Annotated in this window: 57 protein-coding genes and 3 pseudogenes (1 of these 60 cut by a window edge); 41 read left to right on the top strand and 19 right to left on the bottom strand. The window is 59.8% G+C overall.

Translation table 11 applies throughout. The features are described 5' to 3' along the window. Positions 1–696: the 5' portion of an MFS transporter gene (locus H3221_RS18095; RefSeq protein WP_196475293.1), read on the bottom strand. Its footprint begins 477 nt before the window's first position; only the first 696 of its 1,173 coding nucleotides appear in the window; its start codon is at positions 694–696; the stop codon falls past the left edge of the window. A 235-nt stretch (positions 697–931) separates the two neighbouring features. Between H3221_RS18095 and napE the strand changes: the two genes are divergently transcribed. Genes napE through H3221_RS18070 form a run of 5 tightly spaced genes read left to right on the top strand, consistent with a single transcriptional unit; the run spans position 932 to position 4,995 of the window. Next, a complete protein-coding gene (gene napE / locus H3221_RS18090) occupies positions 932–1,099 on the top strand; it encodes a periplasmic nitrate reductase, NapE protein (protein WP_192984951.1) in 168 nt (55 codons plus the stop codon). 29 nt (positions 1,100–1,128) lie between these two features. Continuing rightward, the gene (locus tag H3221_RS18085) at positions 1,129–1,389 is read left to right on the top strand and encodes a chaperone NapD (RefSeq protein ID WP_196475294.1); all 261 of its coding nucleotides are present in this window, start codon (positions 1,129–1,131) and stop codon (positions 1,387–1,389) included. After that, on the top strand, positions 1,386–3,890 hold the full coding sequence (gene napA / locus H3221_RS18080; protein ID WP_196475295.1) for a nitrate reductase catalytic subunit NapA: 2,505 nt from the start codon (positions 1,386–1,388) through the stop codon (positions 3,888–3,890). Before H3221_RS18085 ends, napA begins: the two co-directional genes overlap by 4 nt. An 11-nt stretch (positions 3,891–3,901) precedes the next feature. Then, entirely contained in the window at positions 3,902–4,387 is a 486-nt protein-coding gene (locus H3221_RS18075) for a nitrate reductase cytochrome c-type subunit (RefSeq protein ID WP_196475296.1), read from the top strand. A gap of 11 nt (positions 4,388–4,398) precedes the next feature. After that, positions 4,399–4,995: a cytochrome c3 family protein gene (locus H3221_RS18070; RefSeq protein ID WP_196475297.1), complete on the top strand. Its 597-nt coding sequence runs from the start codon at positions 4,399–4,401 to the stop codon at positions 4,993–4,995. Between the two features lie 86 nt (positions 4,996–5,081). Here the strand turns inward: H3221_RS18070 and H3221_RS18065 are convergent, their stop codons facing one another. Then, positions 5,082–5,522, bottom strand: coding sequence for a TlpA disulfide reductase family protein (locus H3221_RS18065; RefSeq protein ID WP_196475298.1), 441 nt, complete (start codon positions 5,520–5,522; stop codon positions 5,082–5,084). Between the two features lie 66 nt (positions 5,523–5,588). Here H3221_RS18065 and H3221_RS18060 point away from each other — a divergent pair, with 66 nt between their 5' ends. Together H3221_RS18060 and H3221_RS18055 are read left to right on the top strand one after the other, a co-directional pair. Further along, positions 5,589–6,995, top strand: a complete 1,407-nt coding sequence (locus H3221_RS18060) for a PilZ domain-containing protein (RefSeq protein ID WP_196475299.1) — start codon at positions 5,589–5,591, stop codon at positions 6,993–6,995. 114 nt (positions 6,996–7,109) lie between these two features. Continuing rightward, on the top strand, positions 7,110–7,502 hold the full coding sequence (locus H3221_RS18055; RefSeq protein WP_192984961.1) for a hypothetical protein: 393 nt from the start codon (positions 7,110–7,112) through the stop codon (positions 7,500–7,502). 432 nt (positions 7,503–7,934) lie between these two features. Here H3221_RS18055 and H3221_RS18045 read toward each other — a convergent pair whose 3' ends face one another. Continuing rightward, positions 7,935–9,152, bottom strand: a complete 1,218-nt coding sequence (locus H3221_RS18045; protein ID WP_196475300.1) for a YihY family inner membrane protein — start codon at positions 9,150–9,152, stop codon at positions 7,935–7,937. A gap of 136 nt (positions 9,153–9,288) precedes the next feature. Between H3221_RS18045 and arsC the strand changes: the two genes are divergently transcribed. From arsC to H3221_RS18030, 3 genes are read left to right on the top strand one after another with little or no spacing between them, the layout of a single operon-like run. Then, positions 9,289–9,642 (top strand): arsenate reductase (glutaredoxin), encoded by a 354-nt coding sequence (arsC, locus tag H3221_RS18040; RefSeq protein WP_196475301.1) that lies wholly within the window; start codon positions 9,289–9,291, stop codon positions 9,640–9,642. Continuing rightward, on the top strand, positions 9,639–10,235 hold the full coding sequence (wrbA, locus tag H3221_RS18035) for an NAD(P)H:quinone oxidoreductase (RefSeq protein WP_192984967.1): 597 nt from the start codon (positions 9,639–9,641) through the stop codon (positions 10,233–10,235). The genes arsC and wrbA overlap by 4 nt, the downstream gene beginning before the upstream one ends. 2 nt (positions 10,236–10,237) lie before the next feature. Further along, positions 10,238–10,645, top strand: a complete 408-nt coding sequence (locus tag H3221_RS18030; protein ID WP_196475302.1) for a DUF2069 domain-containing protein — start codon at positions 10,238–10,240, stop codon at positions 10,643–10,645. A gap of 148 nt (positions 10,646–10,793) precedes the next feature. Here H3221_RS18030 and hda read toward each other — a convergent pair whose 3' ends face one another. The 3 genes from hda to H3221_RS18015 form a co-directional block, all read right to left on the bottom strand. After that, complete coding sequence (hda, locus tag H3221_RS18025) at positions 10,794–11,498, bottom strand: DnaA regulatory inactivator Hda (protein WP_192984971.1); 705 nt, start codon at positions 11,496–11,498, stop codon at positions 10,794–10,796. A 268-nt stretch (positions 11,499–11,766) separates the two neighbouring features. Next, positions 11,767–12,852, bottom strand: coding sequence for an AI-2E family transporter (locus tag H3221_RS18020; protein ID WP_196475303.1), 1,086 nt, complete (start codon positions 12,850–12,852; stop codon positions 11,767–11,769). 73 nt (positions 12,853–12,925) lie between these two features. Continuing rightward, positions 12,926–13,966, bottom strand: a complete 1,041-nt coding sequence (locus tag H3221_RS18015; RefSeq protein WP_196475304.1) for a DUF2066 domain-containing protein — start codon at positions 13,964–13,966, stop codon at positions 12,926–12,928. A 247-nt stretch (positions 13,967–14,213) separates the two neighbouring features. On the opposite strand from H3221_RS18015, the gene purM reads away from it, so the two are divergent. The 3 genes from purM to H3221_RS18000 are packed head-to-tail and all read left to right on the top strand — an operon-like array spanning position 14,214 to position 16,641. After that, positions 14,214–15,272: a phosphoribosylformylglycinamidine cyclo-ligase gene (purM, locus tag H3221_RS18010; RefSeq protein WP_160017470.1), complete on the top strand. Its 1,059-nt coding sequence runs from the start codon at positions 14,214–14,216 to the stop codon at positions 15,270–15,272. After that, positions 15,272–15,916: a phosphoribosylglycinamide formyltransferase gene (purN, locus tag H3221_RS18005; protein ID WP_196475305.1), complete on the top strand. Its 645-nt coding sequence runs from the start codon at positions 15,272–15,274 to the stop codon at positions 15,914–15,916. The genes purM and purN overlap by 1 nt, the downstream gene beginning before the upstream one ends. 8 nt (positions 15,917–15,924) lie before the next feature. After that, entirely contained in the window at positions 15,925–16,641 is a 717-nt protein-coding gene (locus H3221_RS18000; RefSeq protein ID WP_196475306.1) for a DUF3108 domain-containing protein, read from the top strand. Between the two features lie 854 nt (positions 16,642–17,495). On the opposite strand, the gene H3221_RS17995 is transcribed toward H3221_RS18000, so the two are convergent. Continuing rightward, positions 17,496–18,704, bottom strand: a complete 1,209-nt coding sequence (locus tag H3221_RS17995; RefSeq protein ID WP_196477034.1) for an ammonium transporter — start codon at positions 18,702–18,704, stop codon at positions 17,496–17,498. A gap of 372 nt (positions 18,705–19,076) precedes the next feature. Between H3221_RS17995 and H3221_RS17990 the strand changes: the two genes are divergently transcribed. The 5 genes from H3221_RS17990 to H3221_RS17970 all read left to right on the top strand — a co-directional run bounded on the left by H3221_RS17990 (position 19,077) and on the right by H3221_RS17970 (position 22,366). Next, on the top strand, positions 19,077–19,394 hold the full coding sequence (locus H3221_RS17990; RefSeq protein WP_003461988.1) for a DUF883 family protein: 318 nt from the start codon (positions 19,077–19,079) through the stop codon (positions 19,392–19,394). 8 nt (positions 19,395–19,402) lie between these two features. Further along, entirely contained in the window at positions 19,403–19,762 is a 360-nt protein-coding gene (locus H3221_RS17985) for a phage holin family protein (protein ID WP_196477035.1), read from the top strand. Beyond that, positions 19,759–20,058, top strand: coding sequence for a hypothetical protein (locus H3221_RS17980; RefSeq protein ID WP_192984986.1), 300 nt, complete (start codon positions 19,759–19,761; stop codon positions 20,056–20,058). The genes H3221_RS17985 and H3221_RS17980 overlap by 4 nt, the downstream gene beginning before the upstream one ends. 101 nt (positions 20,059–20,159) lie before the next feature. Then, positions 20,160–21,323, top strand: coding sequence for an EAL domain-containing protein (locus H3221_RS17975; RefSeq protein ID WP_196477036.1), 1,164 nt, complete (start codon positions 20,160–20,162; stop codon positions 21,321–21,323). 140 nt (positions 21,324–21,463) lie between these two features. Continuing rightward, positions 21,464–22,366, top strand: a complete 903-nt coding sequence (locus H3221_RS17970) for a c-type cytochrome domain-containing protein (protein WP_196477037.1) — start codon at positions 21,464–21,466, stop codon at positions 22,364–22,366. Here the strand turns inward: H3221_RS17970 and H3221_RS17965 are convergent. Then, positions 22,352–23,014 (bottom strand): SCO family protein, encoded by a 663-nt coding sequence (locus H3221_RS17965; protein WP_196477038.1) that lies wholly within the window; start codon positions 23,012–23,014, stop codon positions 22,352–22,354. The two genes, H3221_RS17970 and H3221_RS17965, sit on opposite strands and share 15 nt — an antisense overlap. Before the next feature lie 18 nt (positions 23,015–23,032). Continuing rightward, positions 23,033–24,838: a multicopper oxidase domain-containing protein gene (locus H3221_RS17960; RefSeq protein ID WP_196477039.1), complete on the bottom strand. Its 1,806-nt coding sequence runs from the start codon at positions 24,836–24,838 to the stop codon at positions 23,033–23,035. 622 nt (positions 24,839–25,460) lie between these two features. Here H3221_RS17960 and H3221_RS17955 point away from each other — a divergent pair. From H3221_RS17955 to H3221_RS17945, 3 genes are all read left to right on the top strand, one after another. Further along, positions 25,461–26,792: a deoxyguanosinetriphosphate triphosphohydrolase gene (locus tag H3221_RS17955; protein ID WP_196477040.1), complete on the top strand. Its 1,332-nt coding sequence runs from the start codon at positions 25,461–25,463 to the stop codon at positions 26,790–26,792. Between the two features lie 12 nt (positions 26,793–26,804). Further along, positions 26,805–27,869, top strand: a complete 1,065-nt coding sequence (locus H3221_RS17950) for an FUSC family protein (protein WP_196477041.1) — start codon at positions 26,805–26,807, stop codon at positions 27,867–27,869. Positions 27,870–27,939: 70 nt separating this feature from the next. Next, positions 27,940–30,891 (top strand): HD domain-containing phosphohydrolase, encoded by a 2,952-nt coding sequence (locus H3221_RS17945; RefSeq protein ID WP_196477042.1) that lies wholly within the window; start codon positions 27,940–27,942, stop codon positions 30,889–30,891. A gap of 103 nt (positions 30,892–30,994) precedes the next feature. Here H3221_RS17945 and H3221_RS17940 read toward each other — a convergent pair whose 3' ends face one another. Then, positions 30,995–31,336 (bottom strand): YggL family protein, encoded by a 342-nt coding sequence (locus H3221_RS17940; protein WP_045735171.1) that lies wholly within the window; start codon positions 31,334–31,336, stop codon positions 30,995–30,997. Positions 31,337–31,584: 248 nt separating this feature from the next. Between H3221_RS17940 and dacB the strand changes: the two genes are divergently transcribed. Further along, positions 31,585–33,021: a D-alanyl-D-alanine carboxypeptidase/D-alanyl-D-alanine endopeptidase gene (dacB, locus tag H3221_RS17935; RefSeq protein WP_196477043.1), complete on the top strand. Its 1,437-nt coding sequence runs from the start codon at positions 31,585–31,587 to the stop codon at positions 33,019–33,021. A 109-nt stretch (positions 33,022–33,130) separates the two neighbouring features. Here dacB and rlmKL read toward each other — a convergent pair whose 3' ends face one another. Continuing rightward, positions 33,131–35,311 carry a bifunctional 23S rRNA (guanine(2069)-N(7))-methyltransferase RlmK/23S rRNA (guanine(2445)-N(2))-methyltransferase RlmL gene (rlmKL, locus tag H3221_RS17930; RefSeq protein WP_196477044.1) on the bottom strand — a complete coding sequence of 727 codons (2,181 nt, stop codon included), beginning with the start codon at positions 35,309–35,311 and terminating at the stop codon, positions 33,131–33,133. 416 nt (positions 35,312–35,727) lie between these two features. Between rlmKL and rmf the strand changes: the two genes are divergently transcribed. Continuing rightward, a complete protein-coding gene (gene rmf, locus H3221_RS17925) occupies positions 35,728–35,943 on the top strand; it encodes a ribosome modulation factor (protein ID WP_003244273.1) in 216 nt (71 codons plus the stop codon). Positions 35,944–36,036: 93 nt separating this feature from the next. Here the strand turns inward: rmf and H3221_RS17920 are convergent, their stop codons facing one another. Both H3221_RS17920 and H3221_RS17915 read right to left on the bottom strand, forming a co-directional pair. After that, positions 36,037–37,059, bottom strand: coding sequence for a quinone-dependent dihydroorotate dehydrogenase (locus H3221_RS17920; protein WP_196477045.1), 1,023 nt, complete (start codon positions 37,057–37,059; stop codon positions 36,037–36,039). A gap of 86 nt (positions 37,060–37,145) precedes the next feature. Further along, a complete protein-coding gene (locus tag H3221_RS17915; protein ID WP_072425434.1) occupies positions 37,146–37,367 on the bottom strand; it encodes a DUF2835 domain-containing protein in 222 nt (73 codons plus the stop codon). A gap of 144 nt (positions 37,368–37,511) precedes the next feature. On the opposite strand from H3221_RS17915, the gene H3221_RS17910 reads away from it, so the two are divergent. Beyond that, complete coding sequence (locus tag H3221_RS17910) at positions 37,512–38,393, top strand: DUF6685 family protein (protein WP_160019617.1); 882 nt, start codon at positions 37,512–37,514, stop codon at positions 38,391–38,393. A 13-nt stretch (positions 38,394–38,406) separates the two neighbouring features. Here H3221_RS17910 and recX read toward each other — a convergent pair whose 3' ends face one another. Both recX and H3221_RS17900 read right to left on the bottom strand, forming a co-directional pair. Further along, positions 38,407–38,868, bottom strand: coding sequence for a recombination regulator RecX (gene recX / locus H3221_RS17905; protein ID WP_196477046.1), 462 nt, complete (start codon positions 38,866–38,868; stop codon positions 38,407–38,409). A gap of 11 nt (positions 38,869–38,879) precedes the next feature. Continuing rightward, positions 38,880–39,431: pseudogene (locus tag H3221_RS17900) on the bottom strand (recombinase RecA); the annotation flags it as partial. A 266-nt stretch (positions 39,432–39,697) separates the two neighbouring features. Between H3221_RS17900 and H3221_RS17895 the strand changes: the two are divergent. The 7 genes and pseudogenes from H3221_RS17895 to H3221_RS25885 all read left to right on the top strand — a co-directional run bounded on the left by H3221_RS17895 (position 39,698) and on the right by H3221_RS25885 (position 46,261). Continuing rightward, positions 39,698–41,326, top strand: a complete 1,629-nt coding sequence (locus H3221_RS17895; RefSeq protein WP_196477048.1) for a hypothetical protein — start codon at positions 39,698–39,700, stop codon at positions 41,324–41,326. Continuing rightward, positions 41,319–43,181, top strand: coding sequence for a hypothetical protein (locus H3221_RS17890; RefSeq protein ID WP_196477049.1), 1,863 nt, complete (start codon positions 41,319–41,321; stop codon positions 43,179–43,181). The genes H3221_RS17895 and H3221_RS17890 overlap by 8 nt, the downstream gene beginning before the upstream one ends. A gap of 1 nt (position 43,182) precedes the next feature. Next, positions 43,183–43,722 (top strand): hypothetical protein, encoded by a 540-nt coding sequence (locus H3221_RS17885; RefSeq protein ID WP_196477050.1) that lies wholly within the window; start codon positions 43,183–43,185, stop codon positions 43,720–43,722. Beyond that, positions 43,719–45,005 carry a tyrosine-type recombinase/integrase gene (locus H3221_RS17880; protein WP_196477051.1) on the top strand — a complete coding sequence of 429 codons (1,287 nt, stop codon included), beginning with the start codon at positions 43,719–43,721 and terminating at the stop codon, positions 45,003–45,005. The genes H3221_RS17885 and H3221_RS17880 overlap by 4 nt, the downstream gene beginning before the upstream one ends. A 232-nt stretch (positions 45,006–45,237) precedes the next feature. Continuing rightward, positions 45,238–45,759 (top strand): annotated as a pseudogene (locus tag H3221_RS25895) (type I restriction endonuclease); the annotation flags it as partial. A gap of 4 nt (positions 45,760–45,763) precedes the next feature. Beyond that, positions 45,764–46,108, top strand: a complete 345-nt coding sequence (locus tag H3221_RS25890; protein WP_228757740.1) for a hypothetical protein — start codon at positions 45,764–45,766, stop codon at positions 46,106–46,108. Positions 46,109–46,120: 12 nt separating this feature from the next. Beyond that, on the top strand, positions 46,121–46,261 hold the full coding sequence (locus H3221_RS25885; protein WP_228757739.1) for a hypothetical protein: 141 nt from the start codon (positions 46,121–46,123) through the stop codon (positions 46,259–46,261). Between the two features lie 17 nt (positions 46,262–46,278). On the opposite strand, the gene H3221_RS17870 is transcribed toward H3221_RS25885, so the two are convergent. Beyond that, a complete protein-coding gene (locus tag H3221_RS17870; protein ID WP_057386994.1) occupies positions 46,279–46,500 on the bottom strand; it encodes a helix-turn-helix domain-containing protein in 222 nt (73 codons plus the stop codon). Between the two features lie 101 nt (positions 46,501–46,601). On the opposite strand from H3221_RS17870, the gene H3221_RS17865 reads away from it, so the two are divergent. From H3221_RS17865 to H3221_RS17845, 6 genes and pseudogenes are all read left to right on the top strand, one after another. Further along, positions 46,602–47,192 carry a hypothetical protein gene (locus H3221_RS17865; RefSeq protein WP_087920917.1) on the top strand — a complete coding sequence of 197 codons (591 nt, stop codon included), beginning with the start codon at positions 46,602–46,604 and terminating at the stop codon, positions 47,190–47,192. Further along, the gene (locus H3221_RS17860; protein WP_087920916.1) at positions 47,189–48,589 is read left to right on the top strand and encodes a DEAD/DEAH box helicase; all 1,401 of its coding nucleotides are present in this window, start codon (positions 47,189–47,191) and stop codon (positions 48,587–48,589) included. Before H3221_RS17865 ends, H3221_RS17860 begins: the two co-directional genes overlap by 4 nt. A 90-nt stretch (positions 48,590–48,679) precedes the next feature. Further along, positions 48,680–48,982 carry a hypothetical protein gene (locus H3221_RS17855; protein WP_064495864.1) on the top strand — a complete coding sequence of 101 codons (303 nt, stop codon included), beginning with the start codon at positions 48,680–48,682 and terminating at the stop codon, positions 48,980–48,982. A gap of 120 nt (positions 48,983–49,102) precedes the next feature. Continuing rightward, entirely contained in the window at positions 49,103–49,366 is a 264-nt protein-coding gene (locus tag H3221_RS25685; RefSeq protein WP_082919345.1) for a BPSL0761 family protein, read from the top strand. Positions 49,367–49,380: 14 nt separating this feature from the next. Further along, positions 49,381–49,992 carry a DUF6088 family protein gene (locus H3221_RS17850; protein WP_087920915.1) on the top strand — a complete coding sequence of 204 codons (612 nt, stop codon included), beginning with the start codon at positions 49,381–49,383 and terminating at the stop codon, positions 49,990–49,992. A 409-nt stretch (positions 49,993–50,401) separates the two neighbouring features. After that, positions 50,402–50,911 (top strand): annotated as a pseudogene (locus H3221_RS17845) (IS3 family transposase); the annotation flags it as partial. A gap of 106 nt (positions 50,912–51,017) precedes the next feature. Here the strand turns inward: H3221_RS17845 and H3221_RS17840 are convergent. Genes H3221_RS17840 through H3221_RS17830 form a run of 3 tightly spaced genes read right to left on the bottom strand, consistent with a single transcriptional unit; the run spans position 51,018 to position 52,837 of the window. Further along, complete coding sequence (locus H3221_RS17840; protein ID WP_017675694.1) at positions 51,018–51,680, bottom strand: hypothetical protein; 663 nt, start codon at positions 51,678–51,680, stop codon at positions 51,018–51,020. A gap of 12 nt (positions 51,681–51,692) precedes the next feature. Continuing rightward, entirely contained in the window at positions 51,693–52,430 is a 738-nt protein-coding gene (locus H3221_RS17835) for a HupE/UreJ family protein (RefSeq protein ID WP_026088460.1), read from the bottom strand. A gap of 47 nt (positions 52,431–52,477) precedes the next feature. Then, the gene (locus H3221_RS17830; RefSeq protein WP_017675696.1) at positions 52,478–52,837 is read right to left on the bottom strand and encodes a hypothetical protein; all 360 of its coding nucleotides are present in this window, start codon (positions 52,835–52,837) and stop codon (positions 52,478–52,480) included. A gap of 118 nt (positions 52,838–52,955) precedes the next feature. On the opposite strand from H3221_RS17830, the gene mreA reads away from it, so the two are divergent. Genes mreA through H3221_RS17810 form a run of 4 tightly spaced genes read left to right on the top strand, consistent with a single transcriptional unit; the run spans position 52,956 to position 55,534 of the window. After that, positions 52,956–53,243, top strand: a complete 288-nt coding sequence (gene mreA, locus H3221_RS17825) for a metal-sensing transcriptional repressor MreA (protein WP_017675697.1) — start codon at positions 52,956–52,958, stop codon at positions 53,241–53,243. Between the two features lie 9 nt (positions 53,244–53,252). Further along, positions 53,253–54,377: a nickel/cobalt efflux transporter gene (locus H3221_RS17820; protein WP_017675698.1), complete on the top strand. Its 1,125-nt coding sequence runs from the start codon at positions 53,253–53,255 to the stop codon at positions 54,375–54,377. 3 nt (positions 54,378–54,380) lie between these two features. After that, the gene (locus H3221_RS17815; RefSeq protein ID WP_017675699.1) at positions 54,381–54,821 is read left to right on the top strand and encodes a YqaA family protein; all 441 of its coding nucleotides are present in this window, start codon (positions 54,381–54,383) and stop codon (positions 54,819–54,821) included. Further along, complete coding sequence (locus H3221_RS17810; RefSeq protein WP_112211765.1) at positions 54,809–55,534, top strand: TraX family protein; 726 nt, start codon at positions 54,809–54,811, stop codon at positions 55,532–55,534. Before H3221_RS17815 ends, H3221_RS17810 begins: the two co-directional genes overlap by 13 nt. Positions 55,535–55,639 lie beyond the last annotated feature (105 nt).

Genomic DNA, 55,639 nt, shown 5'->3' with positions numbered 1-55,639 from the left:
GCCGCCCATGAGCAGAAAGGCCAGGGCGAACAGCACGCGCAGACGCGGGTTGCTCAGGTGCAGGACGAAGTTGCGCAGCAGCCCGCGCAAGGACAACGGCTGGGCGGTGAAATGCCGCGACGGCGGCAACAGCCAGATGAATAGCCCCAACGCCAGCAAGCCGAGCCCGGCAATGCCGCCAAGCGCCCAGGGCCAGCCGCCCAGGTCACTGAGCAGACCGGCCATCAGGCGACCGAGCAACCCACCCAACGCCGTACCGCCGATATACAGCCCCATCGCCGCCGGAAGCGCTTCGGGGTCGAACTCTTCACCGACATAGGCCATGGCCAACGCCGGCAAACCGCTCAGCGCCAGTCCCAGCAGCGCACGCAGAATCAGCAGGCTGCCCCACTCGTCTACCAGTGCGCAGGCGATTCCCAACATCGCTGCCAGGCCCAACGCGGCGGCCATGACCGGCTTGCGCCCCCAGCTCTCGGCCAGCGCACCGGATACCAGCAGGCATAGCGCCAGGCTCAGTGTGGTAAGCGACAGCGCCAGGCTGCTGCTGGCCGCAGAAACACGAAAGTGCGCCGCCAGTAGAGGTAGCAGCGGCTGCACACAGTAGAGCATGGCGAAGGTAGCGAAACCGGCACAGAACAGCGCCAGAGTGGCGCGCCGATAACCGGCGCTGCCACGGCTGAGATGGGAAGCGGACATGGGCAGAACGACTCACGAGACATGGGGCAGGCAAGCAATGGATCACAACCCGAAAGCCGATCCAGCGCGCATGCCCGCGAATGAATTCAAGAGCAAATATTAGCACGCTATCGATAAGCCGATCGCGCCTGCACAGTCTCGGACAATCGGCCTTGCCTTGATTCGGCTCAACGGACTTTGCCCTTACTAAAGCTAAGGTCTAGCCTCAGATACGGAACACAATGGAGCCGAGCGAATGGATACCCCGCCCGAGGGCAGAGACGCTAAAGGCCGGGAAACCCGCCTGTTCATCTTTCTCGTCGTCTGCCTCTTTCCCCTCCTTTCGGTCGCCTTGGTCGGCGGATACGGATTCATCATCTGGTTCATGCAGATGCTACTGGGACCACCTGGTCCACCCACCTGATCGTTGTTCACCAGACGGAGCCACGGAACATGGCCGCCCCCCTTCATATCGCCAGTCTGCTGGTACACGTACGACCCGAACTGCTAGCAGCGGTAAAGGCCAACCTGCGCCAGCTCGATGGCCTCGAGCTGCACCAGGAGAGCCCTCAGGGCAAGCTGGTGGTGGTGCTCGAAACCGAGCACGAGCGCCAGATCCTCACGCGCATCGAACAGATCAATGCGCTACCGGGTGTGCTCAATACCGCGCTGGTCTACCACGAACTCCTCGAAACAGAAGGAGACTCAGAATGAAGCTGTCTCGCCGTGAATTCGCCAAAGCCAATGCCGCTGCCATTGCTGCGGCTGCCGCCGGACTGCCGCTCATCGGCACTGCCAGCAACCTGATCACCGAGGCGGACATGACCCGCCTGGACTGGAACAAGGCGCCCTGCCGCTTCTGCGGTACCGGCTGCAGCGTGATGGTGGCCACCCGTGACAACCGCGTAGTCGCCACTCACGGCGACGTCAAGGCCGAAGTCAATCGCGGCCTGAACTGCGTCAAGGGCTACTTCCTATCGAAGATCATGTATGGCGTCGACCGCCTCACACAGCCACTACTGCGCATGAAGAAAGGTGTGTACGACAAGCAGGGCGAACTCCAACCAGTAAGCTGGGAGCAGGCCTTCGACATCATGGCGCAGAAGATCAAGCAGGCCATCGCCGAGCATGGCCCGGAGGCCGTCGGCATGTTCGGCTCCGGCCAGTGGACGGTGTGGGAAGGCTACGCCGCCAACAAGCTGATGAAAGCCGGCTTTCGCAGCAACAACATCGACCCCAATGCGCGCCACTGCATGGCCTCGGCGGTAATGGGCTTCATGCGCACCTTCGGCATGGACGAGCCGATGGGCTGCTACGACGATATCGAGGTTGCCGACACCTTCGTGCTGTGGGGCTCGAACATGGCAGAGATGCACCCGATCCTCTGGAGCCGGGTCACTGATCGTCGCCTCAGCCACCCGAACACCAAGGTCGCCGTGCTTTCCACCTTCGAGCACCGCAGCTTCGATCTCGCCGATATCCCGCTGGTGTTCAAACCGCAGACCGATCTGCTGATCCTCAACTACATCGCCAACCACATCATCGAAAGCGGCGCAGTGAACAAGGACTTCGTCGGCAAGCACACCAAGTTCGCCCGTGGCGCCGATGACATCGGCTACGGCCTGCGTGCCGACAACCCGCTGGAGATGCAGGCCAAGAACGCCGCAAAGGCCAATACCTGGGAAGACATGTCCTTCGAGCAGTTCGCCGCCTTCGTCAAACCCTACACGCTGGCGCGTACCGCGAAGGAGAGCGGCGTGGCGGCCGAGCGTCTCAAGGCCCTGGCCGAGCTGTACGCCGATCCCAAACGCAAGGTCATGTCGTTCTGGACCATGGGCTTCAACCAACACACCCGCGGCGTCTGGGCCAACAACCTGATCTACAACCTGCACCTGCTCACCGGCAAGATCAGCGAGCCGGGCAACAGCCCCTTCTCCCTCACCGGCCAACCATCGGCCTGCGGCACCGCGCGCGAGGTGGGGACCTTCTCCCACCGCCTGCCTGCCGACATGCTGGTAGCCAATCCCAAACACCGCGAAACCGCCGAGAAGATCTGGAAGCTGCCGCCCGGCACCATCCAGGAAAAGCCCGGCTTTCATGCCGTGGAACAGAGCCGCAAGCTCAAGGACGGCGTGCTCAAGGTCTATTGGACGCAGGTCAGCAACAACATGCAGGCCGGCCCCAACATCATGCAGGAGGTCCTGCCAGGCTGGCGCAATCCGCAGGCCTTCGTCATAGTCTCCGATGTCTACCCCACCGTCTCGGCCCAGGCCGCCGACCTGATCCTACCCAGCGCCATGTGGGTTGAAAAGGAAGGCGCCTACGGCAATGCCGAGCGCCGCACGCAGTTCTGGCACCAGTTGGTGAAGGCCCCGGGCGAGGCCAAGTCAGACCTCTGGCAACTGGTGGAGTTTTCCAAGCGCTTCACCACCGATGAGGTCTGGCCCGCTGAACTGCTGGCCAAGGCCCCGGAGTACAAGGGCAAGACGCTGTATCAGGTGCTGTTCGCCAATGGCCAGATCGACCAGTTCCCCAGCGAGCAGATCGCGACCGGCTACGCCAATGACGAGGCTGCGGCCTTTGGCTTCTATCTGCAGAAGGGGCTGTTCGAGGAATACGCCCAGTTCGGCCGCGGACATGCCCATGACCTGGCGCCGTTCGACAGCTATCACGCAGCACGTGGCCTGCGCTGGCCGGTGGTCGATGGCAAGGAGACGCGCTGGCGTTACCGCGAGGGCCTCGACCCCTATGTGGAGAAAGGCAGCGGCGTGCAGTTCTACGGTTACCCGGACAAACGCGCATTGATCTTCGCCCTGCCCTACGAGCCGCCAGCCGAGACGCCGGATGATGAGTTTCCGTTCTGGCTCAGCACCGGCCGTGTGCTGGAACACTGGCACACCGGCAGCATGACCCAGCGCGTCGAGGAGTTGCACGGCGCCGTGCCTGACGCGCTGGTGTACATGCACCCGGATGATGCCAAGGCGCTCGAGGCGCGGCGCGGCAGCGAGGTCAAGGTGATCAGCAGACGTGGAGAGATCCGCGCCCGCATCGAAACCCGCGGCCGCAACAAGCCGCCGCGCGGCCTGGTATTCGTGCCCTTCTTCGACGCCAACAAACTGATCAACAAGGTCACCCTGGACGCCACCGATCCGATCTCCAAGCAGACCGATTACAAGAAGTGTGCGGTGAAGATCGAACTGGTCAGCCTGGCCTGAGGAGAGCCGTCATGAGCCTGCGTTTCCTGCCTCTGCTACTGCTCACCGCCTTCAGCCTGGCCGTCGCCGGTGAGCTCAATTACCCACTCGATGCCCCCGCTCCGGACGGTCGCCGCCCAGGCGGCACACTTAGCCAGACACTCCCAGCCCCAGTGCTGGGCAATGAGGAAAACAAGGATCTGCGCCGCGAGCGCAACTACCCGGAACAGCCACCGACCATCCCGCACAGCATTCGCGGCTACCAGGTGGACGCCAACGGCAACAAGTGCCTGACCTGCCACAGCCGGGCCGGCAGTGCCCGCAGCCAGGCACCGATGATCAGCATCACCCACTACATGGACCGTGACGGCCAGCCCCTCGCTGCGGTGTCACCGCGACGCTACTTCTGCACCCAGTGCCATGTGACTCAGCACGACGTTAAGCCCCTAGTCGGCAACAGCTTCCGCAATATCGACCACCTGCTCGAAGACGAAGCAGCCGGCACGGCAAAACCCTGAGGAGGCCTTCCATGAAGTCGTTAATGGCCCTGTTCAAGGAGTACTGGGGCATCCTGCGTCGCCCGAGCGTGCATTACAGTCTGGGTTTTCTCACACTCGGTGGTTTCATCGCCGGAATCATATTCTGGGGCGGCTTCAACACTGCGCTGGAGGCCACCAACACCGAGCAGTTCTGCATCTCCTGCCATGAGATGCGCGACAACGTCTACGTCGAACTGCAGGACACCATTCACTACAGCAACCGCTCCGGTGTGCGGGCCACCTGTCCGGATTGCCACGTGCCGCACCAGTGGACGGACAAGATCGCGCGCAAGATGCAGGCGTCGAAAGAGGTCTGGGGCAAGATCTTCGGTACCATCAACACCCGTGACAAGTTTCTCGCCCACCGCCGCGAGCTGGCCGAGCACGAATGGGCGCGGCTCAAGGCCAACGACTCGCTGGAGTGCCGCAACTGCCACAACTTCGATTACATGGACTTCACCAAGCAGAGCCCGCGCGCCCGGCAAATGCACTCCAACGCCCTGGCCAGCGGCGAGGCCACCTGCATCGACTGCCACAAGGGCATCGCTCATCAGTTGCCGGACATGAGCGGCGTGCCGGGTTGGTAAGCGCCATGGCCTCCCCGCAGCGTGTCACAGGCCCACAAAGCGGAGTCCTCGGCATTCGTTATGCACACGGGATACCCTGCGCGTTTCTAGTCTCCGCGCAGTTGCTGCAACTTTTTGAGCAGGCCTGCGGCAGTCTGCTCACCGACCAGGCGCTCGCGCAACTTGCCGTCCGCATCGACGATATAGGTCACCGGTAGCACGTCATTACGCGGCAGCTCGAAACGCGCCGCCGGGTCCTGCGCCAGCACGGTGAAACGAATGTCAAAACTGTCCGCTGCACGCTTGAGGTCATCGCCCTGCAGGGCGTCAAAATTGACGCCGATCACTCGCGCCGACCGGTTCTTCAGCTCTTCTTCCAGGGCGTTGAGCTCGGGAATTTCCGTGCGGCACGGTGCGCACCATTCAGCCCAATAATTAATGACTAGCCACTGGCCATCCAAGCTCTCAGCCGTTACCTTTCGTCCATGCTGATCAAGGCCGTAATCTTCGGCACAAGCCGTCAGCAGCACAGCGGCGCAGATACCCATGACAGCCTTGCCGACATTCCGGAGCCCTAAGCCCATGTACTCGATCCTCGTCCACCCGGGGTTGATATGACGCTGGATGCCCTGCGCCTGGAAGTACCGGACATCCGCGAGGACAACAGCGTATCGCCGGCGGAAATCGTCCAGCGACTCGCGACGGCTCGCCACCTGGAGCAGGAAAATGGCCTGCAACACGTGCTGGGCCTTTTATTTTCGCTCAATCGCAGCGCCCTGACCTTACTGGAAAGGCAGCGTGCGCTGCAAAACTTCAGTGACGAATACCGCCATTACGCCGGCCTTGCCAATCGCCAGCATCCGCCAAGCACGCTGTTCGTGCGTTTCTGCGGCGAGCTGGCGATCGGTTTCAAACGCCTGCTGCTGCAAATCCTGCAGGGGCGTCAACCATCGATGCCGCACCTGGCCTGGTGCCTGTACATGGCCCAGCACTTCCTTGCCCAGCAGTTGCTGCGCCACTATCAGCTGTACCAGGAGCCACCCGCAGCGCTCTGGCGCGACAGCCACTTGCTGTATTGGATCGGCGAGCATCAGCAGTGTCTGGACGAGCCAGTGGCTGCGGCCTTCGAGCCGAAGCCGGCCAGCACCCTGCGCGGTCTCTACCAGCAGATGCTGCTATTGGCCCTGAGCAACCCCTTCCACCTCGATGAAGGCGAATGCCTGACTCTTTTCAGCGCACTGGCGCCTCTGGCCGCGCTGGCCAGATTGCAAGCCTGGGACGAGGAAGACGAAATCGAAGGTCCGGTAGTCGACCTCAGCGAATCACAGGCCTGCCTGAGTTTCGAACAACGTATCGAAGGCGAGGCCGCCAACCTGCGCCGCTTCGAACTGGGAGCTCTGCTGATCGCGCTGCATGAACCAGCGCCACTGCAAAGCACGCAGGAGCGTCAGTTGCTTGAACGAGTACGTCAGCATTGGCTGGGACGCCAGCAACGTCGCCATGAACGCGCCGACCTGGACGGACAATGCAGCCTGGTGGTCGGCCTACCAGCCATTCATGCGCAACTGCTGGACAAGCTGCCACAACGCACCGAGGCACAGATTCTCGATGCCAGCCCAGGCGGTGCGCGCCTGCTGTGCAACGCCAACGAGGGCGGGCAACTGCAGGTCGGGCAACTGGTTCTGCTGCTTACCAATGGCACACCGACTCTGGCACTGGTGCGCTGGCGTCATCTCAATAACGAAGGCTTGCACCTCGGGCTGCGCTATCTGAAAGGCCTGCCACGGCCGGTCTGGCTGCGACGCGCACCCAATGCGCAGACTCATCCGGGTGTATTGCAGAGTACCCCGGCACCGGGCAACGGCTGGCACCACGGCCTGTGGCTGCCCAACGGCCAGTTCGCCTCCGGCGAGCACCTTTGGCTGCAACTGGTCAGCGTGCATAATCAGGCAATCCTCCCTCTCCCCGAAAGCAACCTGCAGACCTCATCGGTTACTCGTCACCCGCTGCGCCTGGCCTGATACGCGAAACTGCGACTCCAGTCACGCGGTCTGTCCGCCGAGTGCACAGTTTCGCCAGCAGGTGGCTGCTTATAATTCCCGGTACTAACGTCTCACCTAGCCTGGAATTTCACCATGTCCCAAGCGCAAGACAAGCTGATTGGCTCCGTGCCCTCGCGCATCGTCGACGCCGCTCACCTGCTGGTCACGCCCTACGAGGGGCGCGTAGCCGAATACAACGTCGCCACCTGGCTGCAACTGCCGGGGCTGGCCAATCTGCCGGTGTCGCTGCTGGTGAGTTATCGCGATGGAGACAAGCGTCGCGAGGTCAACGTCGACCACGGCAAGGTCAATGCCCATGGCAAGATCCTGCTCTCGGGGATCGCTCGCATGCCGGTGCGGCTGAAGATCGAAGACATGCAGGTGCGCCTGCGCTCGGCGGTGCCGGCGCAAAGCCTGGTAGTCGAGGAATTCTTCGTTCAAGCCGTCGAATTGGCCAACAGCGAGAGCCGCCAGGCCATGGCCTGAGACAGAACTGGAACATCAAGCCCCGCGCATCGACGCGGGGTTTCGCTTTCAGCCTGCGGAAACTCCGGTACTGGGCGCAACCTGCGGATTTGAGTCGTCAGCGTCTGGCTGCAGGTTTTCGGTAGCAACATGCTCGAGCAACGACTCCGGCCAACGTGCGAAGTGCAGCCCAGTGATTCGGTTGAGCCGCGTCAGCGCTTCCTGCGGATCGCGTCGATGAAGGTGGATTACCCTGTTTTTTACCGTCATTACTGCCTGCGTCCTCAGCGATCCCTGCCTTGCTGGCAGTTCGATAGCAACTGACCTTACATCTGCTAGAAGCGTGCCAGCCCTTCTACAACGCATTCATTGCCGCCACGCCTGTGCTCAGAGCGCATCAGGCCTGGGCAACGCCTGAAAGTGACGTTTTTCGTCACCCTCCGTTACGCTTCCTCAGGTCTTCCCCGGCAACCAGTCCGCCAGACTGGCGCCGAACTGCTCCTCGCGCTCCGCTTGCATGTGCTCCAGTCCCTCGCGCAATGCCGGATACCAAGGTTCGTCGAGCTGAGCGGGCAGTTGTGAGAGGCTCGGCAACGGCCAAGGGCTGCACTCAAGTAGTTGATGCAGGGAAAAATTATGCAGGTCACGGCATAGCACCCAACCTCCACCGCTGGCCTTGCATGCCAGGTGCTCGCGCTCGAGGAAGTCCATCACTTGACTCCACTCGTCCTCGGGTAAACGCCAGCCAGCACGCTGCATATCGCCGTAATGCAGGACTTCGCCCTTCTGCTGACGCTTGAGCAACAGGCGCAGCACCACTAACAGAATCAATCCCTTGGGGATGGGTTCGCGGCGCCAGTGTCGTGGTTGCGAGAGGCCGTACACCAGCTCGGCGCCCAGCAGTACGATCAACCAGGACAGATAGATCCACAGCAGAAACAGCGGCACCGTGGCGAAGGCGCCGTAGATCAGGTGGTAACCGGGAAACAGGCGCACGTATAGGCCGAACAGTGCCTTGGCCACTTCGAACAGTACGGCGCTGAACAAACCGCCCAGCAACGCATGACGCAAGGGCACCCGAGTATTCGGGACCGCCGCATAGAGCAAGGTAAAGGCTGCGATGCTCGATAGCAGCGGCGCGAAGGCAAGCAGGGTCTTGGCGCCCAAGACGGCATCCGGCCCGGAAATCAGCGACAGCGAGGCGATATAGGTACTGATCGCAAAACCTGCCCCCAGTAGCAACGGCCCGAGGCTGAGGATCGCCCAGTACAGCAGAAAGCTGGACATACCGCGGCGCGGCTGACGCACCCGCCAGATCACGTTGAAGGTCTTTTCGATGGTCACCAGCATGAGGAAGGCGGTGACAGCCAGCAGCCCCACGCCGAACCAGGTCAACTGCCGCGCCTGAGTGGTGAACTCGCGCAGGTACTCCTGCACCGTCTCGCCAGTGGAAGGCACGAAGTTATTGAAGATGAAACCCTGGATGTCCTCGCCCACGTCCTTGAATGCCGGAATCGCCGAAAGCATGGCGAAGGTCACGGTCATCATCGGCACCACGGCGAACAAGGTGGTGTAGGTCAAGGCAGCCGCATTGCCTGCGCCACGGTTCTCCACGAAACGCTTGTAGAGACTCAGCCAGAACCCCAGCCAGTCCTTAAAACGAACCCGCATGCCCTCTCCTTAGCTCTCAAACCTTACAGACAGTGCGCCGCGTGAAAAGGTCGCAGCAAAGCGACCCAGCGGTTTGCGTGCATCCGCGCACCAGACGGTTAGAATAGCCGCCACCTCAAGCCGGATGCGAGCCACCATGACCGACCTGACCCTCTACCACAACCCGCGCTGCTCGAAATCCCGCGGCGCTCTGGAGCTGCTGGAAGCCCGCGGCCTGCAACCGCAGGTAGTGCGCTATCTGGAAGCACCACCCAGCGCTGGCGAAATCAAGAGCTTGCTCGGCAAGCTGGGCATCACCGCCCGCGAACTGTTGCGCAGCGGCGAAGACGAGTACAAGGCACTAGGCCTGGGCGATACCGGTTTGAGCGAGGCGCAGCTGATCGAGGCCATGGTCAGGCATCCCAAACTGATCGAGCGCCCGATTCTGATCGCTGGCGACAAGGCCGTGATCGGCCGCCCACCGGAAAAAGTGCTGGAGCTGCTGGCATGAGCGCGCCTTATATCCTCGTGCTCTACTACAGCCGCCACGGCGCCACCGCGCAGATGGCCAGGCAGATCGCCCGTGGTGTCGAGATGGCCGGCCTGGAAGCACGTCTGCGCACGGTGCCGGCGGTATCCAGCGAATGCGAAGCCGTTGCGCCGAGCGTGCCGGAGGACGGCGCCATGTATGCCACCCTGGACGACCTGAAGAACTGCTCGGGCCTGGCCCTGGGTAGCCCGACCCGTTTCGGCAACATGGCCGCACCACTCAAGTACTTCATCGATGGCACCAGCAACCTGTGGCTCACCGGCGAACTGGTTGGCAAACCAGCTGGCGTGTTCACCTCCACCGCCAGCCTGCATGGCGGCCAGGAGACCACCCTGCTGTCGATGATGCTGCCGCTGTTGCACCACGGCATGCTGGTCTGCGGCCTGCCCTACAGCGAATCGGCCCTGCTCGAAACCCGCGGCGGTGGCACCCCCTACGGCCCCAGCCACCATGCCGGCGGCGACGGCAAACGCGCGCTGGACGAGCATGAAACAGCCCTGTGCCGCGCACTGGGTCAACGCCTGGCGCAAACCGCCAGCAAACTGGAGCGCTGAACGTGGCCCGAGCGAAGAAACCCTTGCCCAGCCTCGAATGGCTGAAGCCACGGGTCAAACTCAGTCGAGCGCTGAGCCTGTTCAGTTTCATAGCCTTACTGACCCTGCTGCTGGTGTGGAATCTGGGCTTCGCCGATCTGCATGGCGCGCGGGTCGGCGTGGTGCTGGCCATTCAGCTGCTGCCGCTGGCGCTGCTCGCCCCCGGGATGCTGATGGGCAACGCCCGCGCCCATGCCTGGGCCTGCTTCGTGGTCAATATCTACTTCATCCAGGGCGTACTGGCCGCCATCGATCCGGCGCGTGCACTGTTCGGCGCGCTGGAGGCGGTAATCAGCTTCGGCCTGTTCTGCACGGCGCTGCTGTATACGCGCTGGCGCTTCCAGTACGACCGCAAGTTGGCAGGGGAATAAGCAACAGCCTTAAGCCGCGCTATTCAGGGGTCTTGGTTGGTGCGCCGTGCGCACCGAGGGCCGCTCGGACGCTGAATCACGCTGTAGTCGGGTTTGCAGACAGGCAGAGCGATGTGATGACCGACGTATGTTGGCTTGCGGCTTGCCGCTACCAGCCCAGCGTTTCCTTGAGAAAGGGAATGGTCAGCTTGCGCTGGGCCTGTAGCGAAGCCTGATCCAGGCGCTCCAGCAACTCGAACAGCGCGCTCATGCTGCGTTCGCCACGGGTGAGGATGAAGCGACCGACCTCATCGCTCATCTGTAGGCCACGACGCGAGGCACGCAGCTGCAGGGCGCGTAGCTTGTCTTCATCGGACAGTTCATGTAGCTGGAAGACCAGCGAAAGGGTCAACCGCGACTTCAGATCGGGTAGTTGAATGGGCAACTCGCGCGGCGACATAGTGCCGGCCAGCAACAGACGCCGGCCGCTGTCACGCAGACGATTGAACAGGTGGAACAAACCCTCCTCCCAATCGCTGCGGCCGGCCACTGCATCGAGATCATCGAGGCAAACCAGCTCGCACAGCTCGAGGTTGTCGAGCAGCTCCGGGCCGTGTTGCACCACCTCGCCAAGCGGCAGGTACACCACCGCCTCGCCGCGCTGCTCGAAACGCAGGCAGGCGGCCTGCAGCAAGTGGCTGCGCCCCACGCCCTCAGTGCCCCACAGATAGATCAGGCTTTCCGTCCAGCCGGCATCGGCCTCGCACAGACGCTCGACATAGCCCAGGGCCGCGGCATTGGCGCCGGGGTAGTAGTTGGCGAAGGTGGCGTCGTCACGCAGACGCACCCCCAGAGGCAGCTGGATTGGTTTCATGCTCAGGGTCTGTTCCCGTTTCGGCGCGAGCCGCGTTGCTGCGCCAAATGGCGCCAGGCCAGGCGTGGAGCGCAGGTAATGGTCACTCCCTTGCCAAGCTCCACAACGCAGCATGGCGCCATTTGCCGCGCAACCCGAAGGGCCGGGCCAGTTTTTGCGCGCTGCTGCGTTATTCGTCGTTCATTTGGAATAACCAAATCTCTCTCCTCATGCCTTGCCCCGCGCAAAAACTGGCTCCGGCGCGGCCGCGGCGAAACGGGAACAGACCCTACCTCGTCGGTTCATCAGAACCGCTGTTGGACTCTCCGTAAAGACCGGAAAGTTTATACAAATCATGGGCATGGCGCAGCAGAACCATGATCACTGCGGCAACCGGCAAGGCCAGCAGCACGCCGGTGAAGCCAAACAGCTGGCCGCCAGCGAGGATGGCAAAGATCACTGCGACCGGATGCAAACCGATGCGATCGCCCACCAGCATGGGCGTCAGGACCATACCTTCGAGCAGTTGGCCGATCATGAACACCACACCGATGCCGATCAGCGGATAGGGCTCAAGACCGAACTGGAACAATGCGGCAGTCAACGCCGCACCGATACCGACGATGAAGCCCATATAGGGCACGATACTCGCCAGGCCAGCCAGCACACCGATCAGCAACCCCAACTCCAACCCCACCAGCATCAGGCCAGTGGCGTAGATGATGCTCAACGCCAGCATTACCATCAATTGGCCGCGCAGGAAGGCGCCCAGTACTTCATGACATTCGCCTGTCAGCTTGACTACCAACCCTTCGCGCTGACGCGGTAGCAGGCGACGCATGCGCTCGACCAGCACGTCCCAGTCGCGCATCAGGTAGAAGCTCACCACCGGAATCAGCAGCAGGTTGCCCAGCCAGGCCAGCAGCGCCAGGCCCGACGACGTGGCCTGAGCCAACACCATCTTGAGCACATCGGTGGTCTTGCCGATGTTATCGGTGAAGACCTGCTTGAGCTGGTCGATCTGCAGCAAGTCATCCTGCAAACCCAGATGTGATTGCGACCAAGGCAACGCCGTGCCCTGCAGCCAGTCGAGCATTTCCGGCGCCAGCTGGTACAGACGCACCAGCTGGCGTCCCAGCATGGGCACCAGCACCAGTAACAGGATCAGCAGCACCAGCGCGAACAGCGTGAACACCACCACGACGCCGCCGGTGCGCGACAGGCGGTGCCGCTCGAGGCGGTCGACCAGCGGGTCGCCCAGATAGGCCAGCAGGATACCGATCAGGAACGGGGAAAGAATCGGGTGCAACAGGTACAGCAGCCAGCCGAGCAGGAACAGCCCAGCCATCCATAGCCAACGGGTGGAATCGGTCATGCTCGCGTCCTCGATGCGAAACGGCGCCAGGAAGGCGCCGCGGAACTGGGCTGTGGTCTACCCGACAGGAATTCTACCAACGAAAGCGCAACTGATCGGTGCGCGGTTTCACCTGCAGAGCCTCGGTTGCAGCGGCCTCCGGATTCTCTACCGACTCAGCGGCATCGAGCGGCGCGCTGACTTCCTGCAACTGCCCCAGTGCCAGTTGCGCACGCAGTTGCTCCGGGCTGGCGCTGACCTGATAGACCAGGCGCTGGCCATCGATCTCCTGCAAACGCGCTGCGAAGGGTTCGAGCAAGCGCTCCAGCGCCGCGAAACGCCCCAGATCAGCACCTTCGATTACCAGCGTCAGGCTTTGCGCAGCACCAGGCTTGACCAGAAAACGCGGGGCCAGGCGCTCGGCCACCGCCAGCAGCACGGCATCGGCCAACGCAGACTGATCGGCGCCTTCGGCCTTGCCCTGTTCACGCTCGTCGCCCAGCCACAGGCGCCAGGTAGCCTGCCAACTGCCACCGCTTTCGGTCGCCTGCACGGCCAGCAGGGCATCGGCGCCATAGCGCTCGGAGGCCTCGCGCAGTGCCTGCGGATCGTTGGCCAGCAAGGCATCGGCATTGCCCAGCGCCTGCTCGCTCAGGTCCGCCAGCGGCAGACGCAGCGGCAGGCCACGATGCTGAGCAGCATCGCGCAGCAACGCCGATGCACTCTGGCTTTCGCCAACCAGTTGGCTGCCTTCCGGCGATTCGTTGAGCCACCAGGTGAGAATGGCCGGACGGTTGGCACCCCATAGGGCCAGGCCAGCCTGGCGTAGCTGGTGATCGGTGCTGGCCGGATCGAACTCGACCAACAGCGCGTCACCTTCATAGCCGTACTGACTGACGATCTGTTGCGGGTCCTTGCGCAGACCTTCCAGCCCGGCGCTCTGCAGCGCCTTGGTATCACCGGTCAAACGCTGCACCAGAGTCTGCAATGCCTTCTGCATGGCCGCGTCACGGCTTTCCGGCTGCTGATCCGCCACGGGTTCACGCACCTGATAAAGACCGGTAACCGGCGCAGCCAATGCCGGCAGGCTCAGGAGCGACAGACAGAAAAACAGCAGGCGGATGGGCAAACGCATTGGGGCGGACTCTCGCAAGGGATGGCTGCACGGAGGGCTGCCACAAGGGCGTATACCTTAAACAGCCGCTCACGCCCCGGCAACCAGAGCCCGTGCCTGCGACGAAGCGCATGCACGCGAGTGGCCGCTACCGGGCAAGCCTGATAAAATCGCGCGCCTTCGCCAGCCGGTACGCGCGCCGGGCTCCTTGGATGAGCCTGCGCCACGTCGGCGCCTACACGAACTCCCCATCCAAAGGCCCGGATCTATGAGCAAGCAACCCTCCATCAGCTACAAGGACGCAGGCGTCGACATCGATGCCGGTGAAGCCCTGGTCGAGCGCATCAAGGGCGTGGCCAAGCGCACTGCGCGTCCGGAAGTCATGGGTGGCCTGGGCGGCTTCGGCGCCCTGTGCGAGATCCCGGCCGGCTACAAGCAACCCGTCCTGGTGTCCGGTACCGATGGCGTCGGCACCAAGCTGCGCCTGGCGCTGAACCTGAACAAGCACGACAGCATCGGCCAGGACCTGGTCGCCATGTGCGTCAACGATCTGGTGGTCTGCGGCGCCGAGCCGCTGTTCTTCCTCGACTACTACGCCACCGGCAAGCTCAACGTCGATGTGGCCGCCACCGTGGTCACCGGCATCGGCGCAGGCTGCGAACTGGCTGGCTGCTCTCTGGTCGGTGGTGAAACTGCCGAGATGCCGGGCATGTACGAAGGCGAGGACTACGACCTGGCCGGATTCTGCGTTGGCGTGGTGGAAAAGAGCGAAATCATCGACGGTTCCAAGGTGGTCACTGGCGACGCCCTGATTGCACTACCCTCCTCCGGCCCGCACTCCAACGGCTACTCGTTGATCCGCAAGATCATCGAAGTCTCCGGCGCCGACATCGAGCAGGTGCAACTGGATGGCAAGGCCCTGGCTGACCTGCTGATGGCGCCGACCCGCATCTACGTCAAGCCGTTGCTCAAGCTGATCAAGGACACCGGCGCGGTCAAGGCCATGGCCCACATCACCGGCGGCGGCCTGCTGGACAACATCCCGCGCGTACTGCCGCAAGGCGCCCAGGCGGTGATCGACGTCGCCAGCTGGAATCGCCCGGCCGTGTTCGACTGGCTGCAGGAAAAGGGCAACGTCGACGAGCACGAAATGCACCGCGTCCTGAACTGCGGTGTCGGCATGGTCATCTGCGTCGCTCAGGATCAGGTCGAAACCGCCCTGGCCAGCCTGCGCGCCAGCGGCGAGCAACCCTGGGTCATCGGCCAGATCACCGAAGCGGCAGAAGGTGCAGCCCAGGTTCAATTGAACAACCTGAAAGCCCACTGATGCCCTGCAATGTCGTCGTCCTGATCTCCGGGTCAGGCAGCAATCTGCAAGCGCTGATCGACAGCGTTGCCCACGACGGCAACCCGGCACGCATCGCCGCGGTTATCTGCAACCGCGCCGGTGCCTATGGCCTGGAGCGGGCGAAACAGGCCGCAATCGCCACCGAACTGCTTGACCACAAGCAGTTCGACGGCCGCGAAGCCTTCGATGCAGCCCTGATCCAGGCCATCGACGCCCACCAGCCTGATCTGGTAGTCCTGGCAGGCTTCATGCGCATCCTCACACCGGGCTTCGTGCAGCATTACTCAGGCCGCCTGCTGAATATCCATCCGTCACTGCTACCCAAGCACAAAGGGCTGCACACCCATCAGCGCGCCTTGGAGGCCGGCGATACCGAGCACGGCTGCAGCGTGCACTTCGTGACAGAGGAACTCGATGGTGGCCCTCTGGTCGTACAAGCTGTGCTGCCAGTCATGGCAGACGACACGGCCGAAAGCCTTGCGCGCCGCGTGCATCAGCAGGAACACCAGATCTATCCTCTGGCTGTACGCTGGTTTGCCGAAGGCCGCTTGCGTCTTGGCGCTCAAGGCGCAATGCTGGATGGCCAGCCGCTGCCCGCCAGCGGCCACCTGATTCGAACCTAGGAGACTCTATGCGTCGTGCCCTGCTGTTCGCCCTGACACTGTTCAGCCTGCCCGCCCTTGCCGAGGATCTGCAGCCCTTCTCCGCCAGCTACACTGCGGACTGGAAGCAGCTACCGGTCAGTGGCAGCGCCGAGCGTAGCCTCAAGCGCGAAGATGACGGCCGCTGGACCCTCAACTTCGAAGCGTCGATGCTGGTCGCCGGCCTCACCGAACAAAGCACCTTCCGGGTCGACAACCAGACCCTGATGCCACTGACCTACCGCCTCAATCGCAGCGGCCTGGGCAAAGGCAAGAAGGTCGAGCAGGACTTCGACTGGGAACAGAAGCAAGTGATCGGCACCGACCGTGGTGACGCCGTGCGCTTCCCGCTCAATCGCGGCCTGCTGGACAAGTCCACCTACCAGATCGCCCTGCAACAGGACGTCGCGGCCGGCAAGAAGAGCGTGAGCTATCAGGTGGTCGACGGTGACGAGATCGAAACCTACGATTTCCGTGTGCTGGGCGAAGAAGTGGTACGCACCAAGGCGGGCCTGATCGACGCGATCAAGGTCGAGCGCGTGCGGGACCCCACGCAGAGCACCCGCAAGACCGTGTTGTGGTTCGCCAAGGACTGGGGCCACCTGCTGGTTCGCCTGCATCAGGTGGAGACCGACGGCAAGGAATACCAGATCATGCTCAAGGAAGGCACCGTCTCCGGCAAGTCGGTGGAAGGTCGTCGCGACTGATTGGCAAGCGCAAAAAAAGAACCGGGCAAATGCCCGGTTTTTTTATGGTTTTTTGCATTCTCGCGGAGAGGATACGCTTGACACCGGACTGGCAATTAAGTGTTAGCTGTCGATGACTTGGCACTATCCATTATCACGCCGCCTGGCCTGATGGGTTTCGCCCCTTACGGGCGAGTCACTTTCTCTTGCTTGCCCAAGAGAAAGTAACCAAAGAGAAGGGCACCCCACCATCCGGCCCCGGCTACGCCGGGGTTCCCTCGCTCCATCACCACTCCAGGGGCACGCCACGAAGGGTCATCCCTGGCCCATCGTGGCTCTCGCGACATCCATGTCGCTCAACCCCTTACGCGGAGATTCCACTCGGCCTACTGAAGGGGACTTGGGCTTCGTCTGTACCATCGCAGTTGAAGAGCAAAGGCAAGGCACAGACGCCGCCAATTTCAATTTCGCGAAGATTACGCAAGCTCGCGGTCCGGTCCCCCTCAGGAGGCCGAGTGGAGGTGTTGCGTAGGGGAGCGAGCCGCATGGATGCGGCGAGAGGCTTAATGGGCCAGGGATGGCCCATGTAAGCCGGCCTCCGGAGCAGCGCCGGAACGAGGGAAGTTTCGCGCAGCGAAACCCGAATGTTGGGGTGCCCTTCTTTGGCACACCTTTCTTGGGCAAGCAAGAAAGGTGTGGCGCCCGTAAGGGGCGCAACCCAAACGCTCAGCACACGCGCTAACGGATGGTGCTAAGCCCGTGAGCAATACGCACACAAACTTGCCAGTCCGGTCTCAACCCGCACTTTCCACAAACGATGCGAAGAACTTTTTATTGCCTGCTCCGGGCGCTGGCTGGCAGCACCCGGTACTAGCTCAATCCTGACTCACCGCACCGATCTTGTGGATCGACAGGTCGGCGCCGTTGTACTCCTCCTCCTGACTCAGACGAATACCCAAAGACACCTTGAGCAAGCCGTACACCACGAAGCCACCGACCAGCGCGACCACCACGCCCAGCGCAGTGCCGATCACCTGGCTGGCCAGGCTGACGCCTCCCAGGCCACCGAATGCTTCGAGGCCGAAGATGCCGCAAGCGATGCCGCCCCAGATGCCGCACAGGCCATGCAGCGGCCAGACGCCGAGCACGTCATCGATCTTCCACTTCACCTGAGTCGCGGTGAATGCCCAGACAAACAGAGCACCGGCAATCGCGCCAGTAACCAGGGCGCCAATCGGATGCATCAGGTCCGAGCCGGCGCAGATCGCGACCAGACCGGCGAGCGGGCCGTTGTGCAGGAAGCCTGGGTCATTGCGCCCTACCAGCAGCGCGGCGACGGTACCACCGACCATGGCCATCAGCGAGTTGACCGCCACCAGGCCACTGACGCCTTCGAGCGTCTGCGCACTCATCACGTTGAAGCCGAACCAGCCGATGATCAGAATCCACGAGCCCAGCGCCAGGAATGGAATGTTCGACGGCGCCATGGCCACCAGCTTGCCGTCGCGATAGCGACCATTGCGACGCCCCAGCAACAACACCGCGCCGAAGGCCAGCCATCCGCCCATGGCATGCACCACCACCGAACCGGCAAAATCATGGAAGCCTGCGCCGAAGCGAGTCTCGAGCCAAGCCTGGAAGCCGTAGTTGCCATTCCAGATCATGCCTTCGAAGAAGGGATAGACGAACGCCACGATCAACGCCGTGGCGCATAGCTGCGGGCCGAACCTGGCGCGCTCGGCGATACCACCGGAGATGATTGCCGGAATCGCCGCCGCGAAGGTCAGCAGGAAGAAGAACTTCACCAGACCGTACCCGTGGTTCTCCGTCAGCACCGCCGCCGGCTCGAAGAAGTTGATGCCGTAGGCGATCCAGTAGCCAATGAAGAAATACGCCAGGGCGGAGATGGCGAAATCCGAGAGAATCTTCGATAGCGCGTTGACCTGGTTTTTCTGCCGCACCGTTCCCACTTCAAGGAAGGCAAAACCGGCATGCATGGCCAGGACCATGATTGCACCCAGCAGGATGAACAGGGTATTGGAGCCGTGGATCAGCGTGGCCACGGCACTGTTGATGTTTTCCATCGAGAAAGAAAACTCCGGAGGCAGAAGAAAAAGCACCAAACAAAGGCACAAAACCGAAAATGCGCACCACAATGCAGCCAGCAAATGCAACGCGCCCTCGAAAAGTGCTGTCTGACGGCCCCAAAATAGCGCCGCCGAAGACTGACTGATCGATGCTTATTTCTTGTTAATCAAATGGTTATGCGCGAAATTGACCATCCTGAGCCGCATCGAGAAGGCCCCATCACAGGGCATTTCGCGACCTTCGCGCACCAGCAAAATGCAATCGCTATACCAAACACCAAACCGGTCACTTCACGACTATTCTTGCGGAACCCTCACGCAGCAGCGCACTCGTAAACAGTAGATACCCAACGCAGAGGACTGCTCACCATGCCACGCAAAGCTGCTACTCCAAGCACCAAGGACGCCCTGCTGGATGAATTCCAGGCTCTGGTCAGCGACACCGAGAAGCTCCTGCAACATTCCGCCAGCCTCGCTGGTGAACAGGCCGAAGCGCTGCGCGATGACATTCGCAGCAGCCTTGACCGTGCCCGTGACACCTTGCACAAAGCCGAGTCCGGCCTGCGCGAACAGGGCAAGATCGCCGTCGACGCCACTGAGGATTACGTGCACAAGCACCCGTGGCAGGCGCTCGGCCTGTCGGCCGCTATCGGTCTGGTGCTCGGCCTGCTGATCAGCCGCCGTTGACTGCGCCCATGTCCAACGGCCCCTCGCCACGGCGCCTGGGTGCAGCCCTGTTGGGCCTGCTCCAGGGCCACGTGGCGCTGCTCGCTCATGAACTCGAAGACCAACGCAACCAGGCACTGCGTGCGCTGCTCCTCGGCGGTCTGTGCCTGGCCTTCACCCTGCTCCTGCTGATAGGTCTGTCCGCTCTGCTGCTGATCGTCTACTGGGATACGCACCGCCTGGCAGTCGCCACAGGCCTGTGCCTGTTCTACGGTTTTGGCTTGCTCGTTTGTGGCGCCTGGCTGCTGACCAGTCTGCGCAACGCCAAGCCGCCGTTCAGCGCCAGCCTTGAAGAACTGCAACGTGACCGCGAGCAACTGCTGCCATGACGCCGACCTTGCCTCCAGGCGCCTCGCGCCGTGAACTTCGTAAAGCCGTGCTGCGCATGCGTCTGGAAATGCACCGCCAGGAACTGCGCCATGAAATGCTGCAGATCAGCCAACCACTCAAACAGGTACGCGAGTACGGACAGCGCCTGCGCCAGGGCAATGCACCCTTTTTGCTCACTGGCGGCGCACTGGCACTGGCCGGGCTGCTCGGAGGCAAACGCGGCTGGCGTCGCTGGTTACGCCTGGCACTGATCATTGCGCCGCTACTTCGGCGTCGGCAAAGCGGCATCGACTGACATGGAAACTGGCCGGGACCTGGGCTGGCCGCGATCTTGCTTGGCTGAGCGATCCAGCCGCCACCAGGTGGCTCAACCGCTCAGCGCTAAGGACACCCCAGGTGATCGACGGACTGCCTTTTGCCGTCTTCCAACCCTTCATCGACACCGCCACCGGCCGTATCGCCGGTGTCGAAGCGCTGGCTCGGCTGCGCGATGGCAACGGCCAGGCACATTCGGCCGGGCCGCTTTTCGCTGATCCGAAAACCCCGCCCGCTGCTCTGCGTCGCCTTGACCGGCAAGTGCGCGAAGATGCCTTGCGGCGCTTCCATCAGGCCCCTGCGGACTGGTTCCTGAGCCTGAACATTTCACCACGCTGGATCAGCCGCCTGCGCCCGGCACAGCCACTGCCCAGCCTGATTCAACTGCAGCGCAGCGGTATCGACCCAGCACGCATCGTCTTCGAGATCACCGAGTTGGGCGGTGCCAGCCAGCGCCTACCTGACGTGGTAGCGCGCTACCGCGACGCCGGTGCACGCATCGCCATCGACGATTTCGGCGCTGGTTATTCGCAGCTCGATCGCGTGCTGGCACTGCAGCCGGACATTCTCAAGCTGGACATGCGCTTGTTCCAGGAAGCCGCTCGCGGCGGCCCTAGCGGCGAAGTGGTCAAGGCCCTGGCACAGATGGCCGAAAAGACCGGTTGCTGGATCATCGCCGAAGGGGTGGAAACCGAAGCCGAGCTGAACTTCGCCCTCGAGTGCGGCGCCCGTTACGTCCAGGGGTTCCTGTTCGCCAGGCCGGAGGAGGAACTGTTCGCCAGCGACGCCTTCGTCGGCCGTTTCGCGCGCCTGCGTGATAGCTACGTACAACAGAAACTCGCCGAGCGCGCGCGCCTGGTCAGCCTGCGCCAGCAACTGGCCGAATTGATGTCCGAACTCAGGTTCTGGGCCGAAAGTGGCGCCCCGGCAACGAGCCTTAAGGCGCCGGACAACTATCCCTGGCTGTTGCGCATCTATCAGTGCGACCGCCACGGCACCCAACTCACACCCAACCTGCAGTGGCGCCAGAACATCTGGCAGGCCGATGACCGCTACCTCGGGCATAACTGGTCATGGCGTCCCTACTTCTATCAACTGCTGGCCGAAGGCTGGGAAGAGCGGCGTCTGACGCTCTCCACCACCTACCGCGATGCCACCACCAACCAGTATTGCCTGACGGCAGGCCAGTTCATCGACAATGGTCGTCGCCTGCTGCTGGTGGACATCGACGCTGCCGGTTTCTGAGGGGGCAGCTAGGCTTAGGCAACAGGTTGTCGGACTTCTCTCGGCACAGTCGAACCAGGCGTTTTTCGAATACATCCCTGCCCACAGAAGCCTCGCGCCGAACGGCTGAATGATCTGCCCCAGTCTCCGAGGCTGCGCTTATGCCCTGGCTAGCCCTTCGCCTGCTCACCCCGCTGCTGCTCAGCGCCAGCGTACTGGCCGCCGTGTCCCCGACCTACCACGGCGACATCGCTCCGCTTCTGGCCAACCGCTGCCTGGCCTGCCACAGCGGCGCGCAGGCCCCATTGGGCCTGCGCCTGGACAGCCTGGAGAATCTGTTGCGCGGCAGCCAGCGCGGGCCGGTGGTCCACGCTGGCGATGCTGCCGGCAGCGAGCTGCTGCACCGCCTGACGGGCAGCAGCCAACCGCGCATGCCGCTGAGCGGCCCGCCCTTCCTCGATGCCGCCGAGATCGCCATGGTCGAACGCTGGATAAATGCCGGCCTACCAGCAGGCCGCGAAAGCGCAACCCAGCCTACCGCCGCCGTCCCAAGCCTTGACGAGGTGGTCGACTACCGCCACGTCGAAGCCATCCTGCTACGCCGCTGCGCTACCTGCCACTCCGCCAGCGGCCTGATGGGTCCGGCCCCCGAGGGTTATCTGCTGTCGAGTTACGCAGCAACCCTGGCCAGCAACGAGCGCGCCCGCGTGGTGCCCGGCAACCCCGCAGCCAGCGAGCTGGTGCGGCGCATTCGCGGCCAGGCGCAACCCCGCATGCCGTACGACGGTCCTCCCTATCTCGCGGCTGCGGAAATCGAGCTGATCGTGGCCTGGATCGAGCAAGGCGCACGCAATGCTGCCGGACAACCGGCGCCCGTGCCGGTAGGCGCCAGGGTGCGCCTGCATGGCCGCCTGGATGATGCCGGCAAGCTGGACGGGCTGGCGCTGCTGATCGATGCCCGCACGCGCCTCGACGATGCACCACGCCCCGGCGCCTACGTGCAGGTGCGCGGCCGCCTCGATGCTGGCGGCCGCGTGCAAGTAGAACGTCTACGCCTGCGCTAGCTGCTCGGCAGGCCCCTCAAGCGGACGATAGGCGGTGTGTACCACCTTGCTGTCGACATGGTTGATGGTGGACAAGATCTGCGCGGCATCGGTCTGCGACGGCGCCATGGTCCAGCGGTCCAGCGCGTCGTTGCCGATGCGTAGCATGCCGGTATGGCTGAGGTCGTTGAGGTCCACCACCGGATCGACGTCATAGAAACCCAGGGCGCGACGCAGTTGCTCGATATCGGCGCGCACGCCGGTGAGGAACTGCCAGCCCGGACCGATATGGTGGCGCTCGACGTACTCGCGCAGACGCTCGACGCTGTCCAGCTCCGGCTGCAGCGTCAGCGAATACAGGTGCACATCGCGTCCAGCACGTTCACCGAGCATCTCCTGCACCAGGCGCAGGTTGGCGGTGGTGGCCGGGCAACTGTTGCTGCACTGGGCGTACATCATGTTGATCGCCACCACCTTGCCGCGCACCAGATCGTCGTAGAAGCGCACTTGACGCCCCTCGTGGGTCAGCAGCGGGACATTGGGAAAGCGAGTACCGCCCACCCCGGCCAGCGGCGTGACTGGCTGCTGCAAGCTACCGCCCGAGTGCCAGGCGGCCCAACCGAACGCGGCAACGCCAAGCCCTGCCAGCACCTTTCTTCGCGTATTCATGGCAAACCTCCTGCTGGCTCAGACGATGTCAAAACGCAGCATCATGGCGTGGTCTTCGTGGATCAGGTTATGGCAGTGCATCACGTACTTGCCCTTGTAATCGCGAAAACGCATCAGCACACGCAGAACCGTACGGTCGGAAATGTTGAACACATCCTTGCGGCCGCGCTCATGCACCGGGATGACCACGTTGCGGCCATCGGTGGTCTTGCTCAGCAGACGGCCCTCCTCGAAATGGATATGTACAGGGTGATCCCAGCCGTCATTGACGCTGTACAACTCCCAGATCTCCATGGCCCCCATGGGCACCAAAGCGCGCGGAACATTGAGATTGATGAACTGACCATTGATCGCCCACATGTTCTGTCGGCGCTCGAAGAGGAACCTGCGCACCGGCAGTGCCGCCAGTTGGGCGGTCGTCGGCAACGGCGGCAGCGGCCGCAGGGTGCTGGGCACCCGGCTCAGGTCCTGCTCCGGCGGCTCACGGTCCACCACTATCTTCAACACCCGATCGCCGGGCGCAACCACCTGATAAGGCCGACGAGTATCTTCCGGGCGGTGGGTCAGGCGGTTGGCCAGGTACAGCTCAGTGCCCACCGGGTAGCGCGAGAAATCCACCACGATATCGGCTCGTTCGGCCACGCCCAGGCGCACGCTGGTCTGGTTGAGCAGTGGTTTTTCCAGCAAGTTGCCGTCGTTGGCGATGTAGGTGAAAGGCTGGATGACGTTGTTCGGCCGCACCAGATAGAACTGGTAAAAGCGGCTCGGCCCACCGTTGAGCAGGCGCAGGCGGTACTTGCGCCGTGCTACCCGCAGCACTGGCTGGATCTTGCCGTTGACTATGGTCTTGTCGCCGAGGATGCCCTCGGGGCTGACCTGGTCGTAATAAAGGATGCCGTTGGTGTCGAAACGCCGATCGCAGAAGCTCAGCGGGTAGTCGTAGGGGTGGCTGGGCAGACGCAAGGCCGCGGGGTTCGGGTCCTTCTCGTTGCCCGAGTCGAGATGATCGAACAGCAGGAAGAAGCCCATCAGCCCGCGAACGATGTTGGGCGCGGTGAAGTCCAGGGTATGGTCGTGGTAGAACAGCGTGCCGAGGGCCTCGCGGTAATCGCCGATGCCGTTCTGCAGTTCGTCGTAGCCGGCGTAGATGTTGGAGTAAAGGTGGTCCTTGAAACCGCCTGGCGCGGTCAGATTGGGCCCGGCCTTGGTGGCGCTGTAGTAGTCGCCGGCAAAACCGTCACTCTCCGAACCGACGTGGGCATTGTGCAGGTGGGTGCTGATCTCCGGCGTACCAAAACCGGTGTGGTTGGCCGGCAAGTCATTGTAGATGCGGCAGATCATCGGGTGGCCGTAGTGCGAGTGCACCACCGGGCTGAGCACTGATAGATCCGCAACGGCGGCCTGGAAGGTCCATACCGGCTGTGGCGGATAGGCCGGATTGAACACCCAACCCTCGCGCTGCGCTGCATGCAACTCGTAGTGCTCTGCCTGCGGGCCGAACTCGGCCCAGCGCTGATGCGCCGGCCGCCCGGCCTCGCCGGCGACAGTGTTGGCAAGCTCGGTAGGCGGCGGGTTGAGCGTGCTGCCGTAAAGCAGCGCCGGCTCATTGGGCAGAAACTCCTGCCAGGCAATGGTCGGCGGGCTAGGCGGCACCACCGCCTCGCTGCGACTGGGCGCCAGGATCAGCGGCGCCGCGGCCATTGCCGCACTACCTTGAAGAAAACTGCGCCGTGATAACTGCCCAGGCGGCGCCAGCTCTCCATCAGCGGGGCAAACAGTGCTCTGTGCCTCGGTCGGACCCGAACTGGGTGATAAACGTTTCATGCTGCATCTCCCCGACGCCCGGCTGTCGCTCCTGTGTGCAGGCCTTAACCCGCACGCGGGCGATATACACACGTCGTCTGAAAACGGTCGACTCGACTGAGGCATCCAGGCCGAGACAGCTACCAACGACCAGACGGCCCACAGGGCCAGCACGCCAGAGCGAGTCGACTCGGCTCCAGCAAGGTCGGTGCACGGGAAATAGGCATATGAACAATGAAGGCGTGGCAACTGCGCCTCGCTGATACGGGGTGCATGGTCCGGCACAACGGCAAGCTGTCCATGACGTTCTCCCTAGCAACCTCTACTACCAGTACGCAGCGCCCTCTCCTTCACCGCACACCGTCAAATTACAAACGATCACAACTGTTACTTAAACCCCTTCACACCAATTAGTCAAATAATCGTCACGACACGGAAGCAACCTCAATATAAGCAATAAGTATATGCTTAAAAAGCCAATAAATTGACTATCAGATAATTATCATCCCATCTCGAGCGCTCCGAATGCAGAACCCACCCAGGCGTCATGCCAACCCGACGCACCTCATCCCTACCTCGGGTTGCGCAGCGCTGCGCGAACGCCGAAGCTAGGAAGCCTGGATCAACTTGGCGAGGATCAGCCTTGGATTGGCACACCCTGCTCACCCGCGAACGTCTCGGTAAACCTGCTCCCAGCTCTGCAGAACTGGGACGCAGTCCCTTCCACAAGGATCATGACCGCATCATCTTCTCGGGTGCGTTCCGCCGCCTCGGGCGCAAGACTCAGGTGCATCCTGTTTCGAGTAACGACCATATCCACACCCGTCTGACCCACTCGCTGGAGGTCAGCTGCGTCGGCCGTTCGCTGGCCATGCGCGTCGGTGAGATGTTGCGTGACGACCTGCCCCACTGGTGCACGCCGAGCGACCTGGGCATGGTGGTGCAGTCCGCCTGCCTGGCCCACGATATCGGCAACCCGCCGTTTGGTCATTCCGGCGAAGACGCCATTCGCCATTGGTTTCAGCAAGCCGCCGGGCGCGGCTGGCTGGATGCGATGAGCGATGCCGAACGCGGCGACTTTCTCAATTTCGAAGGCAATGCCCAGGGCTTTCGTGTACTCACCCAGCTGGAATATCACCAGTTCGACGGTGGTACACGGCTGACCTACGCGACCCTCGGCACCTACCTCAAATACCCCTGGACGGCCCGCCACGCGGACGCACAGGGCTACAAGAAGCACAAATTCGGCTGCTACCAGAGCGAGCTGCCGCTGCTCGAACAGATCGCCGCCAAGCTCGAACTGCCGCAACTGGAAACGCAGCGCTGGGCACGTCACCCGCTGGTCTACCTGATGGAAGCAGCGGACGACATCTGCTACGGCCTGATCGACCTGGAGGATGGCGTGGAGATGGAGCTGCTCGACTACACTGAAGTCGAGGCACTGCTACTCGATCTGGTAGGCGACGACCTGCCGGAGACCTATCGCCAGCTCGGCCCCAAAGACTCGCGCCGGCGCAAGCTGGCGATCCTGCGCGGCAAGGCCATCGAACACCTGACCAACGCTGCTGCCAGCGCCTTCGTCGAACAACAGCACGCCCTTCTTGGCGGCGGCCTGCAGGGCGATCTGGTCGAACACATGCATGGCGCCGCCAAGCACTGTGTACAGAGCGCGAAGTCACTGGCGCGCGAGAAGATCTTCCACGACAAGCGCAAGACGCTGCACGAGATCGGCGCCTATACCACGCTGGAAATTCTCCTCAACGCCTTCTGCGGTGCCGCACTGGAGCAGCACAGCGGACGTGCGCTGTCGTTCAAGCACCGGCGTATTCTCGATCTGCTCAGCTACTACGCGCCTGAACCGGGTTGGCCCCTGTATCGCTCGTTCATGCGAGTGATCGACTTCATCGCCGGCATGACGGACAGCTACGCTACGGAGATGGCGAGGGAGATGACGGGCCGTTCGAGCCCGATCTGACGAAAAGAGCGCATGAAGAACCTGATTCGCAATAGTTTCACCTGGCATGCCGGTCCGCCGGCCTGGGGCCCGGCCGTGGTTGCCGGGCTGGGCTGCGCCTTGCCGCTGGTACTGGGCCTGTTCACCGCTCACAGTGGTTTTCTCTGGGCTTCGGCTGGCGCCTTTCAGGCCGCCCAGGCAAATCCACTGCACCGTTTCGGCATGCTGCGCATGCTACTGCTCACCGGCCTGGGTGCTTGCAGCGCCGGCCTGGGGTTCTGGGCCGCCAGCCACCCGCTTGTCAGCCTGGGCATTTTCGCTGCTTTCGGCCTGCTGCTGGCCTGGCTACAACGTTTCGGCAGCGAAGCCGGCAAGTTGGGTATCGGTCTGTGCATCTGCCTGTGCCTCGGCCAGGGACAATTCGGCATTGGGAATCTGCACAACCCTTATGCAGTGGCCATGCTGTTCATTCTCGGTGGGCTCTGGGTCATGCTGCTGGCCTTCGGGCTGCGTGGCCTGCATGGCCTGCGCATGTGGCCCTACATGCCGCGCTTCCTGGCCATTCTCAAGGTACTCAAGCGCCACGCGCAGCGCCTGCCTCGCCAGCAATGGCGCCTGCATGCCCTGGCCTGCATGCTGGCTTTTGCCGCGTCAGGGCTGATCGTCAATCTGGCCGGTTTGTCACGTGGTTACTGGCTGACGCTGACAGTCATCACCACGCTGCAGCTGGAATTCCAGGGCAGCCTGGTGCGAGCGCTGCAGGCGAGTCTTGCCAGCCTCGCTGCCGCCGGCCTGCTGATCCTCTTCGGCCACAGCCTGCAAAGCCCACCCACGATGGTCATGACCTTACTGGTGCTGGTGATTCTCAGCCGTGCGCTGCAGGCCAATCACTACGGCTTGTTCGTGCTGCAGACCAGCCTGTGCTTCGTGCTTCTGGCCGAGAGCCTTGCACAGGACTGGCACCTGGCGGAGGTGCGTCTGCTCAACGCACTGATCGGCGTGGCCTTGAGCCTGACCGTAGCTCTTCTGGTACATGGCCTGCGCCTGCAACTGAACAAACCGAGCAAGGCCGAGGACAGTTCTCAGCAGCCTTTATAGCGTTTAGGCAGATTCGTCCACTCTTCACTATGCTGTTCAAGCCTGCAGCGCCCGCAAGGAGTGAAGTGCGATGCCCAATACCGCTGTTCCCAGAGAACGCCGTCTCCCTCTGCACGTTCATATCAGTGTCTTGTTCACACTTCTGCTGCTGTTCACCGGTGTCGTGCTGGGGTTGTTCAATTACCAGCAGACCAGTCGGCTGATCTTCTCCAGCAGTTCGACACTCTTCGAGCGCATCCAGCACGATGTCCAGAGAGATCTGGACAGTACCTACCGCCCCATACGCCACCTGCTCAGCCTGCTGGCACTACACCCGGCCACCGAGGCCGACACGCTCGATGAACGTCTGGAAATGCTGCCGCTGTTCGTCCAGGCCCTGCGCGACAACCCCAAACTGGCCTCGATCTATCTCGGCTATGAGGATGGCGACTTCTTCATGGTCAGGCCGCTGCGCAGTGACATGCTCAAGCAGCGCTTCAACGCACCGGACAAAGCGGCCTATCAGGTCTGGGCCATCGACCGGGGCAGCGCCGGGACCGATAGCGATTACCTGTTCTATGACGGCTCACTGAACCAGCTCAGCCGCCGGCAGAAACTCAGCGAGCCTTACGATCCCAGGCAGCGCGACTGGTTCAAGCGCGCCCGCGGCGATGGCGGACAGATCACCACCGCGCCCTATCTGTTCTTCTCCACCCAGGAAATCGGCACCACGTTGGCCAGACGCAGCGGCCTGACCACCGTGATCGGCGCCGACCTGACGCTCGATGATCTCTCCGCCACCTTGGCCAACCACCGCGTCACCCCCAACAGCCAGGTGGTGCTCGCCGACAACGACGGCAACGCCGTGGCGTACCCCGAGAGCAGCCGCCTGCTCAGGGAGGTCGACGGCAAGGTATCGCTGGTCAAGGTCCGCGAACTCAATCCGGCCCTGGGTGAACTGCTGGCCGGTCAGTTGAACGAACGGGACGAGGGCATCGTCGAACTGGCCAAAAAGCGTTGGGCCATGGCTCACCGGCACATTCAGGAGGGTGGCCCACAGGGGTTGCATCTGGCCCTGCTGGTTCCCGAGCAAGAGCTACTGGCCGAGGCTTATCGCATCCGCTGGCAGGGCGCGCTGATCACGCTCACCACCCTGCTGCTGTGCCTGCCGCTAGGCTGGCTGACTTCACGCCTGGTGGTCAAACCGCTGCGCAGCCTGGTGCAGGAGGCGCAGGCCATTCGCCGTTTCGACTTCGCCCATCCGGCCAGCGGCCGCTCGCCAATTCTTGAAGTCGACCAGCTGGCGGTATCGATGAGCAGCATGAAGGACACCTTGTCGAGCTTTCTCGACATCGCTGCCAGCCTCTCGGCGGAAACCCAATTCGACGCGCTGATCAAGCGCGTGATGGACGCCACCGTCTCCATCAGCGCGGCCCAGGGCGGTTTGCTTTATCTGCTCGACAACGACAGCGGCCGCCTGGAGCCACAGGGCCTGGTGATCGACGGCCAGAGCCGCAGCCTTACCGATCTGGGCATCCAGGGACTGGCCCATGACGATCCGACCTTACCCAGCTGGCTGCAACGTCCAGCAAGCGGCGGCGACAGCGTCGCCACCTCCATCGGCTTCGATCAGGCGGGTCAATTTCAAGAGCTCCTGTCGGCCATGGACAGTCCGCGCCTGCACCTGATCGCTGCCGGCCTGCACAACCGTCAGGGCGACACTGTTGGCGTGCTGGTACTGTTGCAACGCGATACCGGTGAAGACAACGAGAGCATGCTCAGCCCCGATCGCGTTGCCTTCGTCGAGGCTGTCTCAGGCAGTGCAGCCCTGTGCATCGAGAGCCAACGCCTGCTGGCCAGGCAAAAGCAGTTACTCGACGCCTTCATTCAGCTGATCGCCGGCGCCATCGACGCCAAGAGTCCCTACACCGGCGGCCACTGCCAACGGGTACCGGAGATCACCCTGATGCTGGCTCGTGCTGCTGCCGAGAGTGACGCGCCCGAGTTTAGTGACTACAACCCCAGCGAAGAGGAGTGGGAGGCACTGCATATCGCCGCCTGGCTGCACGATTGCGGCAAGGTCACTACCCCCGAATACGTGGTGGACAAGGCGACCAAGCTGGAAACCCTGTACGACCGCATCCACGAAGTGCGCATGCGCTTCGAGGTACTCAAGCGAGACGCCTGGATCGCCTATTGGCGTGGTCGTGCCGAAGGCGGTGAAGAAAACGCACTGGCCGCTCTGCGCGAACAGTTACTAAGCGATCTGGACGATGAGTTCGCCTTCATCGCACGCATCAATCTGGGTGGCGAAGCCATGGCCGATGACGACCAGGCTCGCCTCAAACAGATCGCCGAACGACGCTGGCTACGCACTCTGGACAATCGCCTGGGGGTTTCCTGGGAAGAAGCCAAGCGCCTGGAACACTCGCCCCCCAGCAGCCTACCGGTGGAAGAGCCGCTGCTCGCTGACCGCCCCGACCATCTGATCGAGCGCGTCGACCAGGAGGTGATCGCGCCAGACAATCGCTGGGGCTTCAAGCTGGAGGTGCCGCAATACAAATTCAACCGTGGCGAACTGCACAACCTGAGCATCGCCCGCGGCACGCTGACGGCCGAAGAGCGCTACATCATCAACCACCATATCGTGCAGACCATCCTGATGCTCGACCGCCTGCCCTTCCCCAAGCATCTGCAAAACGTCACCGAGATCGCTGGCGGGCACCACGAGAAGATGGACGGCACGGGCTACCCCAAACGCCTGACGCGCGAACAGATGAGCCTGCCGGCACGCATGATGGCGATCGCCGATATCTTCGAAGCCCTGACGGCGGTGGATCGCCCCTACAAGAAGGGCAAGACGCTGTCGGAGGCACTGAACATCATGGTCGGCATGTGCAAGGGCGCGCACATCGACCCCCAGCTGTTCGCGCTGTTCATCCGCGCAGGCATCTACCGGCGCTACGCCGAGCGTTTCATGCAGGCAGAGCAGATCGATCAGGTGGACGAGCAGATGCTGCTGGAAAAGGCGGGAGTGCTGTAGGGTGCACTCCACGCACCGAGCTTCTGCATCAGGTCAAACGCTGGGTGCGCGCGGCGCACCCTACCTGATGACTGGCGCCAGAGAACCCGGCGCCGAGTAGCGATCAAGCCTGGTTGATCGGGTTTTCCGGGTACCAGACGTCCTGCAACGGGCTGAGCTCGAACTTTTCCAGTTCGTCACGGCCTTTCAGCCAGGCCTCGACGGCAGCACGCTGCTCCTCGTTGACAGAGCCGCGCTTGGCCAGACAGACCAGGCCGAAGTCTTCGCCACCGACGTAATCCAGACCATTGCCGGCGATGGCCTGATCGAGGAACTGATCGACGAAATCGTCGAGGGTCTGGTCGCTCAAGTCGGCCTTGAAGTTCAGGGTCAGCTCGAAGCCCAGCTCCTGGAATTCATCGACACAGAGCTTCTTGCGCAGACGGCGGGAACGGTTGGTCGCCATGAAACAATCCTCAAAGGTAATAACGCGCGGCACTCTAGCAGTTTCGCCGGCAGAGCGCCCGCTTTGTGTCGCCCTGGCGCCCCCTCGAACATGTTGAACGCCAGCTGTTTGTCGTAACTGTTTTTAACCCGGACGAGCCGACTGCAAGCAGATTCTTGCGGCATAATGCCGGCAACTTTTCCCCGAGTCGGACTGTCGTTTATCTGTCTCCCTCGTTACTCCCGCCTGACAGCGGAAGGTTCTTGTCGATGATCCAGCGGTTTCGTCAACTGGCGCTGAGTGCCCTGCTTCTCCCCCTCGCCCTGTCCTGCCATGCTGCCAGCAGCGCACTCCCTGCGAAGGTCGAGCAGGCAATGAAGGCCAACAAGATTTCCAACAACTCGCTGTCGGTGATGACCGTGCCTCTGGGCGGGCAAGCTGGCGGCCTGCAGTTCAATGCCGATATCTCGGTCAACCCGGCTTCCACCATGAAGCTGTTGACCACCTATGCAGCATTGGAATTGCTGGGACCCAACCATCAATGGAAGACCGAGTTCTATGCCGATGGCCCGCTGAAAGATGGCGTGCTGCATGGCAACCTCTACCTCAAGGGTGGCGGCGACCCGAAACTGAACATGGAAAAGCTCTGGCTGCTGCTGCGCGACCTGCGCATCAACGGGGTGCGCCAGGTTCAGGGCGACCTGGTGCTGGATCGCAGCTTCTTCGTGGCCCCGCAGTTGCCGGCATTCAACGACGATGGTGGCGACACCAACAAACCCTTCCTGGTCAAACCCGACTCCCTGCTGGTCAACCTCAAGGCGCAACGCTTCATCACACGCGCCGAAGGTGGCAAGGTGAGTATCGCCATGGACCCGCCCATCGCGGCGATTCGTATAGACAATCAGGTTCGCCTGCTCAAGGCAGCAACCTGCCCGGCATGGCCTGACATTCGCTACAACGCGGTGGACCAGTTCGACGGCACGACCCTGATCGTCAGCGGCCAACTGGCTGAAGGCTGCAGCGCGCAGACCTACCTGTCGTTGCTCGACCACCCTAGTTATGCAGCAGGCGCAGTGCGCGGCATCTGGCAGGAGTTGGGCGGCAAGATTCTCGGCAAGGACCGTCTGGGGTCGGTACCGGAAGACGCCCGCATGCTGGTGCGCGCCCTCTCCCCGGATGTGGTGGAAATCGTCCGCGACATCAACAAGTACAGCAACAACACCATGGCTCGGCAGCTTTTTCTCAGCATCGGCGCACAGTACCGCACGGAAGCCGACAAGGACGATGCCATGGCTGCACAGCGCGTCATTCGCAGCTGGCTGGCCCGCAAGGGTATCACTGCACCGCATCTGGTGATGGAGAATGGCTCGGGCCTGTCGCGCGCCGAACGCATCAGCGCACGGGAAATGGCGCTGATACTCCAGGCAGCCTGGCGCAGCCCTTACGCTGCCGAATTCCGTAGTTCGATGCCGCTGGTGGCGATGGATGGCACCATGCGTCGGCGCCTGCAGCGCACGCCGCTGGTAGGCGAGGCGCACATCAAGACCGGCACCCTGAATAATGTGCGTGCCATTGCCGGCTACAGCCGCGACAGCAACGGCCAGGACTGGGCCGTGGTAGCCATCCTCAACGACCCGAAACCCTGGGGTGCCACTTCAATCCTCGATCAGGTGCTGCTGGAAACCTACAAACAGCCCAAACGCTGAACATCTGTGGGAGGAGCGCAGGGTGGATGACGCTTTGCCCATCTACCGGCGATGAACTGGTGTGGATGAAAAGAGCGTCATCCACCCTACGCAGGCCGACAGCCTCACTCTACCGCGCGCTGAAACGCCAGGCGCGGTGGATCTTCGGGTTGCGGGCGAAGTCCGGATCCAGTGTCTGTGCGCTGATTTCTTCGACCTGATAACGCGCCACCAGGCTCTCATCCAGCTGGAACTTGCGGAAGTTGTTGGAGAAATACAGCACACCGCCACGGGCCAGCCGCGCCATGGCCAGGTCAAGCAGCTCGACGTGGTCACGCTGCACATCGAACACGCCTTCCATGCGCTTGGAATTGGAGAAGGTCGGCGGGTCGATGAAGATCAGCTCGTACTCACCGCGATCTTCTGCCAGCCAGGCCATCACGTCGCCCTGTTCCAGGCGATGCTTGTCGGAAAAACCGTTGAGCGCGAGATTACGCCGTGCCCAGTCCAGGTAGGTTTTCGACAGATCCACACTGGTGGTGCTGCGCGCACCGCCCTTGGCCGCATGCACGGTGGCCGTCGCGGTGTAACAGAACAGGTTGAGGAATCGCTTGCCAGCGGCCTCGTGCTGCAGACGCAGGCGCAACGGACGGTGATCGAGGAACAGTCCGGTATCCAGATAATCGGTGAGGTTGACCAGCAGCTTGACCCCGCCCTCGCTCACCTCCATGAACTCACCCTGCGCAGCCTGACGCTGATACTGCTTGGTGCCAGCCTGGCGCTCACGACGCTTGACCACCACGCGGCTCTGCGCCACGCCCAGCGCCTGTGGAATCGCGGCCAAGGCATCGAGCAGGCGTGCCTGGGCCTTGTCCGGGTCGACCGAACGCGGCGCGGCATATTCCTGAACATGTACGTAGTCGCGGTACAGATCGACTGCCACGGCATACTCGGGCATGTCGGCGTCGTACAACCGGTAGCACTCGATACCTTCGCGACGAGCCCACTTGCCCAGTTGCTTGAGGTTCTTCTGCAGGCGGTTGGCGAACATCTGTCCGCCTTCGGACAAACGCGCCTGCTGGGGTGCTTCGCTCACCGGCTGTTGATCGTCCTCGCGGGCACGCCGCTCACCAGTAACGAACTGCTCGGTCTGCACCTTGATCAACAACAACTTGCAAGGCAGTGCGCCGTTCCAGAACGCGTACTGCTTGTGGCTGCGCAAACCCATGCGCTTGCCCAGTTCGGGCGCGCCTGTGAATACCGCTGCCTCCCAGCCCAGGCAGGCCTGACGCAGACGCTCACCTAGGTTCTGGTAGAGGTACAACAGGCTGGCTTCGTCACCTAGGCGTTCGCCATAGGGCGGGTTGCTGATCACCAGGCCCTTCTGATTCTGGTCCGGGCGCGGCTCGAAACCACCCAGCTCGCCCTGATAGATTTTCACCCAGTCCGACAGGCCGGCGCGTTCGACGTTATTGCGCCCAGGCTGAATCAGGCGCGGGTCGGCCTCATAACCACGAATCCACAGCGGCGGCTTGGCCAATCCCGCCGCAGCGCGCTGCTCAGCCTCGGCATACAGCTTCTTCCAGATTGCCGGCACATGGCCCAGCCAACTGGAGAAACCCCAGCGCTCGCGCTTGAGGTTGGGCGCGATGTCGGCAGCCATCAGAGCCGCCTCCACCAGGAAGGTACCCACGCCACACATCGGGTCGGCCAATGCGCCGCCCTCGGCAGCAATGCGCGGCCAACCGGCACGGATCAGCACTGCCGCAGCCAGGTTCTCTTTCAGCGGCGCAGCACCCTGCTGCAGACGGTAACCACGCTGGTGCAGGCTGTGGCCGGAAAGGTCCAGGGAAAGCACTGCCTCACCGCGATCCAGACGCAGATGCACGCGCAGGTCCGGGTTGAGCTTATCGATGCCGGGACGCTCGCCGCCAGCCGTACGCAACCGGTCAACAATCGCATCCTTGACCTTGAGCGCGCCGAAGTGGGTGTTGTCGATCCCCGAACCATTGCCGCTGAACTCCACCGCCAGGCTGCCGGACGGCTCCAGATGGTCGCGCCAGTCCACGGCCTGGACCCCGTCATAAAGTTCGTCAGCGTTGTTCATGGCAAAGCGCGACAGCACCAGCAGAACGCGGTTGGCCAAGCGCGACCACAGGCACAATCGGTAGGCCACCTCAATTTCGGCATGACCGCGGACCGCGGCCGTTTGCTCACGCGCGTCTTCCAGCCCCAGCGCTTTGGCCTCTTCCAGCAACAGGCCCTCGAGCCCTTTAGGGCAGGTCAGCACGATTTCGTAACGATCAGACATGGATGTTCCACTGCCTATGGCAATCAGGGAGGTGCAGCGGCGCACCTCGACTCAAAATAAGTGACAAAAGGTCACAGCGCGACCCTTCGTCGGAATAAGCAAGCACTCTCATTTGCACTAGCAAAATGACGGCATCGGCGTGCACAGCCAGATATGACGGCGTCTGGCTGAAAGATGCTGGACGTATCTCCAGCGCCCTTATGGCCTCGCCCGCATTTAGGTTACGCCCTTATGACAAATCGATCATTCACAGGCCTCAGTGCATTCGTTAGAACACTACCTAAGGCTTTCGCCGCAACGGCGCAGGCACAGAAAGTTCGCCACGCCGGCAGCGGACTTTCGCAGGCAGAAGACTTCTGCCCGGCCTTACCACAAGGCCAACGGGACATAACAGTCAACAGTGAGGGCAACACCCTATGAGAAGACTTAAGCGTGATCCGTTAGAAAGAGCTTTTTTGCGCGGCTATCAGTACGGCATCAATGGTAAATCCCGCGAACTTTGCCCCTTTACCCTACCTTCGGTTCGTCAAGCCTGGCTCAATGGCTGGCGTGAGGGCCGTGGCGATAACTGGGATGGGCTGACCGGCACCGCCGGTATTCATCGACTCAACGAACTTCACGCTGTCGGCTGATCAGGATCACCCCCGACTTCACCATGCCGACCCCCTCCGGGCGGCGGGCGCAAGCCCAAGGGCTCCTTCGGGAGCCCTGTTTATTTATGCGGATTATTTACGCAACGCGGCAATCGCATCCACGGCCTCACGAATCAGCGTCGGCCCCTTGTAGATGAAACCCGAATAGATCTGTACCAGGCTCGCACCCGCAGCGATCTTCTCCGCTGCATGCTTGCCTTCGGTAATACCGCCGACCGCAATGATCGGCAGACGGCCCGACAGTTCACCTGCAAGCACCCTGACGATATGCGTACTCTTGTCGCGCACCGGAGCGCCCGACAGGCCGCCGGCTTCATCCCCATGGGCCAGCCCTTCGACACCTTCCCGGCTGAGGGTGGTATTGGTGGCGATCACCGCATCCATATCGGCCCCCAGCAGCGCTGATGCCACCAGCGCGGTCTCTTCATCACTCATGTCCGGGGCGATCTTGATCGCCAGCGGCACGCGCTTGCCATGCTCCTGGGTCAGGTCTTCCTGACGACGACGCAGCGCCTCGAGCAACTCCTTCAACGAGTCGCCGAACTGCAGACTGCGCAGCCCCGGAGTGTTGGGCGAGCTGACGTTGACCGTGACATAACTGGCATGGGCATACACCTTGTCCAGGCAAGCCAGGTAATCGTCCACCGCCCGCTCGACTGGCGTATCGAAGTTCTTGCCGATATTGATACCCAGCACACCCTTGAATTTCGCAGCCTTGACCCGTTCGAGCAGATGATCGACGCCATGGTTGTTGAAACCCATGCGATTGATCACCGCCTCGGCCTCTGGCAGACGAAACAGTCGCGGCTTGGGGTTGCCCGGCTGCGGACGCGGGGTAACGGTGCCGATCTCGACGAAACCGAAGCCAAGCTGGGCGAAGCCGTCGATGGCATCGCCGTTCTTGTCCAGCCCTGCCGCCAGACCGACCGGATTGGCGAACTGCAATCCCATCACGCTTACTGGCAGGCTGGTCGGTGCCTTGGTCAGCAGGCCATTGAGCCCCAGGCGACCACCTGCACCGATCAGATCGATTGACAACTCATGGGACGTTTCCGGGGACAGTTTGAACAGCAGCTCGCGGGCCAGGGAGTACATGGTCAGGCTCAGCTCGACAAGTAGAGGATTGGCAGCCGACGATTATAGCCGCGCGGGCTCCCTCGGCGCGAGGCAAGCGCGCCAGGTCAGTCCAAAGGGCGTAAACTCAGCAATTCGCCGGAGCTACTGAACTCCAGCACGAAGGAGCCAAAGATACCGGCGTGAGTCAGATACGGCCGCAGATGGTGGGCCGGCAAACTGACGCGGCGCCCGTCCCGGCTTTGCGCCATAATCCGGTTAGCCTGGCCACGATAGATGGCCTGCAATCGTTCGGCCGATAACGCAATATCCAGCACCAAGCTGGGCATGGAGGCACCCTCGCAAATGAATGCGGCTATTTTGCCACAGACCTGCAACGCGACAGGCACTCCCGCGCCGCGCTACGCTATATGGGCAATAGCCATCCGCGTCTGCCACACTGCAGCAGACGCTTCAGGAGCGATCTGCCGGCCATGAGCCTGTCCGAATCCTCAACCCTCAGTAGCCGCCTGGCCGCTCTGGCCCAGCGAATGGGCCTGCTCGGCCGCAGCTCACGGCAGATATTCGCCAGGGCCAGTGCCCTGCGCCTGCCATTCAAACCGTTGCCTGCAGCGGTCGAAAGCATTGGCTGGCACGACGGCCCGCAATTGCAGCTTCTGCTCAACCTGCCTCGCGGCGCACTTTCCGGCCCGGTGCAAGAAGACAAAGCCCACGCACATTCAGCACTGACTCAGGTAGTGGAAGCCCAAACGCAGCAACTGCAGTCGTTCGATCTGCGCCTGATCGATGGCTTCGCCTGCCGTTGTCCGGCGCCAGGCTACGCGAGCTTCGAAGACTACGCGGCGAGCGAACACTGCAAGCAGGTGCGCATTATCAGCTACAAGGATTTCGTTAAAACCACCGGGCAAGCGTTGCCGCGCTTTCTCGCCGGTGAGCCAATCGAGCTACGTCAGGCCAACTGGCGCGGCTCGCGCACCTTCTGGTCAGGAGAGATGCACGGCGAAGCCTTCGCTGGAGCCATCGCCTATGCGCGCAGGCGCGAACTGGAAGTGCTGCTACCAGCCAATCTGGTTCGCTATCGCTTGAATGAAGCGGGCCTGGATAACCTGCAAAAGCGCTATCACGTACTGGCCATGCCAGAAGCGGCCTGGAGCGATCCCAGCTTCATGGGGCTGCTGCTGGACAACGGCATCCCCTATGCACGCCTGTCGCTGCTGAAGAAAGCCGGCACCCCAGAGTTCCTCCTCCTGCCCAAAGAGCATCAGCAAGCAACTGCGCTTGGCGAAGGATTGCGCCTGGCCGGCGCACCAGACGTGCCGAGCCATCTACGCCAGCTAGCCGTCCAGCCAGCCTGAGCAGACTGACGAGCTATTCGTCGCAACCGCGCAACAGTCGCCCAATCATATCCAGCGAATAACCACGATAGGCCAGGAACCGGCCTTGTTGAGCACGCTCACGAGCATCACTCGGAAGCCGACTGGCAAACTTGCGCTGCCAGGTTTCACGCAACTGCTCGAACCAGTCGATCCCACTCTCACGCAGCGCCTGATCGACATCGCCACGCGCGAGTCCACGCTGGCCAAGCTCCTCGCGAATACGCAGCGGACCGTAACCAGCACGCGCCCGATAAGCGACGAAGCTTTCCAGATAGCGGGCCTCGGACAGCAAGCCCTCCTCTGACAGCTGCTGCAAGGCCGCGTCGATCATGTCTTCGGGGGCGCCACGCTTGCGCAGCTTGCGCGCAAGCTCGACACGTCCATGTTCACGTCGCGCCAACAGATCCATGGCCGCTCGCCTGACGGCGAGCGGGTTATCCAGTACGACGGTCATGCTATGAAGACTTAGAAGTCGACTTCAGCATCAGCCAGATCGGCAGCCGGTGCCTTGGCAGGAGCGCTGCTGACCAGCAGTTTCTCGCGAATCAGACCTTCGATCTCGCGCGCCACTTCCTGGTTGTCTTCCAGGTACTTGGCCGCATTGGCCTTGCCCTGACCAATCTTGTTGCCCTTGTAGCTGTACCAGGCACCCGACTTCTCGACCAGGCCCTGTTGCACGCCGAGATCGATGATCTCGCCATTACGGTAGATGCCCTTGCCATAGAGAATCTGGAACTCGGCCTGACGGAACGGTGGCGCGACCTTGTTCTTGACGATCTTCACGCGGGTTTCGCTACCCACGACCTCTTCGCCTTCCTTCACCGCGCCGGTACGACGGATGTCCAGGCGGACCGAGGCATAGAACTTCAGCGCGTTACCACCGGTGGTGGTTTCCGGGCTACCGAACATCACGCCGATCTTCATGCGAATCTGGTTGATGAAGATCACCAGGCAGTTGGCGTTCTTGATGTTACCGGTGATCTTGCGCAGCGCCTGGCTCATCAGGCGCGCCTGCAAAGGAAGCAGTACGGGCAGGGGTTCACATAGGCTGGTGCCTGAGAAACCAACGCGCTGCAAAGCCATACTGTTCATACCTTTCACCCTTACGGAAGCACTATCCCTGTCTACACTGTCTATCTGAACCAATTTCAGGTAGGAAAGCGATGAGCAGGATGCGGGAAAATTTTGTCGATAGTATCAGGACCTGCTGCCCTGAGGACATCCTAACCTGGGTAGAGAAGCATCCTCCCAAGCGCAGGGCCCCCCTCATCCGCGTTTTTTTCATGATCGCTCACGAGCTTAATCCAGAGTGGTATCGGAAGCCTGTGGCAATCACCAATGCCTGCCGTCAATTTCTCTCTCATCGACGCAGTGCAATATCCAAAATTACAGGCAAGCCAGTCAAAGAAGTCACCGTCATCTCTGACTACACCGTCGTTCGTTATTACTTGAACAGGCTTCAAAAAGCCAAAAAGCTGCCTAGCAATGCGCTGATCCTACCAGTCCCGAATTCGACAGACGTATTCTCAGAAAAAGAATGCAACATTCTTGGCTATCTGACCTTGGAACATGCCGTTCAAGCGACTTCAATGGAAGACGCTCTAAACGAGATTGCTCAACAAATCAAAAAACATAGGGCTGTCATTCTCTCCAAATGCAAACGCATTGTGGCAGAGGGTTATGCCAGGTTTTTGAAAGCTCCAGACATGATTCACAGAAGCGATGTGGCTGCCATCCGACTCACGAAGGATAACCTAGATCCTAACCTGAGAGGATTTGGCTCTGGCCAGCATATAAGTTTTTTCTCTCCATCACACCCAAATGGCTTCGGTAACTCTGTTGCTTACTTAGCCACAGAACAAGACGGTCTATTTACACGCAAATCTTTCCCTGGCGCGCACCACATTTATTCCTGGTCTACCACGAAAGTAAAATCCTACCTGGGAATTACCGAAGAATTTGCTGTGGCGGCCATGTGCATCATTATTGACGAACTCGGAATAAATGTTTTCGACTTAGCAAATGCCCAAGTCAAGAAAACAAAAGATGGTCAATTTGTCACCATCCGAGAGGATGGCGGCATCACTATCACCACCCTTAAACCTAGGGCTAACAAATTAATTGAGCGCCACGCACCAAAAGCTACGGACGAGATTAAAATCGATGCAGAAAGTATAGACGCCCATACTGCGCTATGGATGCTATTGCAAATGAGAGCCCAGCACTCCAAAGCCTTGAACTCCAACTATCTTTTCGTCATGGATGGTTCTAGCCCCACTCGCCAAGGGGATGAACACCTCTACCGTATCTTAGACACGAAACGTAAAAACACTTTCAAAGCAATCATTGATTCGCTGCCCTCATGGGTAGCTGAAGCTGAACCAACCATGCCTAAAATTAGGGTTTCACGGGGACTGCTGAAATGGATTGAGAGTGGTGGAGACACCTTGGAAACGACCATTTACCTAGGAAATTCCCTGTTAACAGCCCTGAGAAACTACATCCCACCTTCAATTCAAGAATTTGTTTACCGAAAGAGAATACGTGACCATCAAAAAATTCAATTACTAATAGCGGAAGATATCTCAGCCCCCTCCCCCCGCATTAAGAATAATAATTACGAGTGTGCCAAGATGCAGTTGATCGAGGCTGTGAAATTTTTAAGAACCAACAGCCGCCACACGACAACCCACAACCCAGGTCAAGTATTCTGTTTCCTTTGCTCACCAGAAGCAATTGAGTTGATAGTCTCTTACGCGACATATGGGACAGAACAAGAGCTCATCTCGACTTGCAAGAAAATCATCACAAAAATCCAAGACGAAGGCAGTCGAAAGATGATCAAGCTACTGGCGGACGCTACTCCGAAACCAATGAACTTTGAGCTTCTTGAGGTACACGCAAATGAATAATGAAAAGATCAAGAATAGCTCTCCATCTACAGCAACTTCCCAAGCGATCCTTCCTAGTTGGATCCACCCCAACTCCTCAAATATGAAGTGGTATCTTCCTCGCACCGGCACCAAGGTTACAGCTTCGGAAGATCCGAACAGCAGTCGCTATGTAAAGCTTAGCTTTGACTACCAGCTATTTGATGGGTCATCCACATCAGATCTGATATGGAATTTATTTGTCAGAGATTTACAATCATCAGCGATAGCCCTCATCGAAAGCTCAAAGTCAAAACGACCGCGCGCATTAGTCGACTTTGTTAGAACGGCCTTTGAAATTGCCGACCATGTGTATGAAGCCAAACACCGCTTAAATCAGCCCCCTAAAATCGTCACCCTAGCCGATATCACCCTGGAAGACATAAAGACCTTCCTAGAAGCTCACGACCTCACGTTCATGGGCATAAATGTCCTCAATCTCGACACGCAGTTAGGGCCTACTCCAAGAGGCCGCGAAAACATTGCATCCTACATTTCAGGAATGCACATACCACCCATAACACAAAAGATTTTAATCCAAAAACTTAAAAACAACAGGTCTGACATCTGTCGGGAATTCACCTGTACGCATTCAGCAAATGAAGAGAATGAAGAGGACACACTCAGTATCTCCACAATCCAAAACAAATGCACTAACTTAACCTACCTACACTCCACTAAAGAATATCAATTTCACCCCTTTAAGGTTGGAGTGCACGACATCTCGGATGTACTTAACAGTATGACCGGCAGATTTGTCGAGAAAAACCAAACCCCACTGATGCCTACAAATATTGCATTCCACTACATCAGCAATGCGATTGTTTTTCATCGCAATTATGCGCCACATATCCGAGCCTATATAAAGCAACTGGACAACTATTACAACAGAGAAATTATAGAGAAATATGCCGCAAGCACAATCAGATCAAATGTGCACATTTTCAAGAAGCAAACCTTTGAGGCTGTACCAATCCCCAAGACACTACAACACCTAAACATTAAAACATATGGTAAATGCGGCAGCAACAGAGGTGGCATTTATTGCAACTCGATTATGCGCGATCACATCTCCACTGACGAACTAATTGATTTTTACGCTATCACAACACGCATCCTTATTCATACTTTTTCAGCTTGCCGAGTATTGAGTACCGCCTTGCTCGACGCTGACTGCCTTACAGTTTCGAAACTGGATGGCCTGTGGGATCTGAAGCTTAAAATCCCGAAAGCCAGTAACAGCCATGAGCTTGAGATTATAAAGCGCCCAATACCTAAAGTCATTTGGGACTTCATTAACGAGTACATAGCGTTTATGGAGGATCGCCACCCAGGCATGACCTCCATCTGGCCCTCCGGCTCATTCAAAGGAAAAGATCGCAGTGAAATGACTCTACTAAAAAAACTGGATCAATACTCCGATTGGATTCAAGTACCTAAGATAGGCGAAACCAGATGGTATGCACGACCTCATCAGTTCAGGCGTTTCTTCGCCGCCTTTTTCTTCTACCTAAGCGGCGGTACAGAAATTGAACCATTGCGCTGGATGATGGGGCATATTGAACCTAGCGTGACGCTTTACTACGCCAACATCGCGAACCAGCCCGGCTGGGAGCGAGAAACCTTAGAATTCTTAATAGACTACTTGGAGGGGCATGTAGGCAAAAACGTATTAGTCGACGAAGATCTGCAGGAAAATTTTGCCGAGTGTGAGCTTGAAATCAAACTTGGCGACCACGCCTTATTATCTGAACACCTTCAGGAACTGGCAAACCATCGCGAAATAAGACTCCAAATAATCAACAACAAAAAAATCTTTGTGTACGCGAGTAAATAATATGAGCCGTTATTCAAAGGGTGAAACTTCAGCAGCCAAGCTTCAGGAGAAGCAAGCCAAAACACAAAGCCTGATCACCAAAATATTGCTGATTAGAAAAGCAATCGAAGACCGTCAAAGACTTCCTTCCCTGGACGCACTTAAGAGCAAAAGAGGCATACCTTTCAAGTCCGCCCTTAATTGGTCAGACGCCGACCTTGGAGTTACTTCGTGCTCTTATAATACATCGCGAGAACCCTACAACACTGAATACTCAGATCAACTAGCAGCCGCCTTAGAAACATACAACAACCTCACACCCGCCACACAAACCCTTCCACCTCAAAAGCGAATAACCCAGCGCTCACAGCAAGAAGAAATCTCCACTCTAAAAAATCAAGTCGACTACCTCACAAATACATTAGGTGAAGTCTACAGGGCGTATATGCAACTGGTTGCTAGAGTGGACGAACACACTCGCCAGGACCTCAGATATCAGCAAGTCTTGAAAAGCCACACCCTGGCACTTGATAGAGCTCATCTCACCTTGGTGAAACCATGATACATGTAGCAAAAGCTCCGCGTCTTGACTTCCTTTTTAATCACGGCCACACCACACCTCCGCCTCTTCCAATACTTTTTGACTCCCGTGGAAATTTTTGCTGGGAGCTCAATAGCTACCTTACGAGTATCGGCGGTGGTGCCAACAGCTATGGGGTCCGGCCAGCAATTAAAACAGTGTTCAGCCATGCTGATACTCTAAACGTCTTCCAGGAATACATAGAACGCAACAAGTTAACCATTCTTGATGTCACTGACGAAACCCTATACGACTTCGTCAAGCACAAAAAACATTCTAGAACGGCAAACTCGACCACGATCAAGAAAATTGTACGACGCATATTAGCTCTGTTAGAGCACACGCAAAAAGAAAATAAATTCCACAATCTACTTACCACTGACCCTAGCGCACATGACTTTCAAATTAATGCTACAGAGAATTTCTACAGACTTAACAGACGGACGCCACTGCGTTTTTTAACCCACCCCTGCATAGACGAGTTAAGGGATACTCCGACCGAGCCGACAAGCTTCATCCGCAATAATGAACTGAACGCATGGCATGAAGCAATTCATGACTACACACCCAACCAGTATCTAATTGATAGATGGTACGTCCTTGCCACACTACTTGAACACACAGGCAGCCGAATAGAAGAAACTATTAATATCCCAGCAAGCTCCATTATTAATGCCTATAAAAATAACGGCCCTGTAATAAACATCCCCGTTTTAAAAGGCAAATACAAGGGTTGCTTACGCCAGGTACTAATACCGAGGACCGAGCTTCAAGAAATCTACAAATTCGTTCTGCTCACTCGCTCCAACCATCCTCACAGCGAGCTTCATGACAGGATATTCGTTAGCGAAAATACTGGATATCCTCTGGCACGAAGCACCTTTAACTCCTATTACAACGTAGTCATCAAGGCTTCAAGACACGCAGAACTCCTCAAAGGTATCTCCTATCATAATTTCCGCCACCGGTACTTCACCATATTAGTCGCCAAGAACATCAGTACGCTTTCAAAAATATCGAAAGCCAATATTCTAGATGTAGCGATGGCCATCGCTCGCAAGGACTCATACCATGCATCCAAGAGCACACTCTCTACTTATATTCACCTCACACAAGATGCTGAAATACAAGACTTCCTAAAAGCAGAACCAAATGCGTCCACGACCCTCCAAACGATCCAAAGCATTGTCGATGCAACTGACGACAGGTCCTCTGATGAGAAGCTCGCGGCAATAACGGCATTGATAAAAGCCAAGTTTCCTTGAGATGCTATTCTTGCTATTCTCCTGATCAGTCCCCAGATACCTAGCGACCCTAGTTACACTCTTGCAAGTTAAGGCTCAGCTCGACCGCCTACTGCATGCCACAGCGCTATTCGGTCACCTGTGAAGCGGTGGCGTTTTGAGTAGCTGTTCGATAGGTTGTCGTATAGCCCAGCCGACAAGCCTTGTTTTCAATAGCACAGGCCAGCTAGGTCTTACCTACTCCAGTAGCACCAAGGCCAACCCCAACAACCCGGACGCCATGCTGGTGCAGAAACTGGTGCGCGAGCTGAAGCAGGACGGTACCCTGGATGTACTGCGCCATGGCTTCAAGCTGCCGAGGGTGAAGATCGAGGCGTGCAGTTTCAAGCCCGACCACAGTATGAACTCGCCCCCCTCAAGCGCTACCAGTGCAACCGCCTGCGCGTTGTGCAGGAGGTGTCTTACTCGCCGTATTACCGTGAGGGGGAGTTACAACCCGCGCCTCGATCTGGTGCTGTTCGTCAACGGCATCACCGCCGCCACACTGGCGCTGAAAAGCTAGTTCAAGCAAAGCGTAGAAAACGCCAAGCGCCAGTACCGCTACGACCGCCCGGTTAAAGACCCGCTGACGCGCAAGTCGGAGCCGCTACTGACCTTCAAACGTGGCGCGCTGGTGCACTTTGCCGTGAGCCAGGATGAAGTAGCAATGACCATCAAGCTGGCCGGCAAGGAGACCTTCTTCCTTCCGTTCAACCTCGGCAGCCTCGACGGCGGTGTGCGTGTATGCAAAACACCTGTACCCCCTGCTGCGCGTGGATCACCTCGATCAGGAAGACGTGGACGTGGGCGAACTGCAACTAACCCACTACCGCCTGACCAAGCGCGCCGAACATCAGCTGCGCATGCACGAAGAGGGCGGCGAATATGGCCTCAACCCGGCCAGCGCGCTGAGCAGCGGCAAGGCCCATGACCCGGAGAAGAAGCGGCTATCGGAAATCATCGAGGCGCTGAACGATATCTTCGGTACCGAAGTGAGCGATGAGGATCAGCTGCAGTTCTTCACCGGCATCGCCAATCGCATCAGCCGCCAGGAAGATGTCATGGCTCCGGTCAGCAACCACTAGGTCGAGCAAGTGATGCATGGCCTGTTCCCCAAGCGTGTGCTCGACACCGTGCTGGATAACGAGACCAAGAGCCGGGCGTTTGCGTTGGTGATTCTGAAGATGCTGACGGCAGCAGGCGGGCTGGGGCAAGGTAATAGCGGTGCGGCTGTCTGAACGTATACGTGCTCGGGTTAGATTTCAGACGGCTGTGGCAGAAGGCTTGAAGGGTCACAGGCGAGTTCGCCTGCGATACGGTAGAGCTTCTCAACGGTGATGTTGACCTCGCCACGCTCGATGCGACCTACATAACTGCGGTCGAGACTGCACGCCAGCGCCAATGCGTCCTGGGAAATCCGGCAGGTCTTCCTCTGCATTCGGATGCGTTCCCCTAACGCTTTCGCCAACTTATCCATGACCGTCTCAATTCAACTTGAGGCGGCACTATCGTGCGTTTGCGGACGCACGGGCCACGGATTATAATCCGCATTTTCGCGCTAACTCTTCTGGTGTCTCAATGAAATCGGCCTCGTTTATCTTCGACAGGCGTCTGTATGAGCTGCTTCAGGAGCCAGGGCGTACAACGTTTACGACCCGTGAACTGCGCGATGCTTATGCCGCTCGCTTGAGCGGCACACATTTCCGTATCGCCGATGTGCGCCGTTATGTGTATGAGCAGATTCGTCGACTAGTGCGCGCGGGCTGGGTTCTGCCGGACGAGGATCGTCGTGTTCGAGGGCAGGTCTACCACCTGCAGCCGATTCCGGTACATCTGCAACTGGAACTGATCGACAACAGTTTTGAGAACAGCCTTATGGCTGCCGGTGTGCCCGAACCAGACACGGCAGAACGCGACGTGGAAGCTTTGCCGCTTAAGTCGTCAGCCAATACGGATTTGCAGTTGGAGGCGCTCCACAAGGAAATCCGCTTGGACTTTCTCACTTCAATGGGCGAGGCAGAGCGATTCAAACTGCTTCTGGACGAGATGCCGCATTTGCGGGACAAGGTTGAAGGCGATTACCTGGAGGCCAGGGATCGCAGCTCTCGCCTCTTGGGGCATCTGCGCGCCATCGAAAAAACTCTCAAAACACTCGCTGCACCACGATGAGCAGCTCGCTACGGAACTGGCAGAACAGCTGCATCACCAGGGCGTTGGAGCACTTTACCGTCACGTCGCACTTCTTCTGCCAGGCAACGCCGGGAGCCGGAAAGACGCGCATGGCTGCAGAGCTGGCCAGCCGACTGCTTGAACAGGACAGAATCGATTTGGTGCTGTGCTTTGCGCCGTCCTGCCAGGTCGTGGAGGGTTTTCGTTCGACCTTTGCTGCTGTTCTAGGCAGGCGTCTCGACGGCCAGATAGGTGCCGTGGGCGCGGCTTATACCTATCAGGCTATGGAATACCGTGATGAGGGATTCTGGCAGCTTCTTGATGACTACCGGGTGTTCGTGGTCTTCGATGAGATCCACCATTGCGCCGGCCACGATCCGCTGCTCAGCAATGCCTGGGGGCAGCAGATACTGCATCGGATACAGGATCGGGCTGCCTTCACGTTGGCTCTGTCTGGCACGCCCTGGCGTTCGGACGACAAGGCCATCGCATTGGCTCGCTACTCTTCGCCCGAGGGGCATTTGATCTGTGATTACCGTTATGGCTTAAAAGATGCCATTGCCGACGACGTGTGCCGATCACCTCGCATTGTGTTGCTCGACAATCAGAAGGTGAAACTTACGGAAGAGCTTGGCGCGGATAGCTCCGTGAGGCTATTTCCCAGCATCGCCAAGCTTTTAGGGGAGTCACCTGTCACCTATGAGGAACTTCTGCGTCATGACGAGGTGATCAATCCAATCCTCGATCTTGGCTGCAGCAAGCTGAACGAGTTACGTCAGATCAAACCTGATGCCGCTGGTTTGGTGGTGGCCACAGACATCGAACACGCCCAGCAAGTGGCACTGGCTCTAGAAGCAATGGGTGAAGAGTGCCGCATCGTGACCAACAAAACCCCGGATGCGCAGCAGGTGATCAATGCATTCCGGTGCAGCGCCTGCCGCTGGATTGTGGCCGTCGGAATGATCAGCGAAGGCACCGACATTCCCCGCCTGCAAGTGTGCTGCTATCTCAGCCGTATCCGCACCGAACTGCATTACCGGCAAGTGCTGGGGCGAGTGCTGCGGCGCACAGGTGAGTCCGACGACCAGGCATGGCTATTCATGTTGGCGGAACCGACGCTTCAGGGCTTTGCGGAGCGAATTGCGGATGACTTGCCTGATGACCTGGCAGTTTTGAGCGATGTGCAGATGCCTGGTTTTACTCCAGGCTCCAGGTCTGAGCCGATGGGCACTTTGGGTCATGTCGCAGGTTTCGACGGTGCGGGGTTAGGTAGTGCAGAACCGGGTATTGGATCGCAGCCTACGAACATCATTTCGCTGGGTGGCTATGCAATTGAGCCCGCTTACCAGGTCAGCTTTTCCCAGCATTATCGGCAGCAGCTACTGGCTTGTTTTTGATGCTCAGCCAGTCGAGGCTGATCCAATGATGTTGGTGTTCATGAATCCATAACCGGCCGGCGTCGTGTGGAACGTAATCGTGAGGTGTGCATGGAGATTAAGTCGCAGGCATTGGTCGATGTCGTTGAGGGTGTGATCTGCGACGTGTGCCGCTCTGGCACGCGTATTCCCGGCTATGGTCCCCAATACGGCAAGCTTGAAGCCCAATGGGGATATGGCTCCCAGCATGATGGGGAGCACTACCGGGTGCATCTCTGTGAGCCCTGCTTTTTCAGGGTGCTGAGTGGGTTGCGTCGGGAGCGCATGGTCAATGGTATGTTCGGTGATGATCAGCCATTGGCTTCCGAAGATTTTGGTCTGGTCAGCAAAGACAACTACTGGGGAAAGAGCTGATTGTAGGATTGAAAATCCATCAGCCGCACCACGTCGAATCGCGGGCAAATGAGGGGTAAGCGCGCGACTTGCCCGTTCTGGTCTCGTAGGTTGGAATAACTGAATAAGGAGGTAGCCACTTTGACCCTTCCACATGAAAGAACCCGGAGTGTTGTCAAGACCGAAGCTTTTCTCCGCGACCTCTCTCGTAACACCGAACTACCTGATGACATTCGCAGCTATGCGAAAAGCCTGCTCAGGCACTACCCGTCCGCTGACCAAGTTTTCTCGCTGGGGCGCCTCGAAGAATGCCTGGTAAACGGCCCTCAAGATGATGAATATCGGCGAAGGGTAATTGCGTTCCATCAGCCGCTTTTCAGTTCGTCGCTAGACTTCACGCTATAGGCGGGAACGCCACGATGCTCAGCACTGATAAAGCCCAGTCGGTATCTGTCCAGGTTGCGCAACGGGTCAAGCGCCTACCTAAAGGGCAGCCGTTCAGCATCAGCCGTTTCACAGGGTTTGGAACGAAAAACGCCGTATCCAAAGCAATAGCTCGACTGGTCAACCGCGGCGAGCTCGAACGGGTGTATCGCGGGATTTATATGCGCCCGAAACCCGGACGTTACATTGCCAGGGCTCGCCCCAATCCGTGGACATTGCTTAGCCTGATTACCAGGCAGAAGCGTTTGTCTCTGCAGATCCATGGGGCCAATGCAGTCAGGAAATTTGGCCTCAGTACCCAGATGCCGCTCATTCCGATCTATTACACCAGTGGGGCCAGCCGATCAGTATTTATAGGGAAAGCTGAGATCCGGCTGGTACATGCGGCACCAATGGTCATGCAGCATGCCGGGACCGAGGTAGGGGTGGCTATCAGTGCACTGTTTTATCTCGGTAAAGGCGGCTCAACTCCGGAATGCATTACAGCGATCAAGAAAAGGCTCAGACCGGAAGACCTAGCCACATTGATGACCTGCAAACTACCGAAATGGATGAGCACGGTGTTGAAGGTTGAAGGTGTGAAATAGCGGAATCGCTGCCTTACGATCAGTTGCCCGCGCATGGGGGCATTGTCGTCAACGATCCCGGCGATCTCCCTACCGACCAGTCCCCTTGGAGGGTCAAGTGGCACGAGCCCGGTGCACGGCGAACGCCTGGGCACCGGGCTATCGCCATCACACGTAATGCTTGTTCCCTTTGCGCTCAAGCGGACGGCCTTTAAATACGTGCGGGCCGTCCATCGTCAACTCGACCTTGTCCCCTTTGCGGGTTAGCCAAGGCGTGGCTTCCGATCCAGTTTTGGAGGTAACGCCACTGGGACTGATGCGAATTTCGTCGCCATCGATCTCGATCGTCCCCAAGACGTAGGTGTAAACCAGGCTACTGAAAAATCCTCCTTTGCATTCGAAGGCACACTCTACGACCTCGTCCCCGTACCCCGAGCGGCGCTCTCGACGAGCACGACGTGACGATGTGTTGAGCACGCATATCCAGCGGGTCTGGGACGAAAACTTCCACGTCTACGGTGCGCGCAAGGTCTGGCGCCAACTCAGGCGTGAAGGCGTGGTAGCGGCGCGCTGTACGGTGGAGCGACTGATGCGTCGGCTGGGGCTCAAAGGCGTCGTACGCGGCAAACCGGTCAAGACCACCGTCAGCGACAAGGCGACTCCGTGCCCGCTGGACAAGGTCAATCGCCAGTTCCGCGCCGAGCGGCCAAACGCGCTCTGGGTATCGGACTTCACCTACGTCAGTACCTGGCAGGGCTTCGTCTATGTGGCCTTCGTCATCGACGTGTTCGCCCGACGGATCGTTGGCTGGCGGGTCTCCAGTTCGGCCCGTACCGACTTCGTTCTCGATGCGCTGGAGCAGGCCTTGTATGCCCGCCGCCCGGTCGATCAAGGTGGCCTCATCCATCACAGCGACCGCGGCGTGCAGTATGTTTCTATTGGTTGATGCGTCGACGGGGTAAACGAAAGAGTTACTAACCACAGGAGCTATAGCTCTGAATGTTCAGGTGAGCCCCTCCGCCATATGACGAAGGGGCTTATCTGTCTTAAATCACGCGTTTAACGCTCAGGTAATCGCCCTTGGTCTTCAGCGTGATGGTCACGTCGCGGTTGCTGCGGTTGCGCCAGAACCAGCCGTGTGTACCGTCGAAGATGGCGGTGAATTCACCCTTGTCGCCCTTGATCTGCTTACCCTTGCTATAGCTGTGGTAGTAGCCCTTTGGGCCGTTGTAGGGTTCGCCATGGGTGTCGTGGTTGACCGGAACACCATTGGTCGTCCACTCGTAGCTGACCGTGGCCTTGTCCAGCATCTCCAGTTTGATTTCACTGGCCTCGCCCGGCTTCAGCGTGACGGTCACTTCATCTGACTTCAGGGCTGGCTCAGGCTCAGCTACGGGTTCGGCCACAGGTGCTGCTGCAACAGGCTCTTGCACTACCGGCTGAACAGGCGCGGGAGCTTGAGCGACTGGAGCCGCAGCTGGCTGAACCGCTGCATCCGCTGCCGCTTCTTCGGCCAGGGTTATCTTCATTTCGCCCATCTGGGTCAGGCCGAGTACGCGACCAACGCCCGTTGGGTCGATGGCGTACTCCGAAGGCATCACCACGGTGACCAGTAAGGCTGCGGCAACACCCACGGCGATCACAGTGGAGCGCAGCAGTTGGTGGCTGGTAGGCAATTCGCTTTGGGTCGGAAGCTGGGTATTGAACATGCTGAGAATTCCTTACTGAGAGACGATCAGGCCGGTGAGCTGGTAACCCATCAAGAGGAAACCGGCGCTCATCATGGCGACGTTGGCGGTGTAGGCATGACGCCAGAAGCTGGCGGTGCGCCGCCAGTAGCCCATGACAATCAGGATGGCGCTCAAGGCCAGGAGCTGGCCGATTTCGACGCCGACGTTGAAGGCAATCAGGTTGGCGATCAGGCCATCTGCCGAGATCTCGTATTCCTGAATCTTGGTGGCCAGACCAAAGCCGTGCAGTAAGCCAAAAATCAGCGTAGCTGCCTTGGTATTGGGCTGATAACCGAACCAGCGCTGGAATGCCCCGAGATTATCGAGCGCCTTGTACACCACCGAGAAGCCGATGATGGCGTCGATCACGTAAGAGCTGATGCTGATTTCAGTCAGCACACCCAGCAGCAGGGTGACCGAATGACCCACGGCGAACAGGGTGACGTAGAGCCCCACGTCCTTCAGGCGGTAGAGAAAGAAGATCACCCCGAAGAGGAACAGCAGGTGGTCGTACCCGGTCATCATGTGCTTAGCGCCCATGTAGATGAACGGCAGTAACATCACCCCGGAGCTTTCCTGGATAAAGCCCTTGTCGCCCTCGGCAACAGCGTGGGCCAGTGCGTCAGGCATGCCGAGAAACAGCAATGCCGTGAACAACAGCAACAGTAGTAGCGAACGATTCGGACGCACAGCAGCTGCGTCCATTGCGCCCATAGATAGCGAATGCATAGTTGAGTCCTAAATTGCAGTGGTCTTGGGCCGCACAGCGGCCTGTGTCAGATCACGAATGTGGCGCGCGGTGGCCGCTCGATCAGGAAGATCGGGCTTGGAGGAATGGAGTAATGAGGGGCTGGTATCGGCTGCGCACGTTCTGGCAGCGTGCTGATGCTCAGCCGTGCGGTCAGGTGTGGTGTTTCATGCAGATGGTCGGCGGTCAGCGGCGAGTGGCAGTGATCCCCGTACGCCGCACAGGCCAGCGTCTCGTCACCATGCGCATGCGAATGAGCACCGTCATTGCCACCCAAGGCAGGCTGGCTCGACCCCATAAACAGCGCAGAGGTATGCCCGGCCCAGGCCATCAAGATGGCGAGAGCAAGCGCAAAAATCACCTTGGTGCTGATGGGATTGCTGAGCATGTTGTGGTTCTTTCGATGCCTAAGCGGGTGGCTTTTCTGGAGGGTTGGTCGGTTTGACCATATCCCCCCCTGGGGGATAGCATGCGAGCGTAATTCATCGACGCACGAGACTCAAGGCATGAGCGATCACGAACACGGCCACCAGCACCAAAGTCATGGCGACATCATCAAAAGGTTGAAAAGAGCGGAGGGCCACCTGCGCAGCATCGTCACCATGATCGAAGAAAGCCGGGCCTGCGTCGACATCGCCCAGCAGCTGCATGCCGTGGAAAAAGCCGTCTGCCAGGCCAAGCGTGTGCTTATCCAAGACCATATCGACCACTGCCTGGAACATACGGTCGAAGCACTTGCGATAGGCGAGCGCGCATCACTCGAAGACTTCAAGCAAATCACCAAGTACCTCTAGGCCCCTCCCATGTCGAGTTTCGCCGAACTGCTGCAACAGGGGGCCTCGCAGGCCTGGCTGTACTTCCCTAGTGCCATATTACTGGGTGCCTTGCATGGCCTTGAGCCTGGGCATTCGAAAACCATGATGGCGGCGTTTATCGTGGCCATTCGTGGCACGGTGAAGCAGGCCATTCTGCTAGGCCTTGCCGCAACGCTTTCGCACACCGCTGTAGTCTGGCTGGTGGCCATGGGCGGCATGTACCTAGGGCAGAATTTGGATGCCGAAACTACCGAGCCGTATTTCCAGCTCGCGTCCGCCGCCATCATTATCACTATCGCCCTGTGGATGCTCTGGCGCACCTGGCGTGGCGAGCAGATGTGGCGCTTCGAGGAAGGTGATGAGCATCAACACGAGCACCACCACGATGAAACGCAGCGCATCGACACCGGACATGGGCGTATCGAGCTATCGATCTTCGAGGAAAGTACTCCACCGCGCTGGCGGCTGAAGACCTTGAGTGGCCATGTCTGGCCGGCTGCCGAAGTGAGCCTGCTGACGACTCGCCCCGATGGACTGGCCCAGCAGTTTTGCTTCGTTGACCGCGGTGATTACCTAGAGTCAGTCGACGTGATTCCCGAGCCCCACGAATTCACCGCGCGCCTGAGTCTGGGCCATGCCGGACATTCCCACGACTATGACCTGGAGTTCCGCGAGCACGACCACGGTCATGAGCACTCCGAGCTGGAAGAGCTGGAGCTGTCGCTGGACGGCTATCAGGATGCCCACGAGCGGGCGCATGCCAACGACATCCGCAAGCGCTTCAGCAACCGCAATGTCACCACCGGCCAGATCGTCCTGTTCGGCCTAACAGGCGGGCTGATTCCCTGCCCGGCCGCGATCACCGTGCTGTTGCTCTGCCTACAAGTGAAAGAAGTCGCCCTGGGTGCCGTCCTGGTGCTGTGTTTCAGCATTGGTCTGGCCATCACCCTGGTCACCGTTGGTGCCGCCGCCGCTATTGGCGCTCGGCAAGCCTCCAATCGCTGGCCCTGGCTCGGTGCTGTCGCGCGTCGCGCCCCTTACCTGTCCAGCCTGCTGATCATTGGGGTGGGGATTTACGTTGGCTTCCACGGCTGGATCGGCCTGAACGCCTAGCCGATGTGGGAGTTATCCGGTTATTTCGGCCTGTTCTTCGCCGCCTTCGGTGCCGCCACGCTGCTGCCCATGCAGTCGGAGGCGGTGCTGGTCGGGTTGCTGCTGACCGACCGCTACGCGGCCTGGGCACTGCTGGCAGTGGCCACCACGGGCAATGTGCTGGGTTCGGCACTGAACTGGCTGCTGGGCCGTTCCATCGAGCATTACCGGCACAAGCGCTGGTTTCCCGTCAGCGAAGGCAAACTGAAAAAGGCCCAGCAGGCTTATCACCGCTTCGGTCGCTGGTCACTGCTGCTTAGCTGGGTGCCGATCATTGGTGATCCGCTTACCGTGGTAGCCGGTGTTATGCGCGAACCATTCTGGAGCTTTCTGTTGATCGTGCTGCTGGCTAAGACCACTCGCTATCTGGCACTAGCTGCCATGACGCTTGGGTGGTTTGGGTGAGCCTGCAGAAGCGCGACACCAACCTAGATCTGATCAAGTGGCTGGCGATGCTGACCATGCTGCTGGATCACCTGCGCTACATCTGGCCTGACAACGGATGGTTGTTCATCGTTGGGCGCTTAGCCTTTCCAATGTTCTGCCTGGGGATCGCCGCCAATGTCGCGCGCTCGCAAACAGGTGAGCTGTATTCCGATAACAACGTTCGCTACATGGGCTGGATGACTGCGTTTGCAGTGATCTCGGAGTTGCCCTATCGCCTGCTTTCTAACGACAGCAGCACGCTCAACGTTATGCCTTCGCTGCTGTTGGGCCTGCTTATCACCTGGGGAGCACATCACCGTGGTCGCGACGGTTTGATCCTGGCTTTGGCCGGCGTGACTGTCGCGGTGTTGATGCAAGAGAGCCTGATGTACGGCGTTTTCGGCGCACTGCTGCCGGCAGCGTTGCTGCTGGCCATTCAGCGCCCTGGGCTTGTGTGGCTATTGCCTGCCTCACTTTGCGTACTGGCCAACAGTCGCAACCGCTGGCTCGCCGAGTGGGAGTTGCAGCCCTATACGTTGCTGATCCTGGCCACAGCGTTCGCTGCGCCCTTAATTGGGCTATGGCTACTGCGCCGAACGCGCCATTTCAGGATCTGGCCGGTCAAGCGCTGGGGCTACTGGTTCTACCCTAGTCATCTAGTAGCACTGCACCTGATCCGCACGCTCAGCTAGCGTGGGTTCAGTTCAGAGCGTTTTCACACAGTCTGCTAGGGCGCCAAGGGCTGTCTGCAAACCAAAGGAGCACTACGAGGGGACAGCAGGACCAAGGAGCGAGCG

Origin of the sequence: Pseudomonas chaetocerotis, assembly GCF_015712105.2 — a bacterium.
GTDB classification, from domain to species: Bacteria; Pseudomonadota; Gammaproteobacteria; order Pseudomonadales; family Pseudomonadaceae; genus Aquipseudomonas; species Aquipseudomonas chaetocerotis.
This window is presented reverse-complemented; position numbering and strand designations above follow the sequence as displayed.

Coding starts and splice junctions, on each gene's coding strand:
- napE (WP_192984951.1), top strand. CDS start 932: ATGGATACCCCGCCCGAGGGCAGAGACGCTAAAGGCCGGGAAACCCGC.
- H3221_RS18085 (WP_196475294.1), top strand. CDS start 1,129: ATGGCCGCCCCCCTTCATATCGCCAGTCTGCTGGTACACGTACGACCC.
- napA (WP_196475295.1), top strand. CDS start 1,386: ATGAAGCTGTCTCGCCGTGAATTCGCCAAAGCCAATGCCGCTGCCATT.
- H3221_RS18075 (WP_196475296.1), top strand. CDS start 3,902: ATGAGCCTGCGTTTCCTGCCTCTGCTACTGCTCACCGCCTTCAGCCTG.
- H3221_RS18070 (WP_196475297.1), top strand. CDS start 4,399: ATGAAGTCGTTAATGGCCCTGTTCAAGGAGTACTGGGGCATCCTGCGT.
- H3221_RS18065 (WP_196475298.1), bottom strand. CDS start 5,522: ATGGGTATCTGCGCCGCTGTGCTGCTGACGGCTTGTGCCGAAGATTAC.
- H3221_RS18060 (WP_196475299.1), top strand. CDS start 5,589: ATGACGCTGGATGCCCTGCGCCTGGAAGTACCGGACATCCGCGAGGAC.
- H3221_RS18055 (WP_192984961.1), top strand. CDS start 7,110: ATGTCCCAAGCGCAAGACAAGCTGATTGGCTCCGTGCCCTCGCGCATC.
- H3221_RS18045 (WP_196475300.1), bottom strand. CDS start 9,152: ATGCGGGTTCGTTTTAAGGACTGGCTGGGGTTCTGGCTGAGTCTCTAC.
- arsC (WP_196475301.1), top strand. CDS start 9,289: ATGACCGACCTGACCCTCTACCACAACCCGCGCTGCTCGAAATCCCGC.
- wrbA (WP_192984967.1), top strand. CDS start 9,639: ATGAGCGCGCCTTATATCCTCGTGCTCTACTACAGCCGCCACGGCGCC.
- hda (WP_192984971.1), bottom strand. CDS start 11,498: ATGAAACCAATCCAGCTGCCTCTGGGGGTGCGTCTGCGTGACGACGCC.
- H3221_RS18020 (WP_196475303.1), bottom strand. CDS start 12,852: ATGACCGATTCCACCCGTTGGCTATGGATGGCTGGGCTGTTCCTGCTC.
- H3221_RS18015 (WP_196475304.1), bottom strand. CDS start 13,966: ATGCGTTTGCCCATCCGCCTGCTGTTTTTCTGTCTGTCGCTCCTGAGC.
- purM (WP_160017470.1), top strand. CDS start 14,214: ATGAGCAAGCAACCCTCCATCAGCTACAAGGACGCAGGCGTCGACATC.
- purN (WP_196475305.1), top strand. CDS start 15,272: ATGCCCTGCAATGTCGTCGTCCTGATCTCCGGGTCAGGCAGCAATCTG.
- H3221_RS18000 (WP_196475306.1), top strand. CDS start 15,925: ATGCGTCGTGCCCTGCTGTTCGCCCTGACACTGTTCAGCCTGCCCGCC.
- H3221_RS17995 (WP_196477034.1), bottom strand. CDS start 18,704: ATGGAAAACATCAACAGTGCCGTGGCCACGCTGATCCACGGCTCCAAT.
- H3221_RS17990 (WP_003461988.1), top strand. CDS start 19,077: ATGCCACGCAAAGCTGCTACTCCAAGCACCAAGGACGCCCTGCTGGAT.
- H3221_RS17985 (WP_196477035.1), top strand. CDS start 19,403: ATGTCCAACGGCCCCTCGCCACGGCGCCTGGGTGCAGCCCTGTTGGGC.
- H3221_RS17980 (WP_192984986.1), top strand. CDS start 19,759: ATGACGCCGACCTTGCCTCCAGGCGCCTCGCGCCGTGAACTTCGTAAA.
- H3221_RS17970 (WP_196477037.1), top strand. CDS start 21,464: ATGCCCTGGCTAGCCCTTCGCCTGCTCACCCCGCTGCTGCTCAGCGCC.
- H3221_RS17965 (WP_196477038.1), bottom strand. CDS start 23,014: ATGAATACGCGAAGAAAGGTGCTGGCAGGGCTTGGCGTTGCCGCGTTC.
- H3221_RS17960 (WP_196477039.1), bottom strand. CDS start 24,838: ATGAAACGTTTATCACCCAGTTCGGGTCCGACCGAGGCACAGAGCACT.
- H3221_RS17950 (WP_196477041.1), top strand. CDS start 26,805: ATGAAGAACCTGATTCGCAATAGTTTCACCTGGCATGCCGGTCCGCCG.
- H3221_RS17945 (WP_196477042.1), top strand. CDS start 27,940: ATGCCCAATACCGCTGTTCCCAGAGAACGCCGTCTCCCTCTGCACGTT.
- H3221_RS17940 (WP_045735171.1), bottom strand. CDS start 31,336: ATGGCGACCAACCGTTCCCGCCGTCTGCGCAAGAAGCTCTGTGTCGAT.
- dacB (WP_196477043.1), top strand. CDS start 31,585: ATGATCCAGCGGTTTCGTCAACTGGCGCTGAGTGCCCTGCTTCTCCCC.
- rlmKL (WP_196477044.1), bottom strand. CDS start 35,311: ATGTCTGATCGTTACGAAATCGTGCTGACCTGCCCTAAAGGGCTCGAG.
- rmf (WP_003244273.1), top strand. CDS start 35,728: ATGAGAAGACTTAAGCGTGATCCGTTAGAAAGAGCTTTTTTGCGCGGC.
- H3221_RS17920 (WP_196477045.1), bottom strand. CDS start 37,059: ATGTACTCCCTGGCCCGCGAGCTGCTGTTCAAACTGTCCCCGGAAACG.
- H3221_RS17915 (WP_072425434.1), bottom strand. CDS start 37,367: ATGCCCAGCTTGGTGCTGGATATTGCGTTATCGGCCGAACGATTGCAG.
- H3221_RS17910 (WP_160019617.1), top strand. CDS start 37,512: ATGAGCCTGTCCGAATCCTCAACCCTCAGTAGCCGCCTGGCCGCTCTG.
- recX (WP_196477046.1), bottom strand. CDS start 38,868: ATGACCGTCGTACTGGATAACCCGCTCGCCGTCAGGCGAGCGGCCATG.
- H3221_RS17895 (WP_196477048.1), top strand. CDS start 39,698: ATGATCGCTCACGAGCTTAATCCAGAGTGGTATCGGAAGCCTGTGGCA.
- H3221_RS17890 (WP_196477049.1), top strand. CDS start 41,319: ATGAATAATGAAAAGATCAAGAATAGCTCTCCATCTACAGCAACTTCC.
- H3221_RS17885 (WP_196477050.1), top strand. CDS start 43,183: ATGAGCCGTTATTCAAAGGGTGAAACTTCAGCAGCCAAGCTTCAGGAG.
- H3221_RS17880 (WP_196477051.1), top strand. CDS start 43,719: ATGATACATGTAGCAAAAGCTCCGCGTCTTGACTTCCTTTTTAATCAC.
- H3221_RS25885 (WP_228757739.1), top strand. CDS start 46,121: ATGCATGGCCTGTTCCCCAAGCGTGTGCTCGACACCGTGCTGGATAAC.
- H3221_RS17870 (WP_057386994.1), bottom strand. CDS start 46,500: ATGGATAAGTTGGCGAAAGCGTTAGGGGAACGCATCCGAATGCAGAGG.
- H3221_RS17865 (WP_087920917.1), top strand. CDS start 46,602: ATGAAATCGGCCTCGTTTATCTTCGACAGGCGTCTGTATGAGCTGCTT.
- H3221_RS17860 (WP_087920916.1), top strand. CDS start 47,189: ATGAGCAGCTCGCTACGGAACTGGCAGAACAGCTGCATCACCAGGGCG.
- H3221_RS17855 (WP_064495864.1), top strand. CDS start 48,680: ATGGAGATTAAGTCGCAGGCATTGGTCGATGTCGTTGAGGGTGTGATC.
- H3221_RS17850 (WP_087920915.1), top strand. CDS start 49,381: ATGCTCAGCACTGATAAAGCCCAGTCGGTATCTGTCCAGGTTGCGCAA.
- H3221_RS17840 (WP_017675694.1), bottom strand. CDS start 51,680: ATGTTCAATACCCAGCTTCCGACCCAAAGCGAATTGCCTACCAGCCAC.
- H3221_RS17835 (WP_026088460.1), bottom strand. CDS start 52,430: ATGCATTCGCTATCTATGGGCGCAATGGACGCAGCTGCTGTGCGTCCG.
- H3221_RS17830 (WP_017675696.1), bottom strand. CDS start 52,837: ATGCTCAGCAATCCCATCAGCACCAAGGTGATTTTTGCGCTTGCTCTC.
- mreA (WP_017675697.1), top strand. CDS start 52,956: ATGAGCGATCACGAACACGGCCACCAGCACCAAAGTCATGGCGACATC.
- H3221_RS17820 (WP_017675698.1), top strand. CDS start 53,253: ATGTCGAGTTTCGCCGAACTGCTGCAACAGGGGGCCTCGCAGGCCTGG.
- H3221_RS17815 (WP_017675699.1), top strand. CDS start 54,381: ATGTGGGAGTTATCCGGTTATTTCGGCCTGTTCTTCGCCGCCTTCGGT.